We start from the raw sequence: 55346 nt of genomic DNA, 5'->3' as shown, positions 1-55346 counted from the left end.
CCTTGAAGTTGACCGTGGCGTAGCCGCCCTTGGCGGCCTGGCCCTCCGCGGAGACGCTGACGTGCGCGAACGCGGGCGCCGAGAGAACGAGAACGGCGGAGGCGGCGACGGTGCCGACGGCGGCGATGCGGGACATCTTCATGACAGGAACACTCCACTTTCGTCAGTGGTGACCGGGCAGGGGACGCGCGGGGCGCCGTGCCGGGTACGGGGTGCGTAGTACGCGGGGACGGGGATGCGGCGGCCGCGGGGGCACGCGCGCGTGCGCGCCGAGCGACCCCTCCGTACTGCGCTGTGGAGTGTGTCGCTTCAGGCGGCGAGTTCGACGTCGCGGGCGCCGGCCGGGGGGCCGCGCCTGATCACCGCGTCCTCGAGCGCGACCGTGCGCGGCTTCGCGGGGACGAGCAGCGCGGTGCGCGGTGCGCGCGGCCCGGTCGTCTCGGGTGCGCCGGGCAGGCCTGCCCGCAGGGCGCGTACGAGAGTGAGCGCCGAGCGCAGGGAACGTACGAGCGCCCCTTCGGCCACCCCGTGCGCCCCGTCGGCGAGCCGGACGAGGCGGAGCAGCGCGAGGTCGCCGCGCCGCAGCAGCCACCCGGCGGCGAGAGCCGCGAGGACGTGCGCGAGGAGCATCGGAAGGGACGGCACGAGCCCCATGCCGCCCATCGACCCCATGCCCCCGCTGCCCGGCGTACCGCCCGTCATCGAGTCCAGGGCCGAGTCCGCGGCGGCGACGGCGGAGCTGCCGTGCTGGTGGCCCGCGGAACCGTCCGCGACGGCCCCTGCCGCTCCGGAACGCCCCGTTCCGCCGGGCCCGAGCCCGGCGGTGGTGAGGATCCGGTGGGCCTGCGCCGGCGTGATCGTCGCGGCGCCCGCCCCGCAGACCAGGCGCGCGGCCCGCTCCACCAGGGAGGCGTCGCCGCCCGCGGCGGACGTCGCCGCCGTGCCGTGCTGGCCGAGCCCGAACAGCGCGTGCAGGCCCAGCTGTCCGGCCGCGAGGAGCGCCGCGATGCCGGGCAGCGACCGGGCCCGCCCGGCGAGCGGCAGCGCGACCGCGAAGACGGCGAGGAAGCCCACGCCCAGCGTCCACAGCGGGACGGAGGCGCAGGAAGCGAGCACATGGCCCCCGGCGGACAGCGCGACGCAGACCGCGGCGAACGTCGCGGCCCGCAACAGCCGGAAGTCGGCTCCGTCGCGCGGCTGGCGCTGGTGGGGGGCAGTCATGGCCGGGCCATCATCGCACTGGCCCCTCCCCGTGCACACGGCAGGTCCGGAAGGTCCTGTTCCAGGTGATAGGTGGGGCATGGGCGGGGAACAGACGGGGCATGCCAGGCCGTCCCCGTCCCGGCGTCCTACACCGAGTGGCGGGTGGCGCGCGTCCGCCGTATGGGCGGCATCACGTCCATCGCGCGCTTATTCGGGGGCGCGGGCGGCAATACGTATCGGTATGTCGAGCCGCAGCCAGGAGGCTGGAGCATGAGCATGTGGTGGTCTCTCCATTTGCGGCGCGAAGCCGCGAGCGTCCCGCTCGCCCGCCGTCTGCTGATCGGCACGATGGAGACCGCGGGCGTCGACCCGGACGTCTCCTACGACCTGTCGGTCGCCCTCAGCGAGGCCTGTGCGAACGCCGTCGAGCACGGGGGCGCGGGCGCCCCCGGGAGCACGCCGGGCGGCTACCGGGTCACGGCCTACCTCGACGGCGAGAAGTGCCGCATCGAGGTGACCGACTCCGGGCCCGGCTTTCCCGGTACGTCACGTCCGGCGCCCCGGCCCGTCGCCTCGGAGACGGATGAGCACGGCCGTGGCCTCGGCCTGATCGAGGAGCTCGCCGACCACGTCCACCTCGGCAACAAGCCGGGCAGGGGCGGCGGTGCGGTGATCAGCTTCGACAAGATCCTCAAGTGGCGCGAGGACGCGCCGCTGATGATGCCGCTGCTGACGGCGTAGACGTCACGGCTTCAGGGAGCGCACTTCGGGGAGTGAGCCGCGCGGGTCAGCGCGATCACCGGGATCGTGCGCGGGGCGCGTGCGCGGAACTCCGCGAAGTTCGGGTCGCGTTCGATCTGGCGGCGCCACAGCTCGTCGTGCTCGCCCGCGTCGACGGGCGCGGCCACGGCGTCGTACCGTTCGCCGCCCACCTCGACGACGACAGCGGGGTCCGCGACGAGGTTGTGGTACCAGCCGGGTGCCTTGTCGGAGCCGCCGTTCGAGGCGAAGACGACCAGACGGTCCCGGCCGGGATCCGGCAGATACACCGCCGGAGTCGTCCGCGGCAGCCCGCTCTTCGCGCCGCGCGTGGTCAGCAGGAGCAGGGACACGCCCTCGAAGGGGCCGCCGACCCGCCCCTCGTTGGCACGGAACTCCTCTATGACGCGCTGGTTGAAGGCATTGCTCATGGTCCGGTCCCCCGTGATCGTTCAGTGCTGGAAGCCCTGCAAGTTCCCACTCAACGATCACCGGGCCGGACGTATTTCTCAGGACGCCGGTGGCAGCGTCCGCAGCAGCGCCTCCAGCGCCACCCCGTACGCGTGCTCCGTCGGTGTCGAGTATCCGACGACCAGTCCGTCCGCGGCGGGCATCGTCGCCCGCGGGTGGCGGAACGTCGCGAGTCCGTCCAGCGCGACGCCCTGCCAGGCCGCCGCCTTGAGCGCGGACGCCTCCGTTCCGGGTGGCAGCCGCAGCACCGCGTGCAGGCCCGCCGCGATGCCGGTGGCCGTGATGTGCGGGGCCCGTTCGGCGAGGGCGGCGACGAGCCGGTCGCGGCGGTGCCGGTAGCGCTGCCGCATCCGGCGGATGTGCCGGTCGTACTGGCCGGAGGCGATGAACTCGGCGAGCGTGAGCTGGTCCAGGACGCTCGCCCACGCCTCCCGCTCTCCCTTGGCCGCGAGGACGCCCTCCACGAGGTGCTCGGGCAGGACCATCCAGCCGATGCGCACAGCGGGGGACAGGCTCTTGCTGACCGAGCCGAGATAGACGACCCGTTCGGGGTCCAGGCCCTGCACGGCGCCGACCGGCTCGCGGTCGTAACGGAACTCCCCGTCGTAATCGTCCTCAAGGAGGACGCCGCCACTGGTGCGCGCCCAGTCGACGACCGCCGCGCGCCGGGCGGGGTGCAGCGGGCCACCGGTCGGGAACTGGTGGGCGGGCGTGAGCAGCACGCCACGCACGCGTGGAGCCCGTTTCCCGGTCGACTCCGCAGCCCTTGTCGTCAACTCCTCCACGCGCGTGCCGTGTTCGTCCAGGCCCAGCGGCACCGTCCGTACGCCCGAGTCCTCCAGGATCTCGCGGTGGAACCCGAGCCCGTACGACTCCACGGCGAACGGTCCGCGCAGCACACCGCCACCCGCCCCCCGCGCGCCCGCGAACAGCAGCCGCAGCCCGTGCGCGAACCCCGAACAGACCACGATGCGCTCGGGGTCCGCGCGCACGCCCCGCGCCCGCGTCAGATAGTCGGCGAGCGCCCCGCGCAGCTCGGCGCGGCCACGTGGGTCACCGGGTCCGAAGGCGTCGTTGGGCGCGCCGTTCACGGCCCGCCGGGCGGCCGCGAGCCAGGCGGTGCGGGGGAAGGAGGAGGCGTCCGGCCGGCCCTGGCGCAGGTTGTACGCGGGCGCCTCGGGACGCGCGGGTACGGGCTTCGGCTGCCGCGGGCGCCTGGGCGCCCTCGCACGCTCGGCCACGCGCGTCCCCGACCCCTGCCGCGCCGTCAGCCAGCCCTCGGCGACCAGTTCGGCGTAGGCGTCGGCGACCGTGTTGCGCGCAAGACCGAGGTCGGCGGCGAGCGAACGGTAGGGCGGCAGACGCGTGCCGGGGGCGAGCCTGCCCTCACGCACGGCATCACGCAGCGCCCGAGTGAGAACGGCCCGGCGACTGCCCGGACCTGACAGATCGACATGCAGGTCACTGCCGATGCGCTCCGCCACATTGACCCATGATTCCGGCATGGAAATGCACCCTACTGGAGGTCTTTCACGCGCCTAGATTCATGGTCATGACGAACAACATGAACACCGCCACGAACAACACGAACACCGCCACGAACACCGCTCGGACCACGGTCGCCGCTCCCCGGCTCAACTTCGCCAAGGCCGCCCCCAAGGCCTTCAAGGCCCTCATCGGCTTCGACGCCGCCGCCCGCGACGGCCTCGACCCGGCCCTCGTGGAGCTCATCCAGATCCGCGCCTCGCTCCTCAACGGCTGCGCGTACTGCCTCCACATGCACACCTCCGACGCACGCAAGGCGGGCGAGGACGAGGCGCGGCTGCACATGGTCGGTGTGTGGCGCGAGGCCCGCACCTTCTTCACGGAGAAGGAGCAGGCCGCCCTCGCCCTGACCGAATCGGTCACCCTGGTGGCGCAGGGCGGCGTCCCGGACGACGTCTACGGAGAGGCCGCTCGGCACTTCGACGAGTCCGAGCTGGCCCGTGTGCTCGCGCTGATCTTCACGATCAACACGTGGAACCGCATCGCCCTGAGCACCGCGAAGGTCGCGGGCGAGGACGAGAGGGTCACCCACTGAAGCCCACTGAAGCCCACTGAAAAAGGCCGGTCCCCCGGAGGGGGACCGGCCTTTCGTCGTCGTACGACAGGTGAGGCTCAGCCCTTGAGCCGTGCCATCCATGCCTCGACGTCGTCGGACGTACGCGGCAGCGCGGCCGACAGGTTCTTGTTGCCGTCGGCCGTGACGAGGATGTCGTCCTCGATCCGGACGCCGATGCCGCGGTACTCCTCGGGCACGGTGAGGTCGTCCGCCTGGAAGTACAGGCCGGGCTCGACCGTCAGGCACATGCCGGGTTCCAGCGTGCCGTCCACGTACGTCTCGGTGCGCGCGACGGCGCAGTCGTGGACGTCCATGCCGAGCATGTGCCCGGTGCCGTGCAGCGTCCAGCGGCGCTGCAGGCCCAGCTCCAGGACGCGCTCGACGGGGCCCTCGACGATGCCCCACTCGACCAGCTTCTCGGCGAGCACGCGCTGCGACGCGTCGTGGAAGTCGCGGAACTTGGCGCCCGGCTTCACGGCCGCGATGCCGGCCTCCTGCGCCTCGTACACGGCGTCGTAGATCTTCTTCTGCAGCGCGTCGAAGCGGCCGTTGATCGGCAGCGTGCGGGTGACGTCCGCGGTGTAGTACGAGTGCGTCTCCACTCCGGCATCGAGCAGGAGCAGCTCGCCGGAGCGGACGGCGCCGTCGTTGCGCACCCAGTGCAGGGTGGTGGCGTGCGGGCCCGCGGCGCAGATCGAGCCGTAGCCGATGTCGTTGCCCTCGACGCGGGCGCGCAGGAAGAACGTTCCCTCGATGTAGCGCTCGCTGGTGGCCTCGGCCTTGTCGAGGACCTTCACGACGTCCTCGAAGCCGCGGACGGTGGAGTCGACGGCCTTCTGCAGCTCGCCGATCTCGAAGTCGTCCTTGACCAGGCGGGCCTCGGAGAGGAAGACCCGCAGCTCCTCGTCGCGCTCCGCGGTGACCTTGTCGGTCAGGGCCGCCTCGATACCGGCGTCGTAACCGCGCACGACACGGACGGGGCCGGTGGCCTCGCGCAGCTTGTCGGCCAGCTCGCGCACGTCGGAGGCGGGGATGCCGTAGAGCTTCTCGGCCTCGGTGAGGGAGTGGCGCCGGCCGACCCAGAGCTCGCCCTGGCCGTCCAGCCAGAACTCGCCGTTCTCGCGGTTGGAGCGCGGCAGCAGGTAGATCGTGGCCTTGTGCCCGTCGGAGACCGGCTCCATGACGAGGACGCCGTCCTCGGTCTGGTTGCCGGTGAGGTAGGCGTACTCGACGGAGGCGCGGAACGCGTACTCGGTGTCGTTCGAGCGGGTCTTCAGGTTCCCCGCGGGGATCACCAGACGCTCGCCGGGGAAGCGCGCGGAGAGCGCGGCACGGCGGGCGGCGGTGTTCCCGGCCTGCGCGACCGGCTGCAGGTCGTGCAGCTCGGTGTCGGCCCAGCCGGACTTCATGTTCTCGGCGAGCTCGTCGGAAACGCCCGGGTACAGGCCGTTCTTGCGCTGCTTGATCGGCTCTTCTTCGGTCTCTTCCGGGGTCGCCGGGTTGAGCGCCTCCGACACGATCTGCCTCCTATGTACGACACTGGGCCACCCTCCATCGTACGGGCGTACGGAAGGGGTCCCAGGGCCGGAAGGCCACTTACACAGCGTGCCCGGAGTCTCACCCGCAAGCCCTCCACGCGCGCGTGCCCACGGGTCACGCGAAGCCGTGTCACTCGAAGCGTGCCGCCAGGAGCACGACGTCCTCGTCGCTGTCCACGGAGTCGAGCCCGTCGGGCAGGACGGTGTGCAGCACGTGGTCGACGATGGCCCCGGGGTCGTCCCTGATGCCCTTGGGAACGCTCGCCGCCGCCGCGTGCAGCCGTGCGAAGGCCCGGTCCATCGGGTCGCCGGTTCGGTGCAGGAGCCCGTCGGTGTAGAGAAGCACCGTTTCTCCGGGCTCCGGGGCGAGCTCCACGCTCGGCGCCTCCCAACAGGCGAGCATGCCGAGCGGCGCGGACAGGGACGTCTCCACATACTCCGTGCGCCGCTCCCCGATGATCAGGGGCGGGCTGTGCCCGGCACCGGCGAGGACGATCTTGCGCCGAGCCGGTTCGCAGTACGCGAAGAGTGCCGTCGCCGACCGCGCGGGCTCGGTCAGCCGCAGCAGCAGCTCCAGGTCGGAGAGGACGGCCACGGGGTCCTCGCCCTCCATCACCGCGTATGCCCGGAGCGAGGCGCGCAGGCGCCCCATCGCGGCCACGGCGCTGGGACCGGAGCCGGTGACGGAGCCGACCGCGAGGCCGAGCGCCGCGTCGGGCAGCGGCAGCGCGTCGTGCCAGTCGCCGCCGCCGCGCGGCCCGGTGCGGTGCCGGGCGGCGAGCTGCACCCCGGCCACCCGCGGCAGCCGCGAGGGCATGAGCTCGTCGCGGAGGGTGGCCTCGCTGGTGCGGGCGCGGTCCAGGACGAGCAGCCGCGCCACGTGCTCGGAGGCCTGGCGCGCGTAGAGCCCGACGAGGTGGCGTCGGCGCTCGTCCGGCTCGGCGGGCTCGTCGTACAGCCACACGGCGGCACCGATCCGGCCTGCTGTCTCGGTACTCAGGGACAGCGCGTAGCTCGCGGCGTAGCCGAGGACGGCGGCGACTTCGCGGTGGCGGGGGTCGAGGCTCTCGTCGGCGAGCAGGTCGGGCTGCGCGATCTCGTCCGGCACGGTGCCGGGTCTGTCCTCGTCGGCGTCCAGGATCCTGCCGTACGAGGTGGCGCGGCGCGGCACCGTCTCGATGTGCCCGAGGTCGGCCCGGCCAAGGCCCAGGCCGATCGTGGTCTCGGGGCCGAGTCCGTCGGCCGGTTCGATGACGGCGAGGCCGCGCCGGGCGCCCACGAGGGCCGCTCCGGCGCGCAGGAGTTCGCGCAGCGCCTCGTCGAGGGTGGCCGTGCGGGCGAGCCGCTCGGTGAGTTCGTGCAACGTGGTGAGGTCGGAGACCCAGCCCGCGAGCCGGTCCTGGATCACCGCGCCGGGTGCGCCGGCGACGGGAGTGCCCGCCGGGCGTGCCGCGGCGGGTGTGGTCTGCGCGGTGGGCGCGACAGTGTGTGCCGGTGGCGGAACTGTGGAATCGATTCCGGCCACTTTCGGAAGGTGAGGGGCGTTCATGGCTGACGGCTTTCCGGCCGGTGCGTAATGCTCAAAAGCATCGCAAACCCCCATGTCACTATGCGCCGCTAGCAATGCCTCCAGATGTACACGCACTGGTGAGGGGATGTCCAGCATTGTCCTGCCGGGATTCATGGTGTTCGGGGGAATTCCGTGAATCCTAAAAGATCTTGAAAAGTTGGCTGAAAACAGCGCCGGGTTGAGGCATATTAGGATCGACTGACGTTGTTCGGTAAAGCGTTGCAGTGGTCGCGCTGGGTACGTACTCAGTGATGGCCAGGGGCAGTTGGGACCGATCCGGAACCTGTCGAAGGGCCCGGGCGTCCTAACTCACGACGACCGTGCCCCATCCTCCCGTGGCGGAGGCGGCAAGCAATATCGCGGGACGGCAAACGCCAGGCGCCGCCACCCCACGCCACGTCAACGCTCGGTTCAGAGTGGTTCCCCATGCCGCAGGCTGGGTGCAGATGTGCCAGCTCGTACGTACAGCGAAGTGATCCACACATGGTGTGATGTGGCCCGCAGTCTCCCCGGCTAACGCCGGCGTGCAACGGAAAGGAACGAGCGCTCATGCGCGAGATCCTCGGAAGGCGACGCAGGCTCCTGTCCTGGCGAATCGGAAGGAAGCCCGGCCGGAGCGCCGGACAGCTCGGCGCGGCTCTGACCTTCGCGACCGCATGGCGGTGGCCCGTACTGCCAGGCGTCGGTCTCGACCGGCGCGACGGCACCCGGTGCGCCTGCCCCGACCCCGACTGCGCGGTACCGGGCGCGCACCCCCTCGACCCCGGCCTCCTCGCCGCCACCACCGACGAGCGGATGGTCCGCTGGTGGTGGACCAACCGACCCGGCGCGCCCATCGTCCTCGCCACCGGAGACCGCGCCCCGTGCGCCGTCAGCCTCCCCGCGGAAGCCGGGGCGCGCGCCCTCGCCGCGCTCGACGAGGCGGGCATCCGGCTCGGCCCGGTGGTCGCCACCGACGCCAGACTCCACATCCTCGTCGCGCCGTACTCCATGGCCCAGTTGGGCGAGCTCCTCTACGCAAAGGACTACGTCCCGGGTTCCCTCCGCTTCCACGGCGAGGGGGGTTACATCGCCCTGCCGCCCTCCGTGACCGGCCAGGGCCCGGTCCGCTGGGAGCGCGCGCCGCTGCCCGGCTCCGCCGCCCCCTGGGTGCCGGACGTCGAGGCGGTCGTGGACGCCGTCGTCGACGCCCTCACTCGTACGGGTGTGAGCGCGCCCGAGTTGTAGGGGAATTGGGCGCGCGGCGAGCGGGCCGCGCGCCCACTGTCGTTATCTTCGGCTCATGCAACCCCGCCTGATCATGCTCCTGGGCGTCGCGGCCGTCACGGTTCTCCTGCCGCTCGCCGGGGCGTCCGCGGGGCCCGTGGGCGACGGTGACGCGAAGTCGCCCCTCCCCACCCCCACAACCGACCCTTCGAACGCCCCTTCGGAGCCGCGCGCGGAGACCACCTCACGGTGCGGCCCCGAACTCTCCTCGCCCGACGGCATCGAGGCGCAGACCTGTGTGCTCACCCTGGGCCGCGACACCTGGGCGCGTACCTATTACCGCAATGCCACCGGCGACGAGCTGACCGCCGTCCTGACCCTGATGGGCCCCGGCGGACGCACCGTGCAGATGCACTGCGAGGTGGAGGCGGGGGACGAACCGGCAGCGTGCGAGACCCCGCACGAGCGGACGGCGGGCGGCGCGGCGGCGTACTCGGCGGTGGCGGAGTACGCGGCGGGCGAGACGGGCGGGCTGCTGCTGCGCTCGGGCAGCAACTCGGCGCCCTCGCAGGGCAGTTGAACCGTCGACCGGGTCCAGGGCACGAAAGGGCCCGGTTGCTGGCGACGGGGGATGCACCAGCAACCGGGCTATCTGAACGGTAACAAGAGATCGGCTCTTGGCAAATTCGATCCCAGTTATCCGGACAGGGATTTACTTACCGCTACGGGGAGTTGTGACTGGAGTCACCGCTTCCGTTCACACTCGTGCCGACTGACTGGCGCGTCAGTCGCTACGGGACGGTACGCGTGGGTGCGGTGAGGTCAGCTGAGGGTGACCTGGCGGTTGGTGAGGCCCCCGCGCGCGCGGCGCTCGTCCGCGGTCAGCGGGGTCTGCGAGGAGAGTGCCGTCGCGAGCCGCTCGGCGAACTCCGCCGCGGGCTTCTCGACATCCGCCGCCGAGACACCGGTCGGCAGGTCCCACACCGGGACGGTCAGACCGTGCGCACGGAAGGAACCGACGAGGCGGGTGCCCTCGCCGAGGCTCGACGTACCGGCCGCGTGCAGCCGGGCCAGCGCGTCGAGGAGCTGCTCCTCGGGGTGCGGCATGACCCAGCGCAGATGGTTCTTGTCCGGCGTCTCGCACCAGTACGCGGCGTCCACGCCGGTCAGCTTCACCGTCGGAATGGCGGCATCGTTCGCCCGTTCGAGGGAGGCGGTCACCTCCGGCGTGGCGTTCTCCGCGTCCGGCACCCAGAACTCGAAGCCCGCGTGCACGACCGGCTCGAAACGGCCCTCCGGGTCGATCAGGTCCTGCAGTCGCGGGCCGTCGGCCGGAGCGCGGCGGCCCTTCACCGGCGTACCCGGCTCGGCCTCAAGGGCGCGCTGCAAGGTGTCGGCCAGGTCGCGGCTGATGTCGCCGGACGCAGTGTCGTTCTGCAGACCGAGCAGAACCGAACCGTCGTCGCGGCGCAGCGCGGGCCACGCCATCGGCAGCACCGTGGCGAGGGACACCGACGGAATGCCGTCGGGCAGCCCGCCCTTGAGGGTCAGCTCGACCGTGGCAGCGGGCACCAGCTCGCGCAGCGCGATCCAGTCGCACTCGCCGGGCAGCCCCTCGAACGGGCGCTGGACCAGCTCGGTCACCGCGTGCGCGGCGGCCCGGCCGTGACACGCCTTGTAGCGCCGGCCCGAGCCGCACGGGCAGGGCTCACGGGCGCCGACGACCGGATAGTTCTCAGCGCCGCCGGTGCGGGCTCCGTCCTTGACCTGCGACTGCTGCTTGCCCTTGGTCTGAGGGCGCTTCTTGGCCATCTGGGTGTCTCCCGGCTGCGGCTCTGTTGCACTCTTCCGTACGGGCGCGAGCCTAGCCGTTCGCGGATTCAGTCCAGATCGTCGAAGGGGTCCACGAAGGCGAGCTCGGATATCGCGGCCGCCGACGGGGCGGCGACGCGCGTAGCGAAATCCTCGTGGTGGTGCCCTCCTTGCACGACGGCCCACACGGTGACCTCGCCGTGCACGTCGTCGCGGACGCCCCAGGCGTCGGAGAGCGCCGTGATGATGTTGAGTCCCCGGCCGCCGTGCGCCGTCACCGACGGAGTGGCCGGCACCGGGCGGGTCGGGCCGCCGCCGTCCGTCACCTCGACCGTCAGACGGCCCGCCTCGTCGACGTGCCACGCCACGCGCACGTCGCCGTCGCCGACCATTCCTCGGCCCAGCGGCCTGCCGTGCCGGCAGGCGTTGCTGAGCAATTCCGACAGGATCAGTACGGCATCGTCGACGACCGATTCGGACACCCCGCTCATGCGCAGCTGATTGCGCATGTGATGCCTTGCTTCCCCCACGCCCGCAGGGCCATGGGGAACGGCCATGCTCGACGACGTGGGCACCTCCCGTGCCACCACCAACGCCACCCCCGAGACCTCCTTCGCCCCACGCCACGGTGTGGATGCCCCAATGGACTGGACCGGAAACCGGCCAACCCACGTCCGGTGACGCACTCGTGACGATCGAATACGGACCGAACGCGCCGGTGCACTCCCTGTAACCGGAGTTAATGGAGTCCCAGCTGATTCAGCTGTGACAGAACCTGCTTGGGGCGGTTGGTGATGATCGCATCGACACCCAGCTCGGCGCAGAGCTCGACGTCCTCCGGCTCGTTCACCGTCCATACGTGCACCTGGTGTCCCGCACGCCTCAGCTTCGCGACGTACGAAGGGTGGCTGCGCAGGATCCGCATGGCCGGACCAGCGATGCGCACTCCCTCGGGGAGGCGTCCGTCGCGGTGGCGCGGCGAGATGAACTGCATCAGGTAAACGGTCGGCAGCGTCGGGGAAGCGGCCCGGACACGGTGCAGGGAACGCGCCGAGAAGCTCATGACACGTACCGGCGAAGGGCCCTCCGGGGGCGGCGCGTCCAGGCCGAACCGCTTCAGGAGCAGGAGCAGGCGCTCCTCCACCTGTCCCGCCCAGCGGGTGGGGTGTTTGGTCTCGATCGCGAGGCGTACGCGACGGCCCGAAGCATTGCTTTCGGCCACGAGCTCGAGGAGCCGTTCCAGGGTCAGGACCGAGGTGTCCGCCCCGGTGTCCTCGCCCGTGGCGGACGCCCAGTCGGGGTCCTCCTCGGCCTCTCCGTGGTGCTTCTTCCAGGAGCCGAAGTCCAGGGCGGCGAGGTCGGCCAGTTCGAGGGCGGAGACGGCGCCGCGCCCGTTCGACGTACGGTTGACGCGCCTGTCGTGGACACAGACGAGGTGGCCGTCGGCGGTGAGCCGTACATCGCATTCGAGGGCGTCGGCACCGTCCTCGACCGCCTTCTTGTAGGCGGCCAGCGTGTGCTCGGGAGCGTCCTCGGACGCTCCGCGGTGGGCGACGACCTGAATCTGGTGCTGTCGTGCGAGGGTCACCGCGTCATGGTGCCATCACGGGGTACCCGGAGGCTCGCCGGGCGAGGCCCTGCCGGGGCGCCGGACACACAGGATCGGCTTATGGTGCCCTGACAGCCCATGGGAAAAGCTGACTGCAGACAACTGCGACTGTGACCGTGCGACCGCGTGACGGCCGCGTACAGCCGCAGGGTCCGCACAGCCGACACCGCAAGGCCGTGACCGAGAACGCACGCAACGACAGCATGGACCGAGGAGAAGAGCTGTGAGCACCGAGAACGAGGGCAACGAGGTACCCCAGGCCCCGTCCGCGCCCCCCGCGCCGGTGGACGCTCCCGCTGTTCCCGCAGACTTCACAGGATCCGGTTCCGTGAGCGGTGCCGCCGGAGCCTCCGCGTCCGGTGGGGCCGCCGGGCAGCAGGGGCCCGAGGCGGCGCCGTCCGCTCCCGCGCACGCCCCCTCGGCGGCGCCTCACGGAGCGCCGCACGGCGCGGCCCACCAGAGCGCACCGCACGGCGCGGCCCACCAGAGCGCACCGCACGGCGCGGCCCACCACGGCGCGCCGCAGGCCGCCCCGCAGGCCGCGTCCGGTGCCGGGAACTGGCCGCCGCCGCAGCCGCCCGCTGTGCCGTCGTACGCCACGGAAGGCGGCTCCGGTTCGGGCTGGGGCGCCTCGTACCACCCGCAGGAACCGAAGCCCGGCGGCCGGCGCGGCGGTCTGGTCGCCGCGGTGCTCGCGGCGGCCCTGATCGCGGGCGGCATCGGCGGCGGCGTCGGCTACTGGGCGGCCGAGCGCGGTGACAGCGACACGAGTTCGACGACGGTCTCGGCCCCCGACACGCCCGCCGACCTGAAGCGCGAGCCCGGCTCGGTCTCCGACATCGCGAACAAGGCGCTGCCGAGCGTCGTCACCATCGAGGCGCAGAGCGGCGGCGGCGAGGGCGGCACGGGCACCGGCTTCGTCTACGACACGCAGGGCCACATCCTCACCAACAACCACGTCGTGGCGTCGGCAGCCGAGGGCGGCAAGCTCCAGGTGACGTTCTCGAACGGCAAGAAGTACGCCGCGGAGGTCGTCGGCCGTGCCGAGGGGTACGACGTGGCGGTCATCAAGCTCAAGAACGCCCCCTCCGGCCTGCAGCCGCTCAAGCTCGGCAACTCCGACCGGGTGGCCGTCGGCGACTCGACCATCGCGATCGGCGCGCCCTTCGGCCTCTCGAACACGGTCACCACCGGCATCATCAGCGCGAAGCACCGCCCGGTGACCTCCAGCGACGGCGGTCAGAGCGGCAAGAGCTCGTACATGAGCGCGTTGCAGACCGACGCCTCCATCAACCCCGGCAACTCCGGAGGCCCGCTCCTGGACGCGCGCGGCGCGGTCATCGGCATCAACTCCGCGATCAAGCCGGCCGAGAGCGGCGGCGGCCTCGGCGGCCAGGGGCAGTCCGGCTCCATCGGCCTGGGCTTCGCGATCCCGGTCAACCAGGCCAAGCAGGTCGCGCAGCAGCTGATCAAGACCGGCCAGCCGGTCTACCCCGTCATCGGTGCCTCGGTCTCCCTCCAGCAGGAGGGCGCGAACGGCGCGACGATCTCCCGCGAGGCCGTGAGCGGTTCGGAGCCGGTCACGCCGAACGGCCCGGCGGACAAGGCGGGCCTGAAGCCCGGCGACGTCATCACGAAGCTGGACGACATGGTGATCGACAGCGGCCCGACCCTGATCGGCCAGATCTGGACCCACAAGCCCGGCGACAAGGTCAAGATCACTTATGAGCGCGACGGCAAGGAGCACACGGTCGACGTGACGCTGGGCCAGCGCAAGGGCGACAGCTGACCCGCTAGTCTTGTCCCCGCGCCGTCCGGTTCCGGTCCTGTTGCCGGTGGACGACGGCGCGGGGTGGGTTGCCCGAGCGGCCTAAGGGAACGGTCTTGAAAACCGTCGTGGTTCACGCCACCGTGGGTTCAAATCCCACACCCACCGCCTGTGGTCCGGTGTGGTTGCCGACCAGAAAGGGTGCCTCTTCGAAGAGGCACCCTTTTTCGTGTTCCCGCGCGTTTCTGGCTCCCCGCGCGCGTGGCTCATGCGCGTGGCTCACGCATGGCCCGTGAGGCGGGCCGCTGAGGCGATGGTCGAGCGGGCCTCGCGTTCGGTGAGGCCGACGCAGACCGCGGCGTCGATGAGGTGCGGGGACAGGGTTTCGCCGATGCCGTTCTCGTAGGCGCGGCAGGCCGCCCAGAAGAGGCGGGTGTTGCGTTGGCCCTCGTGTGCGGCGAGTACGAACTGGACCAGGCCCTGGCCCTGTTGGTGCGGGGTGGGATCCGGGGACGGATGCGTTCCGGGCGACGGCGCGGAGTGCGGGGGTGTGTGCCGGTGTGCGCGGCGCGAGGGGGTGAGCAGGCGCAGTAGGGCGGGCGGACAGGGGGCGGGCGGCAGATGGGCCGTGCCGGGAACGGTGCTGTAGACGCCGTGTTCCGTACGGGAGCCGGGGCCCACCAGGTAGCCGCCCGCGCCCCTGATGTCGATGCCGGGGGCGAGCCGGCCCGCCGAGTTGGGGATCACGACGTCCGGCGGGCCCGCCAGCCAGATGTGGCGCCCTCCGCTGGGCGTGATCACGACGACGGTGCCGGGGATCGTGAAGAGGTGGCGCAGCGCCAGCTCGCGCAGGCCCGCCGACGCGTCCGTACCGGTCTTGGTGTCCAGGTCGATGCCGATCAGATGGTGCGGCGGCAACCCGCAGGCGATGCCGTACCCGCTGGCCCAGGGGGCCGCGGCGAAGAGCTCACGGATGCGTCGCGGGTCCGTCGACGCGTCGTACACCCCGTGTCCCGGGCGGCCGCATTCGCCGTGGCAGAGAGCCGTGGGGTGGGGGTCGCCGTGGTGGGGGGAGCGCAGGGCGGGAAGTTTGGAGCGCGAGAGCGGGATCACCGCGAGCCCGCGCTCGGCGGCGGACAGAGCGTGGGCGAGCGCGAGGGTGGTGGTATGGCGGTCGGTGGTGGCCATGGCTCCATGCTCGTACACCTGTTCGAAGAAGGGAAGAGGATGCGACGGGGGGAAGACCCGGAATGGGGTGCTCCGGTAGGGCGGCGCCCCGGCGGACGGGGTGGCAGGCGACTGGTGGCGTAACGCTTCTGCGCTTGCGGCGCTTGGGGTGAACTGCGACCCGGCGGCGCTCGGCAGAGGTCGTGGATCAGCCCGTGGGGCGCGCGGCGGGTTTATCGACATGACCTCACGCTTGCGGGCGAATCGCGGCTTCCGGGGTGGTTCGCCGGGGATTCGGTGGGCAACTCTGGACTCGCGACGTTGTGCAGCACTCCGAGGCGGTCGGCCAACTGCCCGGACAACAGCCGTACTTCCGGTACGTCCGGCTCCGGCCGACGCGTGCCACCTGCTCTGGAGGAAAAGACATGGCAAGCATCCGTACCGCCCGCATCATCGCCGCCGCCGCTGCCGTGCCGCTGGCTGCCGCGCTCTTCTCGGGCGTCGCGTCGGCCGACAACGGCGCCTTCGCGAACAACGGATCGAACGCCGGTGTGGCGACCGTGAACGGAAGCGGCGTCGGTGACGACAACTCGGGCAACTCGTCCACCACGCAGCAGCAGGCCGTCGGCAACGGTGCTTCCAACCAGAACAACACCGCGCAGGTGAACGGCTCCGCGTTCACGGCGATCGACCAGTCGAACGAGAACGTCGCGGTCAACTTCGCCCAGCTCTGGTGAGCCGGTGGCCCCGGGAGGTGATCGGGACGCCTCCCGGGGCGGTGCATCAGTGAACTGTGGGGTGTGACGCACCCTGTGCGGCGGTACTTCGGTGCCGCCGCACAGGTGTGTCCAGGGCACTTCGGTTCCCCCGGACCGGCCTGTCCGGGGCGTGGTGGGGCTTCAGGGGTGCGGCGCGGTGGACCGCTGCGGATCTCTTGACACCGGCGCGTTTTCTGACGGACAGTCAGAAATCACGTCAGGGATCCGTCAGGAACCCCGCCAGGGGTCCGTCAGGAACCCATCGGTATGAGAAGGAGAGGTCCGCCCCCCGTGCACCTCGCCCCCACCGAACGCCAACGCCGACTCCGCGCCGACCTGCGCACGTACTTCCGGGACGTGATGCCGGACGGGCCGCCCCACGGCACGGACACCGAGGGGCGGCGTCGCCTCCTGCGACGGATCGGCGCCGACGGCATGCTCGGCCTCGGGTGGCCCGTCGAGTACGGCGGCCAAGGCCGCAGCGCCGACGAACAGTTCGTGTTCTTCGACGAGGCCTGCCGCGCCGGTGCCCCCGTCTCCATGGTCACTCTGAACACCGTCGGGCCGACCCTCATGAAGTACGGGACGGAGGAGCAGAAGGCCGCCTTCCTGCCCCGCATCCTCAGCGGCGACCTCGCCTTCGCGATCGGCTACAGCGAACCGTCCGCCGGCACCGACCTGGCGGCACTGCGGACCAGAGCCGTGCGCGACGGCACCGACTGGCGGATCGACGGTCAGAAGATCTTCACCTCGAACGCGCAGAACGCCGACTGGATCTGGCTGGCCTGCCGTACTGGCCCCGACGCCCCCAAACACCAGGGCATATCCATCATCCTCGTCCCGACCGACGCCCCCGGCTTCTCCTGGACCCCGATCGACACGGTGGGCGGACTGACGACGACGGCGACGTACTACGACGGGATCCGCGTACCGGCCGCGAACCTCGTCGGCGAGGAGAACGGCGGCTGGGGTCTCATCACCAATCAGCTCAACCACGAGCGGGTGGCGCTCGCCGCCATCGGCATGCAGGCCGAGGATTTCTACGAGGCGGCGCTCGACCGGGCACGTACACCCGATCCGGTGACGGGCGAGCGCCGGATTGACGCCCCGTGGGTGCGATCGAGGCTGGCCGAAGCGCATGCGCGGCTCGCGGCACTACGCCTGCTCAACTGGCGTTTGGTGGGGGATGTGGAGGCGGGCCGACTGGCCCCCGGCGACGCGAGCGGCGTGAAGTTCGTGGGAACCGAGTCGGCGGTTGAGGTGTACCGAATGTGTCAGGAGATCGCGGGCGAGGCGGGGCTGGTGAGGGCCGGTTCGCCGGGCGGTCTCGGGGACGGCGAACTGGAGCGGATGAACAGGGCCGCGCAGATCAATACGTTCGGGGGCGGGGTGAGCGAGGTGCAGCGCGAGATCGTCGCGACGATGCGGCTCGGCATGCGGAGGGGGCGGCGGTGAAGGGCACGGGACTCGACCGGGGGACGACGGCGGAGGAGATCCCTTACGGGGAGTTGCGGGCGTTCGAGGGCAGGGTCGCGGCGGAGGCGGGCCGTGGCAAGGACCCGGTCAACGCGCCCATGATCAGGCATTGGTGCGAGGCGCTGGGCGACACCAACCCCGCCTATGCGGGGGCGGACCCGGTGGCGCCCGCGACGATGCTGCAGGTCTGGACGATGGGCGGCCTCTCCGGTCACGACGGCCGCTCGTCGGCGTACGACGCGTTGTTCGCCCTGCTCGACGGCGCCGGGTACACCTCGGTGGTCGCCACGGACTGCGAGCAGGAGTACGTGCGTGCGCTGCGCCCCGGCGACGAGGTCACGTTCGACGCGGTGATCGAGTCGGTGTCGGAACGCAAGACGACCAAGCTGGGGACGGGGCACTTCGTCACGACCCGGATGGACGTCCACGCGGGGGGCGAGCTCGCGGGGACACATCGCTTCCGCATCCTCAAGTACGCCCCGGCGGAACGGAGACCGGAGCCCGGACCGAAGCCGGAGCTGACGCCGGTGCAGGAGCCGAAGCCGGAGGCCAAGCCGGAATCGAAGGCCAGGCGGCCACGTCCGGTCATCAACCGTGACAACGCGGGGTTCTGGGAGGGTGTCGCCGGACACCGGTTGCTGATCCAGCGCTGCGGTGGCTGCGGCACGCTCCGCTTCCCCTGGCTGCCCGGCTGCAACGCCTGCGGCTCGCCCGAGTGGGACACGGTCGAGGCGGGCGGTGAGGGCACGGTCTATTCGTACGTGGTGATGCACCACCCGCCTTTCCCCGCGTTCGACCCGCCCTACGCCGTGGGCTTGGTCGAGCTGGCCGAGGGCGTCCGGATCGTCAGCAGCATCGTCGGGGTGCCGTACGACAAGGTGCGGATAGGGATGCCCGTGCGGCTGGAGTTCCTGCGAGTGGACGCGGACGTGGAGCTCCCGGTGTTCCGGGGCGGCGCGGGTGACGCGGGCGACGTGAGAGGCGGGGGCTGACATGGACTTCACGCCCACGGAGGAGCAGGCCGCCGCGCGTGACCTCGCCGCGGAGATCTTCGCCGACCTGGCCACACCGGAGCGGCTCGCGGCGGCGGGCACCGGTGCGGACGCCGAGTTGTGGAAGGCGTTGTGCGCGGCCGGGCTGCCGGGCGCGGTGGAGGACATCGGGCTGCTCGGGCTCGTGCTGCTTCTGGAGGAGCAGGGGCGGGTGACGGCGCAGGTTCCGTTCGCGGCGAGCTGTGTCTTCGGGGTGCTGGCGGTCGCCGCGCACGGCACAGCGGAACAGCGGGACCGGCTGTTGCCCGCGCTCCGCCAGGGGAGCGCGGTCGCGACGGGGGCGTTTCCGGCGCGGGGCGGTGTGACGGCGTCGGCGGGCGGGGCGGACTCGGCGTACGGGACAACGGCGGCGGACGGGACGCTGACCGGGACAGTCGGGTGGGTGCCGTGGTTGCGGGATGCGTCGGTCGTCCTGGTGGCGACGGACGACCGCACCCTGTGGCTGGTGCGGGTCGCCGACGCGCGGGTGGAGCCGGTGGAGCTGACCGCGCCATGGGCGGCGGGACGGCTCGTCCTCGACGGCACGCCCGGGGAGCGTCTGGGGGGTCCGGGCGGCCCCGGGGCGTACGAGGACGTGCTGGCGGGCGCGCGGACCGCGTTCGCGGGGCTGCAGGCCGGGGTGTGCGCGGGATCGCTGGCCCGCGCGGTGGCCCACACGAACGAGCGGGAACAGTTCGGCCGTCCCCTCGCCGCGAAGCAGGCCGTGCAACTGCGGGCGGCCGACGCCCATATGGACACGGAGGCCATACGTGTCACGGCCTACGAGGCGGCCTGGCGCAGGGACGCCGGCCTGCCGTACGGCACGCACGCGCTCACCGCCGCGTGGTGGGCGTCGGAGGCGGGCAAACGCGTCGTCCACGCGGGCCAGCACCTGCACGGAGGCGCGGGAGCCGACCTGGACCACCCCGTGCACCGGCACTTTCTGTGGGGGCGCCAGCTGGACGCGTATCTGGGGTGCGGAAGCGAAGTACTGCAGGAACTGGGCGAGTTGATCACAGCGCAAGGGGGGGCGTATGACGAGAACGGCGCAAGGTGAGGAGCTCGCTCCGCTGGAGATCCCGATCACCCGCACGCTGATCGTCTCCGGGGCGATCGCGTCCCGGGACTACCAGGACGTGCACCACGACGCGGAGCTCGCGCGGGCCAAGGGCTCCCCCGACATCTTCATGAACATCCTGACGACGAACGGCCTGGTCGGGCGGTACATCACGGACCACTTCGGGCCGACGGCCGTGCTGCGGAAGGTGGCGATCCGGCTGGGGGCGCCCAACTATCCCGGCGACACGATGGTGTTGCGCGGGACCGTCGAGCAGGTCGAGTCCTCTCCCGAAGAGGCGACGGCCGTGGTCAGGGTCGTCGGCGCCAACGGCATCGGCAACCACGTCACCGGCACGGTCACGGTGGCCGTGCCCCAGGGGCCCGAGCGCCCCGGAACGGGAGGCCCCGCATGAGTATCCGCTCCCGCGACCGCCTCGGAGGCAAGGCCGCGATCGTCGGCATAGGGGCGACGGAGTTCTCCAAGGACTCGGGCCGCAGCGAGCTCAAACTGGCCGTGGAGGCGGTCGGCGCGGCACTGGAGGACGCAGGCCTCACCCCGGACGACGTCGACGGCATGGTCACCTTCACCATGGACACCAACCCGGAGATCACGGTCGCCCAGGCGGCAGGCATGGGGGAGCTGTCCTTCTTCTCCCGCGTCCACTACGGCGGCGGCGCGGCCTGCGCCACCGTCCAGCAGGCGGCCCTGGCCGTGGCGACCGGGGTGGCCGAGGTGGTCGTCTGCTACCGCGCGTTCAACGAACGCTCCGGGCGCAGATTCGGCTCCGGGGTGCAGCGGCGCGAACCCTCCGCCGAAGGCGCCGCGCTCGGCTGGGCCCTCCCGTTCGGCCTGCTGACCCCCGCCTCCTGGGTGGCGATGGCGGCCCGGCGCTACCTGCACACGTACGGCCTGGCGCCGGAGGTCTTCGGGCACGTGGCCGTCATGGACCGGAAGTACGCGGCCACGAACCCGGCGGCGTACTTCCACGGCAAACCGATCACGTTGGAGGACCATGCCGCTTCCCGCTGGATCGTCGAACCCCTGCGGCTCCTGGACTGCTGCCAGGAGACGGACGGCGCCCAGGCGATCGTCGTCACGAGCGCGGAGCGGGCCCGTGACCTCCGGCAGCCGCCGGCAGTGATCGCCGCGGCGGCCCAGGGCGCGGGCCGGGCACAGGAGCAGATGACCGGCTTCTACCGCGACGATCTGACGGGACTGCCGGAGATGGGGGTGGTGGCGAAGCAGCTGTGGCGTACGTCGGGTCTTGCTCCCTCGGACATCGACGTGGGGATCCTCTACGACCACTTCACCCCGTTCGTGCTGATGCAACTGGAGGAGTTCGGGTTCTGCGGGCCGGGGGAGGCCGCGGACTTCGTGGCCGGGGCGCGGCTGCCTCTGAACACGCACGGCGGGCAGCTGGGGGAGGCCTACCTCCACGGGATGAACGGCATAGCGGAGGCGGTCCGGCAGGTGCGCGGCACCTCCGTGAACCAGATACCCGGCGCCGCGCGCACGCTGGTCACCGCGGGCACGGGAGTCCCCACATCGGGGCTGATTCTGGGGTCGGACGGCTGAACGTGGCGCGTGTCCCGGCGGCGGGGCGGGTCGGCGGGCTTTCACTCGCCGTATGCGTATCCGAAAGATGATCATTGGATTCGTCCTCGTCCTGACGGCCATGACCATGGACCTGACCGCGTCACCGCCGGGTGCCGCGTCCGACCGCTCCACCGCGTCCGACCGCTCCACCACCTCCGACCGCCCCGCCGCTGGGGCGCCCGCCGGGGTGACGACCTTCCGCGGTTGGGCCTTCGACACCTGCCTCACCCAGTCCACCGACACGATGCGGCGTTGGCGCGACTCCAAGTACCGGGCCGTCGGCGTGTACTACGGCGGCCGTGGCCGGGCCTGCCGGCGGCAGCCGCATCTGAACCACGCCTGGATGCGTGCCGTGAAGGAGATGGGCTGGCGGGTCCTGCCGGTGTACGTGGGGTCGCAGTCGCCGTGCGTCGTCGCGAAGAACAAGAAGCACGTCCGTATCGGGAAGCGCCCCTGGGAGCAGGGGAAGAAGGAGGGAGGCGACGCGGTACGCGCGGCGAAGGCCATCGGGGTCCGGCAGCGCAGTCCGCTCTACCTGGACATGGAGGCGTACACCTACCGGAAGAAGGGCTGCGCGGCGACGACGCTCTCCTTCGTCAGGTCCTGGGACCGCGAGGTGCGCCGTCTCGGCTACGTTCCCGGGTTCTACAGCAGCGCCGACTCCGGGGTGCGGCACATGGAGGCGGCACGGCGGGCGGGCGTGCGGGATCTGCCGTCGGTGATGTGGTTCGCGCGCTGGCACACCAAGCCCCACCTGTACCGGGAGCCCGCGCTGGCGGGTGACGCGTGGCGTCCGGCACGGCGTATCCACCAGTACGCGGGAAACAAGAAGGAGAAGCACGGCGGGCGGACGCTGGTGATCGACCGCAACCTGATGCACGCGCCCGTGGCGCGCATCGGCTAGACCGGGCGCGGGTCCCGGGGGCGCGGCGGGCCGGGGCGGTTCTCAGGGGTGAACCCTCAGGGGCCGCTCCGTCTCCTCCACCTGTAGGAGGTGGAGCCAGCCCCACTCGTACAACCTGAGGCGGACACGGCTTCGGGACCTGCGGCCGATCCGCTGAAGTAGGGGGCGCTTCTAGCGTGGAGCCATGACCGCATCCATGGTGACCGTGTGCACCAGCGCATCGAAGGCCGCGACGCGGGGCACGGGTCCGACGAGGGCCAACGGGCCCTCCGCCTACCCGTCGTTCGCGTCCTACGTACGGGCACGCCAGCCCGTACTGCTGCGCACCGCCCGCTCGCTGACCGCGAACCCGAGCGATGCCGAGGACCTGCTGCAGACCGCGCTCACCAAGACGTATGTGGCGTGGGACCGGATCGAGGACCACCGGGCGCTCGACGGCTATGTGCGCCGCGCCCTGCTGAACACGCGTACGTCGCAGTGGCGCAAGCGGAAGGTCGACGAGTTCGCGTGCGACGAGCTGCCGGAGCCGGAGGTGACGCCGGCGGGGGACCCGGCCGAGCAGCAGGTGCTCCGCGACGCGATGTGGCGCGCGATCATGAAGCTGCCGGCGCGGCAGCGGGCGATGGTCGTCCTCAGGTATTACGAGGATCTGAGCGAGGCGCAGACCGCCGAGGTGCTCGGGGTGTCCATCGGCACCGTCAAGAGCGCGGTCTCGCGCGCGCTCGGCAAGCTCCGCGAGGACCCGGAGCTGACGCCGGTCCGCTGAGCGGACCTCGTGGGCGCGGTGCGGCGATGATCGATCATCCTCTGGACTAGTGACATACCGCGCGGTATGCGCGCAGAATCAGCGCAGCCCCCTTACCGCCGCGCAGGCGATGTCCAGGCGATGTCGCATCAGGAGGACGCCGTGCTGAGCACGATGCAGGACGTACCGCTGACCGTCACCCGCATTCTCAGGCACGGCATGACCGTGCACGGGACCTCGCAGGTCACGACCTGGACCGGTGAAGGCGAGCCGCAGCGGCGCAGCTTCCGCGAGATCGGGGAGCGCACGGCGCAGCTCGCGCACGCCCTGCGCGAGGACCTCGGCGTCACGGACGACGAGCGCGTCGCGACCTTCATGTGGAACAACGCCGAGCACGTCGAGGCGTACTACGCCGTGCCCTGTATGGGCGCGATACTGCACACCCTCAACCTGCGGCTGCCCGCCGACCAGCTGGTGTGGATCGTCAACCACGCCGCCGACCGCGTCATCATCGTCAACGGCTCCCTCCTCGGGCTGCTCGCGCCGCTCCTGCCGCAGCTGACCAGCGTGGAGCACCTCGTCGTCTCGGGTCCCGGCGACCGCTCGCTCCTGGCGGGGTCGCACGCCCAGGTGCACGAGTACGAGGAACTGCTCGCCGGGAAGCCCACCGCGTACGACTGGCCCGAGCTGGACGAGCGCACCGCCGCCGCCATGTGCTACACCTCCGGCACCACCGGCGACCCCAAGGGCGTCGTCTACTCCCACCGCTCCATCTACCTGCACTCCATGCAGGTCAACATGGCCCAGTCGATGGGGCTCACGGACGCGGACACGACGCTGGTCGTCGTCCCGCAGTTCCACGTCAACGCGTGGGGGCTGCCGCACGCCACCCTCATGACCGGCGTGAACATGCTGATGCCGGACCGTTTCCTGCAGCCCGCGCCGCTCGCCGAGATGATCGAGAAGGAGCGGCCCACGCACGCGGCGGCCGTCCCCACCATCTGGCAGGGTCTGCTCGCCGAGCTCACCGCGAAGCCGCGCAACGTCAGCTCCCTCGGCCAGGTCACCATCGGCGGCTCCGCCTGCCCGCCCTCCCTCATGGAGGCCTTCGACAAGCTCGGCATGCGCGTCTGTCACGCCTGGGGCATGACGGAGACGTCCCCGCTCGGCACGGTCGCCCGCCCGCCGGCCCACGCGGCGGGCACCGAGGAGGAGTTCGGCTACCGGCTCACGCAGGGCCGCTTCCCCGCATCCGTCGAGGCCCGCCTGGTCGGTCCCGGCGGCGAACACCTGCCGTGGGACGGTACGTCGGCCGGTGAGCTGGAGGTGCGCGGCCCCTGGATCGCGGGCGCCTACTACGGCGGCGCGGGCGGCGACGTCCTGCGCCCCGAGGACAAGTTCAGCGACGACGGCTGGCTGAAGACCGGCGACGTCGGCGTCATCACGGCCGACGGTTTCCTGACGCTCACCGACCGCGCCAAGGACGTCATCAAGTCGGGCGGCGAGTGGATCTCCTCCGTGGAGCTGGAGAACGCCCTGATGTCCCACCCGGACGTGGCCGAGGCCGCGGTCGTCGCCGTCCCCGACGACAAGTGGGGCGAGCGCCCCCTCGCCACCGTGGTGCTGCGCGAAGGCGCGACGGCCGACTACGCGTCCCTGCGCGACTTCCTCGCCGGACGCATCGCCAAGTGGCAGCTCCCGGAGCGCTGGACGGTCATCCCCGCGGTCCCGAAGACCAGCGTCGGCAAGTTCGACAAGAAGGTCCTGCGCAGGCAGTACGCCGACGGGGAACTGGACGTCACGAAACTCTGACGCGACGTCAGCCCGCCGGTTCGTGCCGGCTCGCACCGGGTCGTGCCATCCCGCTGGCCCGTGTCGGCTCGCGCCGGGGCGTGCTAGTTCGTGCCGATCTTCGCCAGCAGGTCCACGATCCGGCCCTGTACCTCCGCGCTCGTGGACCGCTCGGCCAGGAACAGGACGGTCTCGCCCGCGGCCAGCTTCGGGAGTTCCGTCTCGTCGACGGCCGCGGTGTAGACGACCAGTGGAGTGCGGTTCAACTGGCCGTTCGCGCGCAGCCAGTCGACGATCCCGGCCCGGCGGCGACGTACCTGCAGCAGGTCCATCACCACCAGGTTCGGCCGCATCTGCGCCGCGAGCGTCACCGCGTCCGCGTCGCTCTCGGCCCGCGCGACCTGCATGCCGCGCCGCTCCAGCGTGGCCGTCAGGGCGAGCGCGATCTCCTCGTGCTCCTCGATGAGCAGGACGCGCGAGGGGTGCTGCTCGCTGTCGCGCGGTGCGAGGGCCTTCAGGAGTACGGCGGGATCGGCGCCGTACGCCGCCTCGCGCGTCGCCTGCCCGAGACCCGCCGTCACGAGGACGGGCACCTCGGCCGCCACGGCGGCCTGCCGCAGCGACTGAAGCGCCGTGCGCGTGATCGGCCCGGTCAGCGGGTCCACGAACAGCGCCGCGGGGAACGCCGCGATCTGCGCGTCGACCTCCTCGCGGGAGTGCACGATCACCGGCCGGTAGCCGCGGTCGCTCAGCGCCTGCTGCGTGGTGACGTCCGGCGCGGGCCACACCAGGAGGCGGCGCGGGTTGTCCAGCGGCTCGGGCGGCAGTTCGTCGTCCATGGGCTGGGGCTGCGGCTGGTTCGCGACCTCCACGGCACCGCCGGGCCCGTCGAGCGGCTCCGGGCCCTCGTCGGCGTCCTCGTCAGGGGCGCCGATCGCGTACGAACGACCGGCGCCCTCGGACGCCGACGCGATACGGGACTGCGGGTGCTGCGCCTGCGCCGGAGCCCCCGGCTGCTGGGGCTGGGGCTGGGGTTGGGGCAGCGGCTGAGGCAGCGGGTGCGGGCGCGCCGAGGTCTCGGGGCGTTCGTCGGCCGCGGGGTCGGGCGGCGTGGACAGCCTGCGCCTGCGCCCCGAGCCGCCGAGCGTCTGCGGCTGTGACTGGGGGGCGGCGGTGGGGCCGCCGGGGGCGGGCGCCTCCGGTGCCGGCACCGGCATCGGCCCCGCCGAGGCGGCCGCCGGGGGCTGCGGAGCCTGCGGCGGTTGGCCGGGCTGCGGCGGTTGGGCGGGCTGCGGTGACCGGGCACCATGGGGGGCCCGGGGCGGCTGTTGCGCCTGTGGTGCCTGTTGCGTTTGCGGGGCGGCCTGGTGCGACTGCTGCGGCTGCTGCGGTCGGCCCTGACCGGGAACGGCGGCACCGCCCTGCGGCGCACCCTGCTGCCGGCCCGCCTGCTGCTCGGCGATCCGCTGGCCGAACGGCACGCCCTGCCCGAGCGTACGCACGCTTATGGCACGCCCCTGCGTCGAGTTGGGGTCACCGGACGTCCCGGGCGCGGCCTCGGCGGGCAGCGGCTGGGCCGCCCGTGCCTGCGTGCCGCGCTCGGGCGGGAGCGCGGCGCCCCGGCCCGGCGTCGGGATGCCGTGGGCGGGAGTACCGGCGGAGGGCGGGGTGCCCTGCGCGGGCACGCCACCGGGCGGAGTCGTGCCGTCGGGCCACGGCTGCGGTTCCTGGGCGGGTGTCGCCTGGTCCGAGGGGGCCGTCGGCGCCGGAGCGGCCTGGCGGGAGCGGCGGCCCGTCGGGGCCTGCGTCGGGTGCGGCTGCGGCGGGGTGTGGTCGTCCGCCCCGGGTACGGCCGCCGCATGGTGCCCGGCGCCGCCCTGTACGCCGCCGCTCTGGGCAGCCTGTACGCCGTCACCCTGGACGGCCGCGCTCTCCTGACCGGCGTACTCCTGACCCGAGTACTCCTGACCGGCGTACTCCTGACCCGGGACGCGGTCGGCCGTGGCGGGCGGCAGCGCGAAGACGCGTCCGTTGTTCGCCTCTTCGGCGGCGGCACGTTCCTTGGCGGCGGCCAGCGCACGCCGGGCACGCCGTCCCGTGGGCTTCCCCGCGCCCTCGTCCTGCCCCGCACCGGGCACCTCCGCGGGGCCGGAGGCCAGCGCGGGCAGCGCGTGCTGCTCGCCGACGCGCCGGGCACGCCGTCCCGTCGCCGTGCCGGGCACGGGCACGCCCTGCGGCGGCACCGTCTCGCCCAACGCGGCGGATCCGGCCGCGTGTTCCGCCGCCGTCATCACGGCACCCTCGGCCGCGCTCGGCCGACCGCGTCGTCGTCCCGTACCGCCACTGGCGGCACCACCCGACGCCTCCGGCGACGGAGACGACGACGGCGACGGAGACGACGACGGCGACGGCGACGGGTCCTGCGCTGTCACACCGGGCCCGCCCATCCGCGGGCCCACGAGATCCGTGGCCACGGACCCGCCGAGGCTCTCCGGAGAGGCCTCCGCCGCTCGCCGCCCCCGACGCCGCCCCGTACCGCCGGGCGCGGCACCTGCCCCGGCACCGGCCTCCCCGGCACCCGCCGTCCCGGCGTCCGTGTCCGTCGCGCCCGCGGCCGCGCTCTCCAGGAAGGAGTCCGTCGAGGGCCGCCGAGCCCGCCGACGCCCACCCGCACCCGAACCCGCGCCGGAACCCGCACCCGCACCCGCACCCGCGCCCGCACCCGGACCCGCGGGCCCAGACGCCTGCGCAGGAACGACGACCGCCCCACCGTCACCCTCGCCGGAACCCGCACCAGCTGCACCGACCGCACCAGCTGCACCGGCCGCCCCGGCCCTGCCACCCGCACCAACCGCCCCGATCGGCACCTCAAGCACATACGCACTACCGCCCATGCCCGGCACCTCGTGCGTCTGCAGCACGCCTCCGTGCGCCCGCACGATGCCCCGCACGATCGGCTCGTGCACCGGGTCACCACCGGCGAACGGCCCCCGCACCTCGATGCGGACGACCTCGCCGCGCTGGGCGGCGGCGACGACGATCGTCGAGTCCACATAGCCGCCGGAGACGCCCGCGCCGACGTCCGAGCGCGCGTTGCCGGTCGCGTCGATGCCCGCCACGTCTGCGACGAGGTGGGCGAGGGCCGTGGCGAGCCGCCCCGCGTCGGCCATGAGCTCGATCGGCGGGGCGTGCACCGCGAACTGGGCGCGTCCGGGCCCGATCAGCTCGACCGCGCCCTCCACTCCGGCGGCGACGACCGCGTCGAGCAGGACCGGCGTACGGGAGAGCTGCTCGTCGCCCGCGTCGAGCAGCTGGTAGCCGAGGACGTTGTCGACGAGCGTGGTCATCCGGGCGTACCCGGCGGACAGGTGGTGCAGGACCTGGTTGGCCTCGGGCCACAGCTGGCCCGCGTCGTCCGAGGCGAGCGCGTTCAGTTCGCGGCGCAGCTCGTCCAGGGGCCCGCGCAGCGACGAGCCGAGGACGGCGAGCAGCTGCTCGTGGCGCGCGGCCAGCGTCTCGTAGCGCGTCTTCTCGCGTTCGGCGAGCTCTTCGAAGCGGTCCTTCTCGCGCTCGGCGAGCGCCGCGTACCGCTCCTGCTCGGCGGCGAGCTCCTCGGCCCGCTGTTCCTCGGCGGCCTTGATCTCGGCGGCGCGCTCCGCCGCCGCGGCGGCGAGCTCCTCCTCGTGCCGGGCGAGGGCCGCCTCGTACTTCTCGTTCAGCTCGTCGTACGGCCTGCGGTCGGTGAAGGTCATCACCGCGCCGACCAGCTGGTCGCCGTCGCGCACGGGCGACGTCGTCAGGTCGACGGGCACCTTGGCGCCGCTCTTGGACCACAGGACCTGCCCGCGCACCCGGTGCTTGCGTCCGGAGCGAAGGGTGTCGGCGAGCGGGGACTCCTCGTACGGGAACGGCTCGCCGTCGGCACGAGAGTGCAGGACCAGCGGGTGCAGTTCCTGCCCGCCGAGGTCGCTCGCCCGGAAGCCCAGTATCTGGGCGGCGGCCGGGTTGACGAGCACGACGCGTCCGTCGGTGTCCGTGCCGACGACGCCCTCGGCCGCGGCGCGCAGGATCATCTCGGTCTGCCGCTGCGAACGCGCCAGTTCGGCCTCGGTGTCCACGGTGCCCGAAAGGTCGCGTACGACGAGCATGAGCAGTTCGTCGCCCGTGTACCCGTGCTGGTCGTAGGCGGCCCTGCCGTCCTCCAGCGGGGAACTCGTGACCTCGACGGGGAACTCGATGCCGTCCGTGCGCCGGGCGATCATCCGGGTCGGCTTCGTGCGGCCGCGCTCGTCGATGGTGTCCGGGCGCCGCATGGAGCCGGGGATGAGCCGGGAGTCGAACTGCGGCAGCAGGTCGAGCAGACCGCGCCCCACGAGCGCGGTGCCGGGTGCCTCGAACGCCTCCAGCGCGATGGCGTTGGCGTTCACGACCGTGCCGTTGGCGTTGACGAGGACCAGCGCGTCCGGGAGGGCGTCGAGTATGGCTGCGAGGCGAGCAGCGCCTCGGGATGGCCTGCTGCTCACGACGACGCTTCCTCCCTGGTTACCGCTGCTTGCCGACTCGCCCGAGCCATTTTGCCCCTCGGCCCGTGGCGTGTCACGGGAGGGAGTCTACGGGGAGTGGTTGTGGGCGCGACGCCGGATGAGAGGGAGGTCGCACGCAGAAGATGTGAGTTTTCAGTACCGCCTGGTCACGCGGAGGTCGCGGGCAGCACCGGTACGAGACCGTCCCACCGCGAGATCTCGCAGCCGTTGCTGCGGTCGTACGTCGCGTCGACCGGCCGGCCCTGCCAGGTTCCCGTGACGTGCGCGGTGGCGGGTCCGCCGTACTGCATCGTGCACATCGAGTCCTTGGGCACGGGCGCGAACGGGTCGGTCCCCCAGACGGTGACTTCCCGGAGCCGCTCGCACGCCTTCGCCGCGTCCGGGTGGGTGCCGCCCGTCGGGTGACAGTTCAGTTCGTACGTACCGTCGCCCGCGCCACCCGAACCGGTGACCGTGACGGTGAGGTGGTCGGTGGGAGGGGAGAGGGGCGCGTCCGCGGTGGCCTGGGCGGTGGCCGGCAGGGCGGACAGCGCGGCGACGGAGGCGGCGGCAGTGAGGACGAGACGACGCAGCATTTCTGGCTCCACGGGTACGTCGGGACGGTTGGCTCTACGGGACTAACGCCGTTCGCCCCGGGATGTTGCGGTGCCCCGTAACGCTTTGCCCTGCGGGCTGCACGCCTAGTACCGTGGGTGCCGCGATTGGTGACACACCCACTGGCTGTGTCATCATCTGCACGCACCCCCGCTCGCGCAGGTGTGCAAGCTGGAGGCGTCGCCTAGTCCGGTCTATGGCGCCGCACTGCTAATGCGGTTTGGGACTTAAATCCCATCGAGGGTTCAAATCCCTCCGCCTCCGCAGCTTGATCCGAAGCCCCGGTCCTCCTGGACCGGGGCTTCGGTGCTTGTCGAAGAAGTGCTTGTCGAGGAAGTTTCCGCAGCTCACAAGGGGTCCGGACAACGGATTTCACATGGCGGCGGCAGTCATGTAATGTTCTTCCTGTCGCCGCGAACGGGCCGAAGGGCCGGGAAGCGGAGACGAGAACAAAAGAAAAAACAAGCACTCGTAGCTTAACGGATAGAGCATCTGACTACGGATCAGAAGGTTGCAGGTTCGAATCCTGCCGAGTGCACATGAACAAGAGGCCCCCGGAGATGATCCGGGGGCCTCTTGCGTTGTCCGGGCGCGGGGAGTGACGGCGGTGGAGTGGCGTTGTGCGGGGCTCGGGTGGCCGGACGGGGTGCCCGAGCTGCGGTGGGACGGTGGGCGGCGCAGCGTGCTCGCGTACGGGCGGGACATCGGGTTCCGGGCCGTCGGGGAGCGGCGGTGCGTGGGGGCGCGGGGCAATCCGTGTCCGCTGCGGGCCGTCGTGCCGGGTCCAGCGACGCGGGCGCGGTGTCCGGAGTGCGCGCGGCTCGACCGGGCGTTCTCGGTGGCGGCGGACGGGGTGCCCGACGATCCGCGGACGTACCGGGTCTACCTCGCGTGGTTCGGGGCCGGTGTCGTGAAGGTGGGGATCACGGCGGAGGAGCGGGGCGCGGGGCGGCTTCTGGAGCAGGGGGCCGTGGCGTTCTGCTGGCTGGGGCGCGGGCCGCTGATGGCGGCGCGGCGTACGGAGGAGCTGCTGCGGGCGGCGCTCGGGGTGCCGGACCGGGTGCCGTACGCCCGCAAACGTGGGCTTCGGGGGGCGTTGCCCGGATGGGGCGAGCGGGAGCGGGAGCTCGCCGAGCTGCACGGTCGGGCCGTGGCGCTCGGCGGGTGGGCGGAGGCGCTGGAGCGGGTGCCGTTCGCCGCGGTCGACCACTCGGGGGCGTTCGGGCTCGACGGCCGGGGCGGTCCGGCGGCGACGGATGGCGTGGTGCGGGAGCTGGTCGACGGCGGGGCGGTCGCGGGGCGATTGGTCGCGGCGGCCGGACCCGATCTGCACCTGGAGGTGGCCGGCGGGGGCGTGCTGGTGGTCGACACGCGGATGCTCGTGGGGTGGGAGCTGGTGGCCGCGGGTGCGGGGGCGGGGGTGACCGTGCCGGTGCGGCCGGTGGAGACCACGAGCGGTGGCGCCGAGCAGGACGGGCTGTTCTGAGGTCGTCGGCAGGACGGGCTCTTCTGAGGTCGTGGGCGGTGCGGGCCTTTCTGGGGTGTCGGCCGGTTTGCTGACCGAATGGTCAAGTCCGGTCGACCGTTGGGCAAGAGTGGGCCGAAAAGGGTGGACGCGGGTGCGGTGCGGGCCCGAGTGTGGCGACATGAGTGATCACGCCACCGGTCCTGTCGGACCCTTCGAACCGCCCTACTACTCCGTCGTCTTCTCCTCCGTGCGCACCGAAGGCGACAACGGCTACGGCGAGATGGCCGACCGCATGGACGAACTCGTCGTGGACGTGCCGGGGTACCTCGGCACCGAGTCGGCCCGCACGCCCGGCGGCCTCGGCATCACCGTCTCGTACTTCCGCGACGAGGAGTCCATCAAGGCCTGGCGCAGCAACCTGGAGCACCGCGTGGCCCAGCGCCGGGGTCGCGAGGACTGGTACGAGAAATACGTCCTGCACGTCGCGAAGGTCGAGAGGAGCCACGGCTTTGTGCGGCAGCAGCCGTAGTACGGACACCGGCACCGATGTCGGCGCCGATGCCGCCGCCGTGCGCGGGTTCTGGGAGCGGCTCGGGCTTCCCGGGCTGATCGACGTACACACGCACTTCATGCCGGAGCGGGTGCTGCGGAAGGTGTGGGCGTACTTCGACTCGTTCGGGGCGTCGGGCGCGGTGGAGTGGCCCATCACGTACCGGCACGAGGAGGAGCGGCGGGTCGCGCTCCTCGGGGAGTTCGGGGTGCGCGCCTTCACCTCGATGCTGTATCCGCACAAGGCGGGCATGGCGGAGTGGCTCAACGGCTGGGCCGCCGACTTCGCGCGCCGCACGCCCGGCTGTCTGCACACCGCGACGTTCTTCCCGGAGCCGGGCGTGGACCGGTATGTGAAGGAGGCCGTGGAGGCGGGCGCCCGGGTCTTCAAGGCGCATGTGCAGGTGGGCGGGTACGACCCCGACGACCCGCTGCTCGACCCGGTGTGGGGGCTGCTCGCCGAGGCCGGGGTGCCGGTGGTCATGCACTGCGGGTCCGGCCCCGAGCCCGGCGAGCACACGGGCCCCGAACCGGTCGCCGCGCTCCTCGCCCGGCACCCGCGCCTTCCGGTCGTCGTGGCGCATCTCGGCATGCCGGAGTACGCCGAGTTCCTCACGCTCGCGGAACGGTACGAAGAGGTGCGCCTCGACACGACGATGGCGTTCACCGACTTCAGCGAGGGCCTGATGCCGTTTCCGGCGCGGGAGCGGGGGAGGCTGGCCGACCTGGGCGGGAAGGTGCTGCTGGGCAGCGACTTCCCCAACATCCCGTATCCGTACGTCCATCAGCTGGAGTCCCTGGAACGGCTCGGGTTCGGTGACGCGTGGCTGCGCGGGGTGCTGTACGGGAACGCCGCGCGGGTGTTCGGGGTGGAGTGAGGGCGGCCTCGGGGGCGGCAGGAGGGCGGCGGGAGGGGCGGCGGGCTTTCTCAGGGAATTCACAGGTTCGCGCAAGAGAGCTCTCAGGGGCGCCCCGCAGGGTGTGGGGCATGACCACGACCACGCCTCAGGCGCGTACCGAACTGCTCAGGGCGGACGGGAGCCCCGTCCGTGTGCTCGTCGTGGACGACGAGGTGTCGCTCACCGAGCTGTTGTCCATGGCCCTGCGCTACGAGGGCTGGCAGATCCGCAGCGCGGAGGACGGGGCGGGCGCCGTGCGGGCCGCGCGGGCGTTCCGGCCCGACGCCGTGGTGCTCGACATGATGCTGCCCGACATGGATGGGCTGTCCCTGCTCGGCAGGCTGCGCCGGGAGATGCCGGACGTGCCCGTGCTGTTCCTGACCGCGAAGGACGCGGTGGAGGACCGGATCGCCGGGCTCACCGCGGGCGGCGACGACTACGTCACCAAGCCGTTCAGCCTGGAGGAGGTCGTGGCGCGGCTGCGCGGGCTCATCCGGCGGGCCGGGGCCGCCGACAAGCGTGGTGCGTCCACGCTGGTGGTCGGGGACCTGACGCTCGACGAGGACAGCCACGAGGTGACGCGCGGCGGGGATTCCATCCACCTGACCGCCACCGAGTTCGAGCTGCTGCGGTACCTCATGCGGAACCCGCGGCGCGTGCTCAGCAAGGCGCAGATCCTCGACCGGGTGTGGAACTACGACTTCGGGGGCCAGGCCAACGTCGTCGAGCTGTACATCTCGTATCTGCGCAGGAAGATCGACGCGGGCCGTGAGCCGATGATCCACACGCGGCGCGGGGCGGGGTATCTGATCAAGCCCGCGGTGCCCGTCCCTTCGTGAGACATGTGAGACGCGTGCGGCTCACGCTGCGGACGCGGCTCGTTCTCTCCGCGGTCGCGCCACGTTCTCCGACCTGACGCCGCCCGGCACACAACTCCCTTGTACGCCGTACGGGAACTGCTCTACGGTGTACGTCGCGGACCCGCCTCGTACACCGTAGAACAGCAGGAACCCGTAAAGGGAGGGCAGATGACGGCAACGACCGCCGAGAACCCCACCGCCTCACCACGGCACCCGCAGCGCTGGCTGATCCTCGGCGTCATCTGCCTGGCGCAGCTCACCGTGCTGCTCGACAACACCGTCCTCAGCGTCGCGATCCCCTCCCTCACCAGGGAACTGGACGCGTCGACGTCCGACATCCAGTGGATGATCAACGCGTACTCGCTGGTCCAGTCCGGCCTGCTGCTCACCGCGGGCAGCGCCGCCGACCGCTACGGCCGCAAGAAGATGCTCGCCGCGGGCCTCGCCCTGTTCGGCATCGGCTCGCTGGCCGCGGGCCTCGCGCAGAGCTCGGGGCAGCTCATCGCCGCCCGCGCGGGCATGGGCATCGGCGGCGCGCTCCTCATGACCACCACGCTCGCCGTCGTCGTGCAGATCTTCGACGACGCGGAGCGCGTCAAGGCGATCGGCCTCTGGGCCACCATCAACTCCCTCGGCTTCGCGGCCGGTCCGCTGCTCGGCGGGTTCATGCTCGACCACTTCTGGTGGGGCTCGATCTTCCTGATCAACATCCCCGTGGCGCTGCTCGGCCTCGCCGCCGTCCTGAAGCTGGTCCCCGAGTCCAAGAATCCCCAGGGCGACCGCCCCGACCTGGTGGGCGCGCTGCTCTCGACGATCGGCATGGCCTCCGTGGTCTACGCGATCATCTCCGGGCCCGAGCACGGCTGGACGTCCGGGCAGGTCCTGGTCTCCGCCGCGGTCGGCGTGCTCGTCCTCGGCGCGTTCGCGCTCTGGGAGCTGCGCATCCCGTACCCGATGCTGGACATGCACTTCTTCCGCAACCAGCGCTTCGTCGGCGCGGTCGCGGGCGCCATCCTGGTCGCCTTCGGCCTGAGCGGCTCGCTCTTCCTGCTCACCCAGCACCTCCAGTTCGTGCTCGGCTACGAGCCGTTGGAGGCGGGCCTGCGCACGGCGCCGCTCGCGGTCACCATCGTGGCCCTCAACCTGATCGGCGTCGGCGCGAAGCTCCACGCCAAGATGGGCACGCCCGGCACGATCGTGACCGGCATGAGCCTCAACGCGGCGGGCCTCGCGGTCATAGCGGTGCTCGGCGGCGACAACTACGACGGCATGCTGCTCGGCCTGATCATCATGGGCGCGGGCATCGCGCTCGCCATGCCGGCCATGGCCAACGCCATCATGAGCGCCATCCCGCCGGAGAAGGCGGGCGTGGGCGCGGGCATCAACGGCACGCTCGCGGAGTTCGGCAACGGCCTCGGCGTCGCCGTGCTCGGCGCGGTCCTCAACTCCCGCTTCGCGTCCCTCGTCGCGGTCTCCGCCGCGTCGTTCCCCGCGGCCATGGCGGCGGCGAAGTCGTCCGGCGAACGCGAACGGATCGCCGACGCGTTCTCCTCGGGACTGGAGACGAGCCAGCTGGTGGGCGCCGCCGCGGTGTTCGCCGGAGGCGTCCTGGCGGCGGCGTTGTTGCGCAGGGCGGAGAGGGCAGACTCCGTGGGTAAGACAGCGGCATAGCATCAGGTGGAGGCGGACCGCCCGGCTCCGGTTGACCCGAGGACCAACGAGGAAGGTGCGCCATGACGAAGGCAGCCGGCCGCACGAAAGCCGCGGCGAAGACGAGTGTCTGGCTGCAGGACAAGGCGCCACGCGGCGGCGGCCGCAAGGTCGACCAGCCGAGCGGACTCGACCGGGACCGCATCACGCGGGCCACGGTCCGGCTCCTGGACGCGGAGGGACTCGACAAGTTCTCCATGCGCAGGCTCGCCGGCGAACTGAACGTCACGGCGATGTCCGTCTACTGGTACGTGGACACCAAGGACGACCTCCTGGAGCTCGCCCTCGACGCGGTGTGCGGCGAGATGCGGCTCCCGGACACGGAGACGGCCCCCGAGGAGTGGCGCGACCAGCTCCGCGCCCTGGCCGACGAGTACCGCGCGACGCTGATCCGCCACCCCTGGGTGTCCCCGCTCGTCGGCCGCTTCCTCAACATCGGCCCCAACTGGCTGGCCTTCGCCCTCGCCATCCAGAAGGCGGTGGGGAACACCGGGCTGCCCGCGTACACGCAGAACGGCGCGATCTCCGCGGTCTTCCAGTTCGTGTACGGCTTCGGGACCATCGAGGGCCACTACCTCGCGCGGTGCGCGGAGGCGGGCATGTCCCCGGAGGCGTACTACCGCGAGGCCATCGGCACGGTCCGCGAGGAGCTCGCCGAGCACGGGGTGCTGGAGAGCGCGGACGAGCTGATGGCCGCGCGGGGCGACGACACGGTCGAGGAGATGTGGGCCCGCGACTTCACGATCGCACTGGACCTGATGATCGCGGGCATCGAGTCCCTGCTGGCCAAGAACCCCTAGACCGTGGCGTGCCGGGGCGTCGTCAGGCCTGCGGCAGGGCCTCGCCCTGCACGGCCTGGATGTCCAGCGTCACCTTCAGCGTCGTGCCGATCGCCGAGATGCCCGCCTGCACCACCTGGTTGTAGTTCATCGCGAAGTCCTCGCGGCGCAGCTCCGCCGTGGCCCGGAAGGCCGCACGCGTGCCGCCCCACGGGTCCGCGCCGGTCCCCAGGTAGGTGAGGTCCAGGTCGACCGGGCGCACGACGCCGTGCATGCCGAGCTCGCCGTGGACCGTCCAGCGGTCCGTGCCCGCGGGCGACAGACCGCTCGACCGGTACGTGATCTCCGGGTACTGCTCGACGTCCAGGAAGTCCGGCGACTTCAGGTGACCGTCGCGCATGCCGTTGCCCGTGTCGATCGACGCCGACCGGATGACCGCCTCGACGCGCGACTTCTCGATGTCGTCGGCGGCCCCGGCGATCTCGATCCGCCCGCCGAACTCCGTGAACCGGCCGTGCACGCTGGTGATCCCGAGGTGCTGGGCGACCGCGCCCACGGTCGAGTGGGCCGGGTCGATGGTCCACGGTCCGGGCGGCGGCAGCTCGGTGCCGCCCTGCCGGGCGAGGACGACGTTGCCGACCTCCGCCCGACCGCTCGCCGTGACGAGCGCGGTGGACGCGACGGGCGCGTACCCGACGGCGGTCACGATGACGGTGTAGGGCCCGGCCGCGAGGGCGGCCCCGTCCCGTACGACACCCTCGTCGTCCGCCTCGGCGCGCAGTACCTGCGCCCCGGTCATGTCCGTCACCGTGACGACCGCGTGGGGCACGGCCCATCCGTCACGCGTCCGGATCCGAGCGTTCAGTGCCATCCCGTTCATCTCCTTGCCGGGCTTCCCGCTCCGGGAAGCCTCACAGTCCGAGCCCGTCCGGGCTCAGTGCACGCTTCGATACGCGGACGGCCCCCGGCGGCGGTGACTGGCCGTCCCCTGCCATGTGTGCCACCGCCGGCCCGGGGGCCTTTCCGCAACCGGCCCGTGGCCGCGCCTCCGCTCGGGGCGCGGCCACGGGCCGGAGCCGTCACTCGCCCGGGTGGGCGAGCTCGATGTCGTGGCCGTCGATGCCGCTGCCGGCCACCGTCAGACCCGTGGCCACCGGCGGGTACCCCGTCGCGATGACCGTGTAGTCGCCGCTGTCCAGGTCGGTGAAGGCGTACGCCCCGTCCGTCCCGGTGGTCGCGGTGGCGACGACGTTGCCCGCGGCGTCCACGAGGGTGACGCGCGCGTCGTTCAGCGGCGCGCCGCCCGCCCGCACGGTGCCGAGCACCCGGGCGCCGGAGTTGAGCTCGACCTCGACCCGGGTGACCCCGGTGCCGCCGACCTCGACGGGCAGCGCCAGCGGGCGGTGTCCCGCGGCGTTCACCGCGATGGTGACGGTGCCGGGGACCAGCTCGGCGAAGGTGAACTCGCCCTGCTCGCCGGAGAGTCCGGTGGCGAGGACGTCACCGCGCACGTCGGTCACGATGACCATGGCGCCGCTCACGGGCAGCTTGCTGTCCGCGTCCCGCACCAGACCGCTGAGGCCACTGGTGCCGCTGAGCAGGATGTCGTACGCGAGGGCGTCCTCGCCCACGACGACCGTGGACGCCTGCGGCTGGAACCCGTCGGCCGACGCGATGAGCACGTACGAACCCGCGCCCGGGGCGTCGACGGAGTAGGAGCCGTCGCCCTGCGCGACCGAGCGGCCGAGCTGCCGTCCCCCGAGGGAGATCAGCGTGACGGCGGCCTGCGGGACCGGCGCGCTCTCGGCGCCGCGGACGAAGCCGCGTACCGGGACGCCGCCCGTGATCTGCGGGAGCTCACCGGAGCCCGCGCCGGGCTGCGCGGCGGACGCCACGGCGGCGAGGCGCTGCGTGCCCTCGGGGCCGGGCTCGGCGCCCGACGCGACGGAGGCGAGCACGGGCTGCTCGGCGGTGGCGGTGGCCGTGGCCGCGGCGCTGTCCGCCGGAGCCGTGCCGTCCGTCGTCTCCGAAGCGGCCTGGGCCAGCGCGCCCGAGGTCCGCAGCGGGACCTCCTTGATGAACAGCGTGATCAGGAAGGCGATCAGCGCCATCGGGGCGGCGATGAGGAAGACATCGGCGATGCCGTGGCCGTACGCGCTCTCCATGACCGTGCGGAACGGCTCCGGGATCTTCTCCAGGTCCGGGATGCCGCCACCGCCGGTGCCGCCGTGGCCGAACTGCGCGGCGGCCTTGGGGCCGAGGTCGGTGATGCCGTCCTTGACGTAGTCGGTGATCCGCGTGGCCATGATCGCGCCCAGCGCAGAGACACCCATGGCGCCGCCCAGCGAGCGGAAGAAGGTGACGACGGAGGAGGCGGCACCGAGGTCCTGCGGCTCGACCTGGTTCTGCGTGCAGAGGACGAGGTTCTGCATCATCATGCCGATGCCGAGACCCATCAGGGCCATGAAGATCGCGATGTGCCAGTACTCGGTGTCGTACCGGATGGTGCCGAGCAGGCCGAGGCCCGCCGTCACCAGCACGCCACCGCTGACCAGCCACGCCTTCCACTTGCCCGTCTTGGTGATGACCTGGCCGGACACGGTGGAGGAGACGAACAGACCACCGATCATCGGGATGGTCATGACGCCGGACATCGTCGGGGACTCGCCCCGGGCCAGCTGGAAGTACTGGCTGAAGAACACCGTGCCCGCGAACATCGCGACACCCACGAAGAGCGAGGCGAGCGAGGCGAGCGTGATGGTGCGGTTGCGGAAGAGCCGCAGCGGGATGATCGGCTCGCTGGCCTTGGACTCGACGAAGACGAAGATCAGCCCGAGCAGCACCGAGCCGCCGACCATGGCGGCGGTCTGCCACGACATCCAGTCGTACTTGTCACCGGCGAAGGTGACCCAGACGAGGAGCAGGCAGACGGCGGCGCTGATGAAGAAGGCGCCGGCCCAGTCGACCTTGACGTCCCGCTTCACGACGGGAAGCTTCAGCGTCTTCTGGAGCACGATGAGCGCGATGATCGCGAAGGGCACGCCGACGTAGAAGCACCAGCGCCAGCCGAGCCACGAGGTGTCGGTGATGACACCGCCGAGCAGCGGACCGCCGACGGTGGCGACGGCGAAGGTCGCACCGAGGTAGCCGGAGTACCGGCCGCGCTCGCGCGGGGAGATCATCGCGGCCATGACGATCTGCGCCAGGGCGGAGAGACCGCCCACGCCGATGCCCTGCACAACGCGGCAGGCGATCAGCATCCCTGCGCTCTGCGAGAGACCGGCGACGACCGAACCGCCGACGTAGATGATCAGGGCTATCTGTACGAGCGCCTTCTTGCTGAAGAGGTCGGACAGCTTGCCCCACAGGGGCGTCGTCGCGGTCATCGCGAGCAGCGACGCGGTGACGACCCACGTGTAGGCGGACTGGCCGCCGCCGAGGTCGCCGATGATTTCGGGCAGGGCGTTGGAGACGATCGTCGACGAGAGGATCGCCACGAACATGCCGAGCAGCAGCCCGGACAGCGCTTCCATGATCTGCCGGTGCGTCATCGGAGCGTTCTCACCGCTGTGACCGTGGTGAGCTCCGTGCTTGGCATGGCTGCCCCGCACACCGGCTGGTGTGGTTGTTGCCATGGACTTCCTTTTCTTACGCGGGTGTACGGGTGGTCTCCGACGTGGTCTGTACGTCGTGGGGGGAAGGGGAGAGCCGGGCCGAAGCCGCGCGGCAGTCCCCGAAGCTGTCACGCAGACGCGCGAGCAGCGTGCTGAGCTGGACGACCTCGTCGTCGGTCCAGTCGTGCAGGTAGTGGGTGAGCGTCCGGATGGAGAGCTCGGAGAGCTCGTCCACCTTGGCCTTGCCTCCGGTGGTGAGCCGCAGGATCCGGGAGCGTTTGTCGGCGGGGTCGGGATCGCGGACGATCCACTCCTTGTCCGCGACATGGGCGACGTGGCGGCTGGTCACCGACGTGTCGACGGCGAGCAGCTCCGCGAGCCTGCTCATCCGCATCGCTCCGTGGCGGTCGAGCAGGATGAGCACGGCGGCGGATCCGGCGGGGCAGTCGTGCGGCAGGCCCCGGCCGAGACCGCGCTTCACGGCACCGATGGCGCTGAGCTGTCGGGCCAGCTCTTCGTACTGACGCTGCGCGGCCACGGCACCTCCAATTTTTTGTTGCTTAGGGCAACGATAGAAGCGGTTGGTTGCCGCAGGCAAATTAAAAAGGGCCCATCGGACTAAAGAGTCGGCAAAGCGTTGGGGCTCCGCTCGTAAAGTCGCTGGCCAGAGGGGGTTGGGCCGATGGCCGTGGATTCGCTAGGGTCCTGCTCCATGGCACACAACCCCCAGGGCAACCAGGGCAACCCCGATCCCGCAGGCAGCACGCAGATGTTCCGCGCGTTCGTCGATGAGGCACCGCGCGGCGGCCGCGCGCAGGCGGCACCTTCCTCTTCCGGCCCGCGTGTGGGCCTGATCGTCGGCGTGATCCTCGCGATCGCGGTGGTGGCAGGCGTGGCCTGGCTGGCGCTGGCCTAGCGGATCTCTCGCGCCTCCGCCTTCGGCCGCGGGCGCGTGGGGGCTGACCGCACAGTTCCCCGCGCCCCTGGGCGGTCCGGCCCGAGCCCGGCCTTTCAATGGCCCTGGGTGGGGCGCAGTTCGGGGGCGCGGGGAACTGCGCGAGCAACCACGATGTGCCCGCGGACGTGCAAGGGAGCCCGTCCCTTGGGTGGTCCGGGCTGAGCCCGGCCTTCCGGGTGGGCCCGAGCGGCGGTGACGGTCAGGGGCGCGGGGAACTGCGCGGCCGACCCCCACGCACCCGCGGACGCACACCGCCTCCGGTACGGGCTAGCGCCACTTCACCGCGACGTCTCGCGTCTCCACGTGCATACCGAGTGGAACCCGCCACGCGTCGACACATACCGGCCAGGTTTTCAGCTTCTTCTGTCCGGGTCCGATCGGCGCCGGCAGCTCCACGGTCGACTCGATCGTGGCCCAGTCGACGCCGAGCGCGCCGATGACGTGCGTCCCGAAGGTCACCGTGCCCGAACGCACCGGTGAGCCACCGGTGTTGCGGAAGGTGACGGTGACGTTCTCGCACCAGCGTTTGTCCGCGGGCTTCCGCTCGGGGTCGCCGACGGAGAGCGCGGCGGGCCCGCTGGGCGGGTCGGGCCGCGGGTCGGGCGTCGGCTCGGGCTCGGGGTTCGGCTTCTGAGGGTCGGGAGCGTCCGTTCCAGGTCTGCCATCGCCAGCGCCAGGGCCAGAGCCCGCGCCAGTGCCCGCACCCGCACCCGTACTCGTACCCGTACGCGGAGCCGACGCCCCCGAGCCGCCGGAGCGGGCCTCCACAGGTTCGCCTGACTCCGAACTCCCCGCCGTGGCGGGCGGCTTCCCCTCCGAGCCGCCTGCACCACGGGGCCCCGCCGGGGAGGACGAACCCTCACCCCCGCGGGCAGCGGAGTCGCCGTCACCGTCCGCCTCGTCCAGCGGCACCAGCTTCACGTCACGGTCAGGGCCCACGGCCTGTCCCCGCGCCCGCTCGGGTACCGCCCCGGTCGCCACGTAACCGTCACCGCCGCCGTCGCCGCAGGCGGACACCAGCCCGCCGAGGCAGAGCACGGCGGCACCCGCTCCGAGCACGTTCCGTACGCCACGTCGCATCGCGCCAGTGTGGCTGACGGGTCGTCAATTAGGAACCCCGTCAGCAACACGGTTCAGCACGCGCCGCGTTGGCGCTCAGTCCGAGATGAGCCCCTCGCGCAGCTGCGCGAGCGTCCGGGTCAGGAGCCGGGACACGTGCATCTGCGAGATGCCGACCTCCTCGCCGATCTGCGACTGCGTCATGTTGGCGAAGAAGCGCAGCATGATGATGCGGCGCTCGCGCGGCGGCAGCTTGGCGAGCAGCGGCTTGAGCGACTCGCGGTACTCGACGCCCTCCAGGGCCGTGTCCTCGTACCCCAGCCGGTCCGCGAGCGACCCCTCGCCGCCGTCGTCCTCGGGGGTCGGGGAGTCGAGCGACGACGCGGTGTACGCGTTGCCGACGGCGAGGCCGTCGACGACGTCCTCCTCCGAGACGCCGAGCGCGGCGGCGAGTTCGGGCACGGTCGGCGAGCGGTCGAGCCGCTGGGCGAGCTCGTCGCTGGTCTTCGTGAGGGCGAGCCGCAGTTCCTGGAGGCGGCGCGGCACGCGCACCGACCAACTGGTGTCCCGGAAGAAGCGCTTGATCTCGCCGACGACCGTCGGCATCGCGAACGTCGGGAACTCCACGCCGCGTTCGCAGTCGAAACGGTCGATCGCCTTGATCAGGCCGATCGTTCCGACCTGGACGATGTCCTCCATCGGTTCGTTGCGACTGCGGAAGCGAGCGGCCGCGTACCGCACGAGCGGCAGGTTGAGCTCGATGAGCGTGTCGCGTACATAGACGCGCTCCGGGCTGTCCTGGGCGAGCGTGGCGAGCCGCAGGAAGAGGGAGCGGGACAGGGTCCGGGTGTCGATGGCTTCCGAGGCTGTTGAGCTGTGAAGCGCGTCGGGCGCGGATTCGCTCGGGCTCTTGACGAGCGTGAGCGTGAGCACCTTCGAGCTGCCCTGGTCTGCGGACATGCCACCCCCTTGAGGTCGCGGACGGTCGCGGCGAGCGCTCCGTCGGAGGAACGCAGCCTCCACCTGAATACCGGAGGTGGGGCTACGGCAAACGCGGTTCCAGCAGAATGTCACATGTCGGCAACACGCTGTAGTTACTTGTCGACAAACAAGGGTGACATTCGTGCAGGAAAGAGGGGGTCCGGGGCTTATCGGCAAAGAGTGCCGTCGGGAACAGCCCCGACGGCACTCCACTCGAACCGGTTACGCCTCGATACGGTTTGCGGACCGGAGGCGTGCGAAGCTCCTGGCGAGCAACCGCGACACGTGCATCTGCGAAACACCGAGCTCCGCGCTGATCTGGGACTGCGTCAGATTGCTGTAGTAGCGCAGGAGGAGGATCCGCTGCTCGCGCTCGGGCAGCTGGACGAGGAGGTGGCGTACGAGGTCGCGGTGCTCGACGCCGTCGAGTGCGGGATCCTCGTAGCCGAGCCGGTCGAGCAGGCCGGGCAGTCCGTCGCCCTCCTGGGCCGCCTCCAGCGAGGTCGCGTGGTACGAGCGGCCGGCCTCGATGCAGGCCAGCACCTCGTCCTCGGTGATGCGCAGCCGCTCGGCGATCTCCGCGGTGGTCGGCGAGCGCCCGAAGGCGGTGGTGAGGTCCTCGGTCGCCCCGGTCACCTGCACCCACAGCTCGTGCAGGCGCCGCGGTACGTGGACGGTGCGCACGTTGTCGCGGAAGTACCGCTTGATCTCGCCCACCACGGTCGGCATCGCGAAGGTCGGGAACTGCACGCCGCGCTCGGGGTCGAACCGGTCGATGGCGTTGATGAGACCGATGGTGCCGACCTGGACGACGTCCTCCATCGGCTCGTTGCGGCTGCGGAAGCGGGCGGCGGCGTACCGCACGAGGGGCAGGTTGGCCTCGATGAGCGCGCCGCGCACCCTGCCGTGTTCGGGGCTGCCCGGCTCCAGGTCCTTGAGCTGGCCGAAGAGGACCTGGGTGAGGGCGCGGGTGTCGGCACCCCGCGTGCTTCCGGTGCTGGTCGTGCTTCCGGTGCTTCCCGAACTCCCGGTGCTCTGGGTGGTCCTCGCGGGCGGCGCTTCGGGCGCAGTACTGGCCGGCACGGTCAACGCCACCCCTTCTCAGACAGGCACTGTCGGTCAGGCTCAGTCAAGCTCGGTCGACGCGCGGTCGACCTCGGTCAACTCATCCGTCAAAAGCGGTCATAGCATCACAAGACATGTGCACTGTGTGCAAGCACCCGAAAACTACGTGTTGAGGGCAAGTTGGGGCGTACGACGACGGAAGGCCCCGCACCTTCGCGGTGCGGGGCCTTCCGGGGGCCGGTGGGGCGAGCGGCTCGGGACTCGTGGCGGACGGGATCAGAACTCGTAGTCGGCGATCACCCACGTGGCGAACTCGCGCCACAGCGCGACGCCCGCCTGGTGGGCCGGGTGCTCGATGTACCGCTTCAGCGCATCGACGTCGTCGACCGCCGAGTTGATGGCGAAGTCGTACGCGATGGGGCGGTCGGTGATGTTCCAGTCGCACTCCCAGAACCTGAGCTCCGGGATCTGGTCGCCGAGGGCGCGGAACGCCTCGACGCCCTCGACCACGCGCGGCTCGTCGCGTCGGACGCCGTCGTTGAGCTTGAAGAGGACCAGATGGCGGATCACGGGCACTCCTTGGAGAGGGGGGAAGCTGCGGCTGGACAGCCGCTCAGTCCTTGCCTCCGTTGGCGACCCACGTCATGAAGTCGCCGATGCTCTGAGCGGCGCTCGAAATGCCCTCGAACCCTATCTGCACGTAGTCGGCGGCTTTGGCGGGGTCGGTGATGATCACGTAGAGCACGAAGACGACCACCGCGAACAGGCCGAGCTTCTTCCACTGCACTGCCACGATCTGGCCTCCCCTTGCCGTGCCCCGTGTGACCCCTGTGACGGCGGCGAGTCTAACCCGGACGGTCCTGACGGGGTTTTTAAGGACCAACGGCCCGGCAGCAGAGGTCCTTTGCCCGAGCTCCGGGCGCGGCCCGGGGAGCAGGATGGGTGGTGAGCCCGGCGGATCTGGCAGGAATCCGCAGGGCGAGGGACTGGTCCCACTGCGGGGTCCGCGCCGTCTGCTTCCCCCCTGACGGCGGCGTTGACTTGAGGGCCGGTCCTCGTCGGGGGGAGCGGCTTGTCCCCCCGATGCCGCTTCCCCCGTCCTGACGCAAGAGAGAACCCCGGTGCCGTACAGGTGCCGGGGTTCTCTCTGTCCTGCCCGCGGGGTGGGTACCGGGGTACGACGAAGGGCCCGTCCCTCAGGACGGGCCCTTCGTGTCAAGAGCGGTAGCGGTGGGATTTGAACCCACGGAAGGGGGTTACCCTTCACTCGCTTTCGAGGCGAGCTCCTTCGGCCGCTCGGACACGCTACCGAGAGGAACTCTAGCCCAAGGTGGGCCGCTGACAGAAATCCGTTGGGACCGGCCCCGGATTTCGGCGGTTCAGCGGTGCCGGAAGAAGTCCGTCAGCTGTGCCGAGCACTCCTCGGCGAGGACGCCGTGGACGACCTCGGGCCGGTGGTTGAGCCTCCTGTCGCGTACGACGTCCCAGAGCGAGCCCGCCGCTCCCGCCTTCTCGTCGCGCGCTCCGTAGACGACCCGGTCCACGCGGGACTGCACGAGCGCGCCCGCGCACATGGTGCACGGCTCAAGGGTCACGACGAGGGTGCAGCCGGTCAGCCGCCACTCGCCGAGCCGCGCGGCGGCCCTGCGCAGCGCGAGCACCTCCGCGTGCGCGGTGGGGTCGCCGCCGGCCTCGCGTTCGTTGTGCCCGGCGGCGATCACCGTCGTGCCGTCCGGGGACAGCACGACGGCGCCGACGGGAACGTCACCGCCCTGGCCGGCCAGCTCGGCCTCGGCCAGAGCGAGCCGCATGGGCGCCCGCCAGCGGTCGCGTACGGGATCGGATGGGGTCGGATTGATCGGGTCGGTCACACGGGGAACCTAGCGGACGGTCTCCAGCACCTCCGCCGCTCCGAGGATGTCGGCGATCTCGCTGAGCGCGTCACCGCTCTCCAAGGCGAGCAGATCCTTCTCGGGCACCCCGAGGTCGGCGAGGATCTCCGAGTCGCCGAGCGGCCCGGCGGGCGCACCCGGCGTACCGGAGTCGTCGTCGGACACCGGTTCGCCGGCGGCGTCGGCGTCCGACGCCTCCGGTTCGCCGTCCTCCGTGCCGTCGAGGTCCAGGGCGTCCAGGTCGACCGCCCCGTCGTCGTCGGGGGTCCGGCCGAGCATCTCGTCGGTGAGCAGGATCTCGCCGTACGAGCTGCGGGCGGCCGCGGCCGCGTCGGACACGTAGATACGAGGGTCCTCCTCACCGTCGACCCGGACGACGCCGAACCACGCGTCTTCCTGTTCGATGAAGACGAGCACCGTGTCGTCGTCGTAATCGGCCGTGGCTTCACGGGCCAGGTCGGCCAGATCCGACAGGGTCTCCACATCGTCGAGCTCCGTGTCGCTCGCTTCCCACCCGTCTTCGGTGCGCGCGAGCAGTGCGGCGAAGTACACCGTGACTCTCCCACTGGTCATAGGCAGTGCCGGTTGGCGGTTTGGGGTCCCCCCGGCGAGGTCGGGGAGCGGGGAGTGCGGTACGAAGCCCCGCCCATTCGGAATCGTGGCAGAAACGGCGCCGTCAGGAGAGGTCTTCCGGCCGCTGTGTTCCGCGTCGCGTTTCTCCGCGGCCTCGCCGGGCCCGCCGCCGGGCGGGCGGCCGACGGGTCGCTACCAGCGGAACGTGCGCATGCGCATCTGCTGTCGCATGCGTGCCGCCCGGGCGCGGCGCGGCTTCACGCGCTCGCGCAGCTCGATGGCCTCGGTGCGTTCACGGAGGAACTGGGCGCGTCGTCGACGGCGCTCGGTGTCGGTCTCGTCTTCCGGACTGTGCTCCGTCATGCGCCACACCACCTCGGTTCGTACGTCTCCACCTTCCCTCGGATGGCGGTGTTGATGCCAGCGAGAGGCGTGGGGCCCGAGCCCGGTTACTGTTGATGTCATGCGGATCCACGTCGTCGACCACCCGCTGGTGGCGCACAAACTCACCACGCTGCGCGACAAGCGCACCGACTCCCCGACCTTCCGGCGCCTCGCCGACGAGCTGGTCACCCTGCTCGCGTACGAGGCCACCCGGGACGTGCGCACCGAGCAGGTCGACATCGACACCCCCGTGACGCGGACGACGGGCGTGAAGCTGTCGCACCCGCGCCCGCTGGTGGTGCCGATCCTCCGTGCCGGTCTCGGCATGCTCGACGGCATGGTGCGGCTGCTCCCGACCGCCGAGGTGGGCTTCCTCGGCATGATCCGCAACGAGGAGACCCTGGAGGCCTCCACGTACGCGACGCGCATGCCGGAGGACCTCTCCGGGCGTCAGGTGTACGTCCTGGACCCGATGCTCGCCACGGGCGGCACGCTCGTCGCGGCGATCCAGGAGCTCATCAAGCGCGGCGCGGACGACGTGACCGCCGTGGTGCTGCTCGCCGCCCCCGAGGGCGTCGAGGTCATGGAGCGCGAGCTGGCGGGTACGCCGGTGACGGTCGTGACGGCCTCGGTCGACGAGCGGCTCAACGAGCAGGGGTACATCGTGCCGGGGCTCGGCGACGCGGGCGACCGCATGTACGGGACCGCGGAGTAGTCAGCAGTTCTTTCCGGACGCGGAGGGCGTCGGCTCGGGCTTGGCCAGTGCGGCCAGGGCCTTGTCGGCGTCCTCTTTTTTCGTCAGGTTCTTGAACTTGTCGCCGATGACGAGGTCGACCTCGCCGCTCCTGCGGGCGTCGGAGCGGTGCTCGGCGCCGGCGAGCTGCGTGCCGAGCACGGGCAGCGCGGTGTCGGTGGCCGACCTTGCGCCGAGGAGCAGCCCGGTGCCCTTGACCTTCTTGTCGTACGCCTTCGTCGCGTTGCCGACCTTGCCGATGGTGAAGCCGCGCTTCTTCAGCTCGCCGGCGGTGTTCTTGGCGAGACCGCCGCGGGGCGTGGCGTTGTAGACGTTGACGGTGATCTGCTTCGGCGTGGGCAACGGTTTCTGCCGCTGCTGCGATGTCCGGGAGGCATCCGCGGCCCGTGCGCAGTCCCGGGAGGCCCGGCCCGCGGCCGACGCCTTGCTGCCGCCCGTGAACACGTCGATGAGCTGCAGCGTGCCCCAGCCGAGCAGGCCGACGGCCGCGACGGACGCGATGACCGCGAGCACGATCCTGCGGCGACCGCTGGGGCGGCGCATCCGTGGATATTTGTCCCCCGTGATGCGGTACTTGCCGCCCATGCCGGGGGGAGTGAGCATGCTCATGGGCGCAGCGTAGTGCGGCGGGGCGGTGATGCCTACTAAATGATCATTACCCGGGGCCCACTGCAACCCGAAAGGGCCAATGCGGGCGGCGATCGCCTCCCGGCGGCCGGTCAGTCGAGTTCGAGCACGCGCGCGTGGAGCACCTGGCGCTGCTGGAGCGCGGCGCGGACCGCGCGGTGCAGGCCGTCCTCGAGGTAGAGATCGCCCTGCCACTTCACGACGTGCGCGAAGAGGTCGCCGTAGAAGGTCGAGTCCTCGGCGAGGAGGGTCTCCAGATCCAGCTGGCCCTTGGTGGTGACGAGCTGATCGAGGCGGACCGGGCGCGGCGCGACGTCCGCCCACTGCCGGGTGCTTTCCCGGCCGTGGTCGGGGTACGGCCGGCCGTTTCCGATGCGCTTGAAGATCACACGGAAAGCCTACCGGGCAAGGCTCTCCGGGCGCAGCCATGGAGACGGAGTGCGAGCCTGGGAAATGACGCCCTAAATCGGGTCAAAGCGGGAACGCCTCAGCCGGGAACAGGGGACGAAGTGAGCGAGAGCCAGCCGATTCCGTCCACGCCGGGCCATGTGAACCGCCCGAACGAGTCCGCGCCGGGTATGGGGGTGACGAGTGGAAGCGACGGTTCCGGGGGTGCGGACACACGTACGGACACACGTGCGGACACAGGCGGGGACGCGGGTGGCGCGAGAGGCGCGGACGCGGGGAGACCGCTGCCTGTGGAGGCCGCGGAGATCGCCGCCGGGTACGACTTCACCGGGCCCGCCCTGGAACTCGGCGCGCTGTTGTGGGGCGGGGAGTGCCTCGCCGACGCGCAGATCCGCGTCCCGCTGCCCATGCTCAACCGCCACGGCCTGGTCGCCGGTGCGACCGGCACGGGCAAGACCAAGACCCTGCAGCTGATCGCCGAGCAGCTCGCCGCGCAGGGGGTCCCCGTGTTCCTCGCGGACATCAAGGGCGACGTCTCGGGGATCTCCGCCCCCGGCGAGGCGGGCGACAAGGTCGCGGAGCGGGTCGCGGACGTCGGGCAGGAGTGGGAGCCGACGGGGTTTCCGAGCGAGTTCTACGCGCTCGGCGGCATCGGCACGGGGATTCCCGTCCGGGCCACGATCACCAGCTTCGGCCCTGTCCTTCTCTCCAAGGTGCTGCAGCTGAACCAGACCCAGGAGCAGTCGCTGGGACTGATCTTCCACTACGCCGACCAGAAGGGGCTGGAACTGGTCGACCTGAAGGACCTCCGCGCGGTCGTCACCTTCCTCACGTCGGACGAGGGCAAGCCGGAGCTGAAGGGCATCGGCGGCCTGTCGACCGTCACGGCCGGGGTCATCCTGCGGGCGCTCACCGCCTTCGAGGCGCAGGGCATGGGCGACTTCTTCGGGGAGCCCGAGTTCGACACGAGCGAGTTCCTGCGGCTCGCGCCGGACGGGCGGGGCCTCGTGTCCGTCCTGGAGCTGGCCGACGTCCAGGACAAGCCGCAGCTCTTCTCGACCTTCCTGATGTGGCTGCTCGCCGACCTCTACAACGACCTGCCCGAGGTCGGCGACGTGGAGAAGCCGAAGCTCGTCTTCTTCTTCGACGAGGCCCACCTGCTCTTCAACGGCGCGTCCAAGGCGTTCCTCCAGGCGATCACGCAGACGGTGCGGCTGATCCGTTCGAAGGGCGTCGGCGTCTTCTTCGTGACGCAGACGCCGAAGGACGTGCCCGCGGACGTGCTCGGGCAGCTCGGCAACCGGATCCAGCACGCTCTGCGGGCGTTCACTCCCGACGACCAGAAGGCGCTGAGGGCGACGGTGCGGACGTTCCCGGATTCGGCGTACGACCTGGAGGAGGTCCTCACCGGGATCGGTACGGGCGAGGCGGTGATGACCGTACTCGGTGACAAGGGTGCGCCCACGCCGGTCGCGGCGACCCGGCTACGGGCCCCCGAGTCGCTGATGGGGCCCGTCGAGTCCGGGGCGCTGGAGCGGGCGGTGCGGGCGTCGGTGCTCTATCCGCGGTACGCGGAGGCGGTGGACCGGGAGTCGGCGTACGAGAAGTTGAGCGCGCGGGAGGCGGAGCGGCCCGCGGCTTCGGAGGCGCCTCCGAGCAGGGGAAGGGGCGGGGGAGGGGGCTCCGTGGTGGAGCAGGTGGTGGGGAGCGGGATGTTCAAGTCGCTGTTGCGGTCCATGGGGACGCAGATCGGGCGGGAGATCTCGCGGTCCGTGTTCGGGACGGCTCGGCGCAGGCGGTAGCGCCGAGCCGTCCGGGGACGGCGCCGCGTCAGGTGTTCTCGCCGGGTGTGGGCTGCTGACCCGGCCGGCCGGGCTGGGGGTCGTCCGCGTCGTGCTCGGACGTGGTGGTGGGCGGCGCTTCGGGGGGTGTCGCGCGCACCGCTTCGGCGCGGAGCAGGGCTTGCAGGGCCGCGTGGGGGTCGATCGGCATGGGGGTGTCCTTCTGCGTTGCGGTGGTGGGGATGGCCGGGGCGGAGGCGGGCTCCCTCAGCAGCGCAGGACGACCGAGCGGGGGGTGGGTACGTGGGGGAGGAGACGGGGCGGGGCGGGTGCGGGACGTGCGGCGGGGCGGGGTGGCGCAGGGGTGCGGGGCCGTGCGGTGGGGATGTGGGTGGCACGACGGGTGGGGAGGCGGAGGCGTAGGGCGGCGTCCGTGAGGTCGTGCTGGATCTCGCTGCCGCCGGTTTCCGTGGAGAGGGCGGCGGGGGGCGGTGCGGCGGTGGCCGGGGTGCACGCCGGGGCGAGGGTGACCAGGAGGACGGTGAGGAGGGTGAGCAGCGCCCGGGGCCACGGGGTGTGGCGGCGTGACGGGGTGGGCGGGACGCTCATCTAGGGCATGTCCCCGGGCGGGGCCCGCATCGATCGCGTCGGCGCCGGATGCCGCCCTCATGGACTAAGAGGCCGGGGTCGCAGCGGAAGCGGGTGGGACGGCCCGGGACCGACGACGGGGGCGCTCCCCGTAAAAGAAAGTGCGGCGTCGTCGCCGTCCGCGTTAGCCTCGCCCCATGTCTACGCCCCGCATTTCCTAGCCAGGACACACGCCTCCACGCCACCCGTGTGTCCATTCGCTAGTGCGGAGCGTTATCCCATGATCACCGTTCGAGGTGTCGACGTGCGCGTCGGCGCCCGCCTCCTGCTGTCCGACGTCTCCTTCCACATCGCCCCCGGCGACCGCGTCGGTCTCGTCGGGCGCAACGGCGCCGGCAAGACCACCCTGATGAAGATCCTCGCGGGGCAGACCGCCCCGGCGGAGGGCACCGTCACCCGTACCGGCTCCGTCGGGCATCTCGCCCAGGACCCGCGCGCCGCCGACCCCGCCGTCACCGTCACCGACCGCATCCTGTCCGCGCGTGGCCTGGACGAGGCCGTCGCGGCGCTGCGCACCGCCGAGGCCGCCATGGCCGACGCCGTGGGACCGGCGGCGCAGGAGCGGGCCATGGCCGCCTACGCCCGCGCGGACGACCGTTTCCAGGCGTACGGCGGATACGCCGCGGAGGCCGAGGCCGCCCGGGTCGCCGCCGGGCTCGGGCTGCCCGAGCGGGTGATGGGCCGGCCCGTCGGCGAACTGTCGGGCGGCCAACGCCGCCGCGTCGAGCTCGCGCGGATCCTGTTCGCGCACCACGACACCGTGCTCCTCGACGAGCCGACCAACCACCTGGACGCCGACTCGGTGACCTGGCTGCGCGCGTACCTGGCCGGATATCCGGGCGGTGTCGTGCTGATCAGCCACGACACCGGGCTCCTCGCCGACACCGTCAACCGTGTCCTGCACGTCGACGCGCAGCGCGCCACCATCGACGTCCACAACACCGGCTGGCACGCCTACCGCGCCCAGCGCGCCGCCGACGAGCGGCGCCGTACCCGCGAACGCGCCAACGCCGAACGGAAGGCCGCCTCACTGCGCGCACAGGCCGACAAGATGCGCTCCCACGTCGCCACCGCCACCGCCGCGAAGAACATGGACCGGCGCGCCGATCGCATGCTCGCGGGGACGGAGCCGGGGCGGCGGAGTGAGAAGGTCGCGCGGATCCGGCTGCCCGAGCCCGCACCGTGCGGCCGGATGCCGCTCGGCGCGGTGTCGCTGAGCAAGTCGTACGGGACCCATCAGGTGCTGCACGGCGTCAACCTGGCCGTCGACCGGGGGAGCCGGCTCGTCGTCCTCGGCCTCAACGGTGCCGGGAAGACGACGCTGCTCCGGCTGCTCGCCGGGCGTGAACTCCCGGACGCGGGGCGGGTGGTGGCGGGGACCGGGCTGCGGCTCGGGTACTTCGCGCAGGAGCACGACACGCTGGACGGTACGCGGACGGTCCGGGAGAACCTCGCGGGCGTGGCCCCGCAGCTGACCGACGGCGAGGTCCGGCGCGTGCTGGGGTCCTTCCTGTTCGGCGGGGACGACGCGGACAAGCCCGCGTCGGTCCTGTCGGGCGGGGAGAAGACGCGGCTCGCGCTGGCCGGACTCGTCCACTCCGGCGCGAACGTCCTGCTCCTCGACGAGCCCACCAACAACCTCGACCCGGCGTCCAGGGACGAGGTGCTCGGCGCGGTGGGGACGTACCCCGGAGCCATCGTGATGGTCACGCACGACGAGGGCGCGATCGACGCCCTGCGCCCGGACCGGGTGCTGCTGCTCCCGGACGGGGACGAGGACATGTGGAGCGCCGGCTACCGGGAGTTGGTGGCGCTCGCCTGACCGGTTCCGGCCACCGGCCTCCCATGCCGTTGTTGTCGAATTGTCTAGTTGGGCGTGCGGCCCGTACGCGGCCGACCGCTGTGATTCGATGCTTCGATGAGACGAGACCGTGCCGCCGACGCGGCAGACGGGCACCCCGTCCTCCGGTTGCGGGAACGTTCCGGCCAGCGTGATCTGGAGGCCTGCGTCGGTGTGCTCGCGGCCGTGCACAAGGCCGACGGGTATCCGGTCAACTGGCCCGCGGAGCCGCGGGCTTGGCTGGAAGGCACCGACGCGATCGGCGCGTGGGTGGCCGAGCTCGACGGGCGGGTCGTCGGGCACGTCGGTCTTGCCCGCCCGGGGCCGGGGGACGAGGCGCCGGGGCTGTGGCGCGAGGCGGTGTCGGAAGCGGCAGAGGCGACGGGGGCGGCGGGGTCGACGGGGGAGACGGAGGCGGTGGCCGTGTTGAGTCGCCTGTACGTCGCGCCGGACGCCCGCGGCCATGGGATCGGGGCCCTGCTGATGGGGAGGGCCGCGCGGGAGGCGCGGGGGCGCGGCCTGCATCCGGTCCTCGACGTGGTGTCCTCCGACCGGTCGGCGACCGCGCTCTACGAACGCATGGGGTGGCGGTCGCTGGGCGTCGTCGAGCGGGAGTGGGAGCCGGGGCAGCGGGTCGTCCTGCACTGTTACGCGGCTCCCGCGGCCGGCTAGGCCGGGCCCCGGGTCTCGCCGGTCCCCGTCCGCCGTCTCCTGGCCCCTGTCCCCCGCAGCCACTCCGCGACGTCGACGGCTCCCGCCTCGACCGCGATGTCCAGGGGTGTCATGCCGTCGTACCCGATCCAGTCGGGGTCGGCGCCCCGTTCGAGGAGGTAGCGGGCCGTCGCCAGGTGTCCGCCGCGGCACGCGCCCCAGAACGCGCTGGTGAGGTCGTGCCGGGTGATGTCGTGCTGTTCGATGTCGGGGGCGGCGTGGGCGTTCTGCGGGACGCGGGCGCCTTCGACGTAGGACGTGACGCGGTCGAGGAGGCCCAGCGTCGCCGCGTCCTGCAAGGTCGTCCGTGCTCCGAGGCCGAGGAGCCGGTGGGCAGCCCGCCACTGGCCGAAGCCCCGTGCGTCGGCGAGCGGCGTGCCGCCCCCGATGACCGCGCCGTCCGCCTCGATGTCCGCGCCCGCCGCGACCAGCGCGTCCACCGCCGCGACGTCGTCGTTGCTCGCGGCCCAGTGCAGGGGCGTTTCGCGGTGGGCGCCGACGAACCGGGCGTCGGGGTCGGCGCCCGCCGCGACCAGGGCCGAGATGACCTCGGGGGCCGCCGGAAAGTGGCCGGGCCAGTCCGTGGCGAGGTGCAGCATGCTGCGCGTGCCCGCCCCCTCGCCGTGCGACTCGACGCCCGCGGTGGCGAGTCCGGCGTGCGCGTCGAGCAGGTCGCGCAGCGTCGTGACGTCACCGCTGCGGATCGCGCCCGTCACGGCCATGGCCAGCGGGTCGTCGGCGTCGAGAATCACCCTGTCCGGCTTCCCCGTCATCTCCGGCCTTCCCGTCCTGCGCGGCGTGCTGATCGGGGGCCCTCGATCCTGGCAGCGGCCACTGACAACGGTCGCCCCGCGACACGATGCCGAGGACCATCGCCACGGCCACCGCGATCAAGTGTTCCCTGCCCGCCAGGTTCAATTCGGCGATCGACCCGGTCACCGTCGGCACGACCGCGGCGAGGAAGAGCAGGGGCGAACGCACCGCCACGGCCGTGTAGGCGAAGAGGCCGACGATCGCCGCCGACGCCCCGGTGTCGACCGTGTGCGCGGCCTCCGCGGGGACGCCGAGCCGGCCGGGGCCCAGGGCGATCATGACCCGCGCCCCGAGCGTTCCGGCGAGTGTGACGGCGTACGCCACCACCAGCGTCCGTACGCGTCCGAAGAGCAGCTCGGCCAGGGCGAACGCCAGGAACAGGCGGGGCAGGCCGCCCCACGCGGGCAGGTCCACCGCGGGCACGAAGAGGGAGACGGGCGTGCGGAGCAGCGTCAGCCAGACCGGCTGGTCGGCCCGAACCTCGCTGAGCACGCGCACCACGCCCGCTCCGGCGGCCGTCTGCTGGAACTCGTGCAGGCCGATCACGGCGACGCAGGCGAAGACGGCGAGCGAGACGCCGAGGGGGCCACGCTCCCGGAGCCTGCGGCACGGGGTCGCGACGACGCTCCGCCACTCGTGGAGTACGAACCGTGTTATGCGCGACACCAGCTGTCCATTCTCTTCCGCGTACTCGCGTACTGGCGTACTCGCCCGTCCGGACGGGCGAAAGCGGAGGATACGTGATGCTATGCGTCGGGGCCGGTGCGGTGGGGTCCGTCCTCCCGGCGCCTGCGTGGCCGGTGCGCCATCAGGTCCCTCGTTCCGCGGGCCTCGTCCGTGCCCACGATCGGGAGCGGGTGGGTGCCTCGCGGCGCACTCGAAGGGAACCGGAGCAGCGATCCCGCGGTCGGCGCCTCCTCGTCCGCGTGACCGGCATGACCGGCCGGCGAACCGGCTCCCGGGCCGTCGTCGGCCGTCCGCGCGTGTTCCGTGGCGCGGGCGTGTTCCGCCCAGCCCTCCTGGAACCAGCGCAGCTGGCTCTGCTGCGCCTCCTCCTCGGTGAGTATCCGGACGCCGTCGATCCCGGCCTCCTGGATCTTCGAACCGAGCTCGATCAGCAGCCCGCCGACGAGGTAGGCCAGCTCCTCGGACGCCCTCGTCCCGCTCTCGGCGCCCTGGTGTCCCGCACCGCGACGCCGTGCGCCCCCGGACGGCCCCTCCGCTTCGTCAGTCGGCATGTTCGCACTCCCTCTGTGCCCCCGGGCTGCGT

The 55346-nt window shown here is 71.9% G+C and carries 55 protein-coding genes and 4 tRNA genes (1 of these 59 running past the window's edge); 28 read left to right on the top strand and 31 right to left on the bottom strand.

What is annotated here, in order from left to right; translation table 11 throughout:
- Positions 1-142 carry the 5' end (the start) of a YcnI family protein gene (locus tag DEJ47_RS18665; protein ID WP_150169796.1) on the bottom strand. The gene continues 584 nt to the left of window position 1, outside the view, so the window shows 142 of its 726 coding nt (coding positions 1-142); its start codon is at positions 140-142; the stop codon falls past the left edge of the window.
- A 167-nt stretch (positions 143-309) separates the two neighbouring features.
- Positions 310-1221 (bottom strand): hypothetical protein, encoded by a 912-nt coding sequence (locus DEJ47_RS18660; RefSeq protein ID WP_150169794.1) that lies wholly within the window; start codon positions 1219-1221, stop codon positions 310-312.
- A gap of 252 nt (positions 1222-1473) precedes the next feature.
- Between DEJ47_RS18660 and DEJ47_RS18655 the strand changes: the two genes are divergently transcribed.
- On the top strand, positions 1474-1944 hold the full coding sequence (locus tag DEJ47_RS18655; protein ID WP_150169792.1) for an ATP-binding protein: 471 nt from the start codon (positions 1474-1476) through the stop codon (positions 1942-1944).
- Between the two features lie 11 nt (positions 1945-1955).
- On the opposite strand, the gene DEJ47_RS18650 is transcribed toward DEJ47_RS18655, so the two are convergent.
- Both DEJ47_RS18650 and DEJ47_RS18645 read right to left on the bottom strand, forming a co-directional pair.
- Entirely contained in the window at positions 1956-2393 is a 438-nt protein-coding gene (locus DEJ47_RS18650) for a nitroreductase family deazaflavin-dependent oxidoreductase (RefSeq protein ID WP_150169790.1), read from the bottom strand.
- A gap of 78 nt (positions 2394-2471) precedes the next feature.
- On the bottom strand, positions 2472-3938 hold the full coding sequence (locus tag DEJ47_RS18645; protein ID WP_150169788.1) for a PLP-dependent aminotransferase family protein: 1467 nt from the start codon (positions 3936-3938) through the stop codon (positions 2472-2474).
- 41 nt (positions 3939-3979) lie between these two features.
- On the opposite strand from DEJ47_RS18645, the gene DEJ47_RS18640 reads away from it, so the two are divergent.
- Positions 3980-4513: a carboxymuconolactone decarboxylase family protein gene (locus DEJ47_RS18640; RefSeq protein ID WP_150169786.1), complete on the top strand. Its 534-nt coding sequence runs from the start codon at positions 3980-3982 to the stop codon at positions 4511-4513.
- 77 nt (positions 4514-4590) lie between these two features.
- On the opposite strand, the gene DEJ47_RS18635 is transcribed toward DEJ47_RS18640, so the two are convergent.
- Positions 4591-6051: an aminopeptidase P family protein gene (locus tag DEJ47_RS18635; RefSeq protein ID WP_150169784.1), complete on the bottom strand. Its 1461-nt coding sequence runs from the start codon at positions 6049-6051 to the stop codon at positions 4591-4593.
- A 151-nt stretch (positions 6052-6202) separates the two neighbouring features.
- Positions 6203-7738 (bottom strand): PP2C family protein-serine/threonine phosphatase, encoded by a 1536-nt coding sequence (locus tag DEJ47_RS18630; protein ID WP_150169782.1) that lies wholly within the window; start codon positions 7736-7738, stop codon positions 6203-6205.
- A 453-nt stretch (positions 7739-8191) separates the two neighbouring features.
- On the opposite strand from DEJ47_RS18630, the gene DEJ47_RS18625 reads away from it, so the two are divergent.
- Both DEJ47_RS18625 and DEJ47_RS18620 read left to right on the top strand, forming a co-directional pair.
- The gene (locus DEJ47_RS18625; protein ID WP_150169780.1) at positions 8192-8869 is read left to right on the top strand and encodes a bifunctional DNA primase/polymerase; all 678 of its coding nucleotides are present in this window, start codon (positions 8192-8194) and stop codon (positions 8867-8869) included.
- A 55-nt stretch (positions 8870-8924) separates the two neighbouring features.
- Entirely contained in the window at positions 8925-9428 is a 504-nt protein-coding gene (locus tag DEJ47_RS18620; RefSeq protein WP_150169778.1) for a hypothetical protein, read from the top strand.
- A gap of 242 nt (positions 9429-9670) precedes the next feature.
- On the opposite strand, the gene DEJ47_RS18615 is transcribed toward DEJ47_RS18620, so the two are convergent.
- The 3 genes from DEJ47_RS18615 to DEJ47_RS18605 form a co-directional block, all read right to left on the bottom strand.
- A complete protein-coding gene (locus DEJ47_RS18615) occupies positions 9671-10660 on the bottom strand; it encodes a DUF5926 family protein (RefSeq protein ID WP_150169776.1) in 990 nt (329 codons plus the stop codon).
- Between the two features lie 68 nt (positions 10661-10728).
- A complete protein-coding gene (locus tag DEJ47_RS18610) occupies positions 10729-11346 on the bottom strand; it encodes an ATP-binding protein (RefSeq protein WP_150169774.1) in 618 nt (205 codons plus the stop codon).
- Between the two features lie 53 nt (positions 11347-11399).
- A complete protein-coding gene (locus tag DEJ47_RS18605) occupies positions 11400-12248 on the bottom strand; it encodes a glycerophosphodiester phosphodiesterase (RefSeq protein WP_150169772.1) in 849 nt (282 codons plus the stop codon).
- A 244-nt stretch (positions 12249-12492) separates the two neighbouring features.
- Between DEJ47_RS18605 and DEJ47_RS18600 the strand changes: the two genes are divergently transcribed.
- Positions 12493-14058, top strand: a complete 1566-nt coding sequence (locus DEJ47_RS18600) for a S1C family serine protease (protein WP_150169770.1) — start codon at positions 12493-12495, stop codon at positions 14056-14058.
- Positions 14059-14120: 62 nt separating this feature from the next.
- A tRNA-Ser gene (locus tag DEJ47_RS18595) sits at positions 14121-14205 on the top strand.
- A 111-nt stretch (positions 14206-14316) separates the two neighbouring features.
- Here DEJ47_RS18595 and DEJ47_RS18590 read toward each other — a convergent pair.
- Positions 14317-15225, bottom strand: a complete 909-nt coding sequence (locus DEJ47_RS18590; RefSeq protein WP_150169768.1) for a bifunctional DNA primase/polymerase — start codon at positions 15223-15225, stop codon at positions 14317-14319.
- A 404-nt stretch (positions 15226-15629) separates the two neighbouring features.
- Here DEJ47_RS18590 and DEJ47_RS18585 point away from each other — a divergent pair, with 404 nt between their 5' ends.
- The 9 genes from DEJ47_RS18585 (at position 15630) to DEJ47_RS18545 (ending at position 24586) form a co-directional block, all read left to right on the top strand.
- Entirely contained in the window at positions 15630-15941 is a 312-nt protein-coding gene (locus tag DEJ47_RS18585; RefSeq protein WP_150169766.1) for a hypothetical protein, read from the top strand.
- A gap of 312 nt (positions 15942-16253) precedes the next feature.
- On the top strand, positions 16254-17417 hold the full coding sequence (locus DEJ47_RS18580) for an acyl-CoA dehydrogenase family protein (RefSeq protein WP_150169764.1): 1164 nt from the start codon (positions 16254-16256) through the stop codon (positions 17415-17417).
- Complete coding sequence (locus DEJ47_RS18575) at positions 17414-18430, top strand: bifunctional MaoC family dehydratase N-terminal/OB-fold nucleic acid binding domain-containing protein (protein WP_190415457.1); 1017 nt, start codon at positions 17414-17416, stop codon at positions 18428-18430. The genes DEJ47_RS18580 and DEJ47_RS18575 overlap by 4 nt, the downstream gene beginning before the upstream one ends.
- A 1-nt stretch (position 18431) precedes the next feature.
- Positions 18432-19526 (top strand): acyl-CoA dehydrogenase family protein, encoded by a 1095-nt coding sequence (locus DEJ47_RS18570; protein WP_150169762.1) that lies wholly within the window; start codon positions 18432-18434, stop codon positions 19524-19526.
- Positions 19504-19941, top strand: a complete 438-nt coding sequence (locus DEJ47_RS18565) for a MaoC family dehydratase (RefSeq protein WP_150169760.1) — start codon at positions 19504-19506, stop codon at positions 19939-19941. The genes DEJ47_RS18570 and DEJ47_RS18565 overlap by 23 nt, the downstream gene beginning before the upstream one ends.
- Positions 19938-21104: a lipid-transfer protein gene (locus DEJ47_RS18560; RefSeq protein ID WP_150169758.1), complete on the top strand. Its 1167-nt coding sequence runs from the start codon at positions 19938-19940 to the stop codon at positions 21102-21104. The genes DEJ47_RS18565 and DEJ47_RS18560 overlap by 4 nt, the downstream gene beginning before the upstream one ends.
- Positions 21105-21156: 52 nt before the next feature.
- On the top strand, positions 21157-22029 hold the full coding sequence (locus DEJ47_RS18555) for a DUF1906 domain-containing protein (RefSeq protein WP_150169756.1): 873 nt from the start codon (positions 21157-21159) through the stop codon (positions 22027-22029).
- A 184-nt stretch (positions 22030-22213) separates the two neighbouring features.
- Positions 22214-22795, top strand: a complete 582-nt coding sequence (locus DEJ47_RS18550; protein ID WP_398336092.1) for a SigE family RNA polymerase sigma factor — start codon at positions 22214-22216, stop codon at positions 22793-22795.
- A gap of 120 nt (positions 22796-22915) precedes the next feature.
- Positions 22916-24586, top strand: a complete 1671-nt coding sequence (locus DEJ47_RS18545; RefSeq protein ID WP_150169754.1) for a long-chain fatty acid--CoA ligase — start codon at positions 22916-22918, stop codon at positions 24584-24586.
- A gap of 83 nt (positions 24587-24669) precedes the next feature.
- Here the strand turns inward: DEJ47_RS18545 and DEJ47_RS18540 are convergent, their stop codons facing one another.
- A complete protein-coding gene (locus DEJ47_RS18540; protein ID WP_150169752.1) occupies positions 24670-29088 on the bottom strand; it encodes a PAS domain-containing protein in 4419 nt (1472 codons plus the stop codon).
- 167 nt (positions 29089-29255) lie between these two features.
- Positions 29256-29684: an SSI family serine proteinase inhibitor gene (locus tag DEJ47_RS18535; RefSeq protein WP_150169750.1), complete on the bottom strand. Its 429-nt coding sequence runs from the start codon at positions 29682-29684 to the stop codon at positions 29256-29258.
- Between the two features lie 192 nt (positions 29685-29876).
- Between DEJ47_RS18535 and DEJ47_RS18530 the strand changes: the two genes are divergently transcribed.
- From DEJ47_RS18530 to DEJ47_RS18500, 8 genes are all read left to right on the top strand, one after another.
- Positions 29877-29967, top strand: a tRNA-Ser gene (locus tag DEJ47_RS18530).
- Between the two features lie 201 nt (positions 29968-30168).
- A tRNA-Arg gene (locus DEJ47_RS18525) sits at positions 30169-30241 on the top strand.
- A 69-nt stretch (positions 30242-30310) separates the two neighbouring features.
- Positions 30311-31189, top strand: a complete 879-nt coding sequence (locus DEJ47_RS18520; RefSeq protein WP_150169748.1) for a DUF2797 domain-containing protein — start codon at positions 30311-30313, stop codon at positions 31187-31189.
- Between the two features lie 160 nt (positions 31190-31349).
- Positions 31350-31700: an antibiotic biosynthesis monooxygenase family protein gene (locus DEJ47_RS36960; RefSeq protein ID WP_223828406.1), complete on the top strand. Its 351-nt coding sequence runs from the start codon at positions 31350-31352 to the stop codon at positions 31698-31700.
- A complete protein-coding gene (locus DEJ47_RS18515) occupies positions 31681-32598 on the top strand; it encodes an amidohydrolase family protein (RefSeq protein WP_223828405.1) in 918 nt (305 codons plus the stop codon). The genes DEJ47_RS36960 and DEJ47_RS18515 overlap by 20 nt, the downstream gene beginning before the upstream one ends.
- A gap of 110 nt (positions 32599-32708) precedes the next feature.
- Positions 32709-33458, top strand: a complete 750-nt coding sequence (locus tag DEJ47_RS18510; protein ID WP_150169746.1) for a response regulator transcription factor — start codon at positions 32709-32711, stop codon at positions 33456-33458.
- 189 nt (positions 33459-33647) lie between these two features.
- A complete protein-coding gene (locus tag DEJ47_RS18505; protein ID WP_150169744.1) occupies positions 33648-35150 on the top strand; it encodes an MFS transporter in 1503 nt (500 codons plus the stop codon).
- Positions 35151-35212: 62 nt separating this feature from the next.
- On the top strand, positions 35213-35989 hold the full coding sequence (locus DEJ47_RS18500; RefSeq protein ID WP_150169742.1) for a TetR/AcrR family transcriptional regulator: 777 nt from the start codon (positions 35213-35215) through the stop codon (positions 35987-35989).
- A gap of 22 nt (positions 35990-36011) precedes the next feature.
- On the opposite strand, the gene DEJ47_RS18495 is transcribed toward DEJ47_RS18500, so the two are convergent.
- From DEJ47_RS18495 to DEJ47_RS18485, 3 genes are all read right to left on the bottom strand, one after another.
- On the bottom strand, positions 36012-36839 hold the full coding sequence (locus DEJ47_RS18495; protein WP_150169740.1) for a YceI family protein: 828 nt from the start codon (positions 36837-36839) through the stop codon (positions 36012-36014).
- A gap of 208 nt (positions 36840-37047) precedes the next feature.
- Positions 37048-39603 carry an MFS transporter gene (locus DEJ47_RS18490; protein WP_150169738.1) on the bottom strand — a complete coding sequence of 852 codons (2556 nt, stop codon included), beginning with the start codon at positions 39601-39603 and terminating at the stop codon, positions 37048-37050.
- 13 nt (positions 39604-39616) lie between these two features.
- Complete coding sequence (locus tag DEJ47_RS18485; protein WP_150169736.1) at positions 39617-40120, bottom strand: MarR family winged helix-turn-helix transcriptional regulator; 504 nt, start codon at positions 40118-40120, stop codon at positions 39617-39619.
- A gap of 174 nt (positions 40121-40294) precedes the next feature.
- Here DEJ47_RS18485 and DEJ47_RS18480 point away from each other — a divergent pair, with 174 nt between their 5' ends.
- The gene (locus DEJ47_RS18480) at positions 40295-40498 is read left to right on the top strand and encodes a hypothetical protein (RefSeq protein ID WP_150169734.1); all 204 of its coding nucleotides are present in this window, start codon (positions 40295-40297) and stop codon (positions 40496-40498) included.
- Between the two features lie 309 nt (positions 40499-40807).
- Here the strand turns inward: DEJ47_RS18480 and DEJ47_RS18475 are convergent, their stop codons facing one another.
- From DEJ47_RS18475 to DEJ47_RS36475, 9 genes are all read right to left on the bottom strand, one after another.
- Positions 40808-41620: a hypothetical protein gene (locus DEJ47_RS18475; RefSeq protein ID WP_150169733.1), complete on the bottom strand. Its 813-nt coding sequence runs from the start codon at positions 41618-41620 to the stop codon at positions 40808-40810.
- A gap of 75 nt (positions 41621-41695) precedes the next feature.
- Entirely contained in the window at positions 41696-42559 is an 864-nt protein-coding gene (locus DEJ47_RS18470; RefSeq protein ID WP_150169731.1) for an RNA polymerase sigma factor SigF, read from the bottom strand.
- Between the two features lie 243 nt (positions 42560-42802).
- Positions 42803-43663, bottom strand: a complete 861-nt coding sequence (locus DEJ47_RS18465) for an RNA polymerase sigma factor SigF (protein ID WP_150169729.1) — start codon at positions 43661-43663, stop codon at positions 42803-42805.
- Positions 43664-43921: 258 nt separating this feature from the next.
- Positions 43922-44215, bottom strand: a complete 294-nt coding sequence (locus DEJ47_RS18460) for a Dabb family protein (RefSeq protein ID WP_150169727.1) — start codon at positions 44213-44215, stop codon at positions 43922-43924.
- 43 nt (positions 44216-44258) lie between these two features.
- Positions 44259-44438, bottom strand: a complete 180-nt coding sequence (locus DEJ47_RS18455; RefSeq protein ID WP_150169725.1) for a hypothetical protein — start codon at positions 44436-44438, stop codon at positions 44259-44261.
- A 429-nt stretch (positions 44439-44867) separates the two neighbouring features.
- A tRNA-Ser gene (locus DEJ47_RS18450) sits at positions 44868-44955 on the bottom strand.
- A gap of 69 nt (positions 44956-45024) precedes the next feature.
- Positions 45025-45456 carry a tRNA adenosine(34) deaminase TadA gene (gene tadA / locus DEJ47_RS18445; protein WP_150175723.1) on the bottom strand — a complete coding sequence of 144 codons (432 nt, stop codon included), beginning with the start codon at positions 45454-45456 and terminating at the stop codon, positions 45025-45027.
- A 69-nt stretch (positions 45457-45525) separates the two neighbouring features.
- Positions 45526-46089 carry a hypothetical protein gene (locus tag DEJ47_RS18440; RefSeq protein ID WP_150175722.1) on the bottom strand — a complete coding sequence of 188 codons (564 nt, stop codon included), beginning with the start codon at positions 46087-46089 and terminating at the stop codon, positions 45526-45528.
- 213 nt (positions 46090-46302) lie between these two features.
- Positions 46303-46473: a hypothetical protein gene (locus DEJ47_RS36475; RefSeq protein ID WP_165283766.1), complete on the bottom strand. Its 171-nt coding sequence runs from the start codon at positions 46471-46473 to the stop codon at positions 46303-46305.
- Between the two features lie 100 nt (positions 46474-46573).
- Between DEJ47_RS36475 and upp the strand changes: the two genes are divergently transcribed.
- A complete protein-coding gene (upp, locus tag DEJ47_RS18435) occupies positions 46574-47209 on the top strand; it encodes a uracil phosphoribosyltransferase (protein WP_062780950.1) in 636 nt (211 codons plus the stop codon).
- On the opposite strand, the gene DEJ47_RS18430 is transcribed toward upp, so the two are convergent.
- Together DEJ47_RS18430 and DEJ47_RS18425 are read right to left on the bottom strand one after the other, a co-directional pair.
- Complete coding sequence (locus DEJ47_RS18430) at positions 47210-47857, bottom strand: LytR C-terminal domain-containing protein (RefSeq protein ID WP_223828404.1); 648 nt, start codon at positions 47855-47857, stop codon at positions 47210-47212.
- Between the two features lie 110 nt (positions 47858-47967).
- Entirely contained in the window at positions 47968-48264 is a 297-nt protein-coding gene (locus DEJ47_RS18425) for a type II toxin-antitoxin system VapB family antitoxin (protein WP_003999914.1), read from the bottom strand.
- A 189-nt stretch (positions 48265-48453) separates the two neighbouring features.
- On the opposite strand from DEJ47_RS18425, the gene DEJ47_RS18420 reads away from it, so the two are divergent.
- Complete coding sequence (locus DEJ47_RS18420; protein WP_150175720.1) at positions 48454-50085, top strand: helicase HerA-like domain-containing protein; 1632 nt, start codon at positions 48454-48456, stop codon at positions 50083-50085.
- Positions 50086-50113: 28 nt separating this feature from the next.
- Here the strand turns inward: DEJ47_RS18420 and DEJ47_RS36470 are convergent, their stop codons facing one another.
- Complete coding sequence (locus DEJ47_RS36470; RefSeq protein WP_161271018.1) at positions 50114-50275, bottom strand: hypothetical protein; 162 nt, start codon at positions 50273-50275, stop codon at positions 50114-50116.
- 56 nt (positions 50276-50331) lie between these two features.
- On the bottom strand, positions 50332-50673 hold the full coding sequence (locus DEJ47_RS18415) for a hypothetical protein (protein WP_150169723.1): 342 nt from the start codon (positions 50671-50673) through the stop codon (positions 50332-50334).
- A 259-nt stretch (positions 50674-50932) separates the two neighbouring features.
- Here DEJ47_RS18415 and DEJ47_RS18410 point away from each other — a divergent pair, with 259 nt between their 5' ends.
- Positions 50933-52534, top strand: coding sequence for an ABC-F family ATP-binding cassette domain-containing protein (locus DEJ47_RS18410; protein WP_150169721.1), 1602 nt, complete (start codon positions 50933-50935; stop codon positions 52532-52534).
- Positions 52535-52630: 96 nt separating this feature from the next.
- Positions 52631-53224, top strand: a complete 594-nt coding sequence (locus tag DEJ47_RS18405; RefSeq protein WP_150169719.1) for a GNAT family N-acetyltransferase — start codon at positions 52631-52633, stop codon at positions 53222-53224.
- On the opposite strand, the gene DEJ47_RS18400 is transcribed toward DEJ47_RS18405, so the two are convergent.
- The 3 genes from DEJ47_RS18400 to DEJ47_RS18390 form a co-directional block, all read right to left on the bottom strand.
- On the bottom strand, positions 53221-54015 hold the full coding sequence (locus DEJ47_RS18400; protein WP_223828403.1) for an ankyrin repeat domain-containing protein: 795 nt from the start codon (positions 54013-54015) through the stop codon (positions 53221-53223). The two genes, DEJ47_RS18405 and DEJ47_RS18400, sit on opposite strands and share 4 nt — an antisense overlap.
- A complete protein-coding gene (locus tag DEJ47_RS18395; protein ID WP_150169715.1) occupies positions 53954-54742 on the bottom strand; it encodes a hypothetical protein in 789 nt (262 codons plus the stop codon). Before DEJ47_RS18395 ends, DEJ47_RS18400 begins: the two co-directional genes overlap by 62 nt.
- An 80-nt stretch (positions 54743-54822) precedes the next feature.
- The gene (locus DEJ47_RS18390) at positions 54823-55314 is read right to left on the bottom strand and encodes a hypothetical protein (RefSeq protein WP_150169714.1); all 492 of its coding nucleotides are present in this window, start codon (positions 55312-55314) and stop codon (positions 54823-54825) included.
- Positions 55315-55346: the final 32 nt, after the last annotated feature.

The organism is Streptomyces venezuelae (genome assembly GCF_008642355.1).
Taxonomy (GTDB): domain Bacteria; phylum Actinomycetota; class Actinomycetes; order Streptomycetales; family Streptomycetaceae; genus Streptomyces; species Streptomyces venezuelae_B.
The sequence above is the reverse complement of the archived record's forward strand: the minus strand, read 5'-3'. Positions and strand labels throughout refer to the sequence as shown.

Coding starts and splice junctions, on each gene's coding strand:
- DEJ47_RS18625 (WP_150169780.1), top strand. CDS start 8,192: ATGCGCGAGATCCTCGGAAGGCGACGCAGGCTCCTGTCCTGGCGAATC.
- DEJ47_RS36960 (WP_223828406.1), top strand. CDS start 31,350: ATGAGTGATCACGCCACCGGTCCTGTCGGACCCTTCGAACCGCCCTAC.
- DEJ47_RS18615 (WP_150169776.1), bottom strand. CDS start 10,660: ATGGCCAAGAAGCGCCCTCAGACCAAGGGCAAGCAGCAGTCGCAGGTC.
- DEJ47_RS18570 (WP_150169762.1), top strand. CDS start 18,432: ATGGACTTCACGCCCACGGAGGAGCAGGCCGCCGCGCGTGACCTCGCC.
- DEJ47_RS18550 (WP_398336092.1), top strand. CDS start 22,214: ATGACCGCATCCATGGTGACCGTGTGCACCAGCGCATCGAAGGCCGCG.
- DEJ47_RS18660 (WP_150169794.1), bottom strand. CDS start 1,221: ATGACTGCCCCCCACCAGCGCCAGCCGCGCGACGGAGCCGACTTCCGG.
- DEJ47_RS18480 (WP_150169734.1), top strand. CDS start 40,295: ATGGCACACAACCCCCAGGGCAACCAGGGCAACCCCGATCCCGCAGGC.
- tadA (WP_150175723.1), bottom strand. CDS start 45,456: ATGCGGCTCGCTCTGGCCGAGGCCGAGCTGGCCGGCCAGGGCGGTGAC.
- DEJ47_RS18470 (WP_150169731.1), bottom strand. CDS start 42,559: ATGTCCGCAGACCAGGGCAGCTCGAAGGTGCTCACGCTCACGCTCGTC.
- DEJ47_RS18535 (WP_150169750.1), bottom strand. CDS start 29,684: ATGCTGCGTCGTCTCGTCCTCACTGCCGCCGCCTCCGTCGCCGCGCTG.
- DEJ47_RS18560 (WP_150169758.1), top strand. CDS start 19,938: ATGAGTATCCGCTCCCGCGACCGCCTCGGAGGCAAGGCCGCGATCGTC.
- DEJ47_RS18415 (WP_150169723.1), bottom strand. CDS start 50,673: ATGAGCGTCCCGCCCACCCCGTCACGCCGCCACACCCCGTGGCCCCGG.
- DEJ47_RS18585 (WP_150169766.1), top strand. CDS start 15,630: ATGGCAAGCATCCGTACCGCCCGCATCATCGCCGCCGCCGCTGCCGTG.
- DEJ47_RS18495 (WP_150169740.1), bottom strand. CDS start 36,839: ATGGCACTGAACGCTCGGATCCGGACGCGTGACGGATGGGCCGTGCCC.
- DEJ47_RS18565 (WP_150169760.1), top strand. CDS start 19,504: ATGACGAGAACGGCGCAAGGTGAGGAGCTCGCTCCGCTGGAGATCCCG.
- DEJ47_RS18490 (WP_150169738.1), bottom strand. CDS start 39,603: ATGGCAACAACCACACCAGCCGGTGTGCGGGGCAGCCATGCCAAGCAC.
- DEJ47_RS18510 (WP_150169746.1), top strand. CDS start 32,709: ATGACCACGACCACGCCTCAGGCGCGTACCGAACTGCTCAGGGCGGAC.
- DEJ47_RS18620 (WP_150169778.1), top strand. CDS start 8,925: ATGCAACCCCGCCTGATCATGCTCCTGGGCGTCGCGGCCGTCACGGTT.
- DEJ47_RS18420 (WP_150175720.1), top strand. CDS start 48,454: ATGGGGGTGACGAGTGGAAGCGACGGTTCCGGGGGTGCGGACACACGT.
- DEJ47_RS18430 (WP_223828404.1), bottom strand. CDS start 47,857: ATGAGCATGCTCACTCCCCCCGGCATGGGCGGCAAGTACCGCATCACG.
- DEJ47_RS36475 (WP_165283766.1), bottom strand. CDS start 46,473: ATGACGGAGCACAGTCCGGAAGACGAGACCGACACCGAGCGCCGTCGA.
- DEJ47_RS18645 (WP_150169788.1), bottom strand. CDS start 3,938: ATGCCGGAATCATGGGTCAATGTGGCGGAGCGCATCGGCAGTGACCTG.
- DEJ47_RS18555 (WP_150169756.1), top strand. CDS start 21,157: ATGCGTATCCGAAAGATGATCATTGGATTCGTCCTCGTCCTGACGGCC.
- DEJ47_RS18505 (WP_150169744.1), top strand. CDS start 33,648: ATGACGGCAACGACCGCCGAGAACCCCACCGCCTCACCACGGCACCCG.
- upp (WP_062780950.1), top strand. CDS start 46,574: ATGCGGATCCACGTCGTCGACCACCCGCTGGTGGCGCACAAACTCACC.
- DEJ47_RS18640 (WP_150169786.1), top strand. CDS start 3,980: ATGGTCATGACGAACAACATGAACACCGCCACGAACAACACGAACACC.
- DEJ47_RS18545 (WP_150169754.1), top strand. CDS start 22,916: ATGTCGCATCAGGAGGACGCCGTGCTGAGCACGATGCAGGACGTACCG.
- DEJ47_RS18475 (WP_150169733.1), bottom strand. CDS start 41,620: ATGCGACGTGGCGTACGGAACGTGCTCGGAGCGGGTGCCGCCGTGCTC.
- DEJ47_RS18405 (WP_150169719.1), top strand. CDS start 52,631: ATGAGACGAGACCGTGCCGCCGACGCGGCAGACGGGCACCCCGTCCTC.
- DEJ47_RS36470 (WP_161271018.1), bottom strand. CDS start 50,275: ATGCCGATCGACCCCCACGCGGCCCTGCAAGCCCTGCTCCGCGCCGAA.
- DEJ47_RS18390 (WP_150169714.1), bottom strand. CDS start 55,314: ATGCCGACTGACGAAGCGGAGGGGCCGTCCGGGGGCGCACGGCGTCGC.
- DEJ47_RS18590 (WP_150169768.1), bottom strand. CDS start 15,225: ATGGCCACCACCGACCGCCATACCACCACCCTCGCGCTCGCCCACGCT.
- DEJ47_RS18650 (WP_150169790.1), bottom strand. CDS start 2,393: ATGAGCAATGCCTTCAACCAGCGCGTCATAGAGGAGTTCCGTGCCAAC.
- DEJ47_RS18410 (WP_150169721.1), top strand. CDS start 50,933: ATGATCACCGTTCGAGGTGTCGACGTGCGCGTCGGCGCCCGCCTCCTG.
- DEJ47_RS18500 (WP_150169742.1), top strand. CDS start 35,213: ATGACGAAGGCAGCCGGCCGCACGAAAGCCGCGGCGAAGACGAGTGTC.
- DEJ47_RS18655 (WP_150169792.1), top strand. CDS start 1,474: ATGAGCATGTGGTGGTCTCTCCATTTGCGGCGCGAAGCCGCGAGCGTC.
- DEJ47_RS18630 (WP_150169782.1), bottom strand. CDS start 7,738: ATGCTGGACATCCCCTCACCAGTGCGTGTACATCTGGAGGCATTGCTA.